This window comes from Luteimonas salinilitoris (assembly GCF_041300785.1).
Lineage (GTDB): Bacteria > Pseudomonadota > Gammaproteobacteria > Xanthomonadales > Xanthomonadaceae > Luteimonas > Luteimonas salinilitoris.
The window spans coordinates 1-56,857 of sequence record NZ_JBFWIB010000015.1; the positions used below are offsets into that span (position 1 = coordinate 1).

At 69.5% G+C, this 56,857-nt stretch carries 49 protein-coding genes and 2 pseudogenes (1 of these 51 cut by a window edge); 27 read left to right on the forward strand and 24 right to left on the reverse strand.

Annotated features, from left to right (window positions below; genetic code table 11):
- Positions 1-531 precede the first annotated feature (531 nt).
- Complete coding sequence (locus AB5T46_RS17180; RefSeq protein WP_370565285.1) at positions 532-750, reverse strand: hypothetical protein; 219 nt, start codon at positions 748-750, stop codon at positions 532-534.
- A 59-nt stretch (positions 751-809) separates the two neighbouring features.
- Between AB5T46_RS17180 and AB5T46_RS17185 the strand changes: the two genes are divergently transcribed.
- The 4 genes from AB5T46_RS17185 (at position 810) to AB5T46_RS17200 (ending at position 5,752) form a co-directional block, all read left to right on the forward strand.
- Complete coding sequence (locus tag AB5T46_RS17185) at positions 810-1,586, forward strand: SDR family oxidoreductase (protein ID WP_370565286.1); 777 nt, start codon at positions 810-812, stop codon at positions 1,584-1,586.
- 140 nt (positions 1,587-1,726) lie between these two features.
- Positions 1,727-4,576, forward strand: coding sequence for a LysM peptidoglycan-binding domain-containing protein (locus tag AB5T46_RS17190; RefSeq protein WP_370565287.1), 2,850 nt, complete (start codon positions 1,727-1,729; stop codon positions 4,574-4,576).
- A 172-nt stretch (positions 4,577-4,748) separates the two neighbouring features.
- On the forward strand, positions 4,749-5,195 hold the full coding sequence (locus tag AB5T46_RS17195) for a nuclear transport factor 2 family protein (RefSeq protein ID WP_370565288.1): 447 nt from the start codon (positions 4,749-4,751) through the stop codon (positions 5,193-5,195).
- Positions 5,196-5,644: 449 nt separating this feature from the next.
- Complete coding sequence (locus AB5T46_RS17200; RefSeq protein WP_370565289.1) at positions 5,645-5,752, forward strand: homocysteine S-methyltransferase family protein; 108 nt, start codon at positions 5,645-5,647, stop codon at positions 5,750-5,752.
- A 60-nt stretch (positions 5,753-5,812) separates the two neighbouring features.
- Here the strand turns inward: AB5T46_RS17200 and AB5T46_RS17205 are convergent, their stop codons facing one another.
- On the reverse strand, positions 5,813-6,358 hold the full coding sequence (locus AB5T46_RS17205) for a YaeQ family protein (RefSeq protein WP_370565290.1): 546 nt from the start codon (positions 6,356-6,358) through the stop codon (positions 5,813-5,815).
- Positions 6,359-6,610: 252 nt separating this feature from the next.
- Here AB5T46_RS17205 and AB5T46_RS17210 point away from each other — a divergent pair, with 252 nt between their 5' ends.
- From AB5T46_RS17210 to AB5T46_RS17220, 3 genes are read left to right on the forward strand one after another with little or no spacing between them, the layout of a single operon-like run.
- Complete coding sequence (locus AB5T46_RS17210) at positions 6,611-8,686, forward strand: TonB-dependent siderophore receptor (RefSeq protein WP_370565291.1); 2,076 nt, start codon at positions 6,611-6,613, stop codon at positions 8,684-8,686.
- 5 nt (positions 8,687-8,691) lie between these two features.
- Entirely contained in the window at positions 8,692-9,846 is a 1,155-nt protein-coding gene (locus AB5T46_RS17215; protein WP_370565292.1) for a PepSY-associated TM helix domain-containing protein, read from the forward strand.
- On the forward strand, positions 9,843-10,025 hold the full coding sequence (locus tag AB5T46_RS17220) for a hypothetical protein (protein WP_370565293.1): 183 nt from the start codon (positions 9,843-9,845) through the stop codon (positions 10,023-10,025). Before AB5T46_RS17215 ends, AB5T46_RS17220 begins: the two co-directional genes overlap by 4 nt.
- A gap of 287 nt (positions 10,026-10,312) precedes the next feature.
- Here the strand turns inward: AB5T46_RS17220 and AB5T46_RS17225 are convergent, their stop codons facing one another.
- From AB5T46_RS17225 to AB5T46_RS17290, 14 genes are all read right to left on the reverse strand, one after another.
- Positions 10,313-11,305 carry a carbohydrate kinase family protein gene (locus AB5T46_RS17225; RefSeq protein ID WP_370565294.1) on the reverse strand — a complete coding sequence of 331 codons (993 nt, stop codon included), beginning with the start codon at positions 11,303-11,305 and terminating at the stop codon, positions 10,313-10,315.
- Positions 11,305-12,609, reverse strand: coding sequence for an L-fucose:H+ symporter permease (gene fucP / locus AB5T46_RS17230; RefSeq protein WP_370565296.1), 1,305 nt, complete (start codon positions 12,607-12,609; stop codon positions 11,305-11,307). Before fucP ends, AB5T46_RS17225 begins: the two co-directional genes overlap by 1 nt.
- Positions 12,606-13,691, reverse strand: a complete 1,086-nt coding sequence (locus AB5T46_RS17235; protein WP_370565297.1) for a LacI family DNA-binding transcriptional regulator — start codon at positions 13,689-13,691, stop codon at positions 12,606-12,608. Before AB5T46_RS17235 ends, fucP begins: the two co-directional genes overlap by 4 nt.
- A gap of 528 nt (positions 13,692-14,219) precedes the next feature.
- Positions 14,220-14,846, reverse strand: coding sequence for a DUF4124 domain-containing protein (locus AB5T46_RS17240; protein WP_370565298.1), 627 nt, complete (start codon positions 14,844-14,846; stop codon positions 14,220-14,222).
- On the reverse strand, positions 14,843-15,613 hold the full coding sequence (locus AB5T46_RS17245; protein ID WP_370565300.1) for a DUF4124 domain-containing protein: 771 nt from the start codon (positions 15,611-15,613) through the stop codon (positions 14,843-14,845). The genes AB5T46_RS17240 and AB5T46_RS17245 overlap by 4 nt, the downstream gene beginning before the upstream one ends.
- A gap of 222 nt (positions 15,614-15,835) precedes the next feature.
- A complete protein-coding gene (locus AB5T46_RS17250) occupies positions 15,836-17,314 on the reverse strand; it encodes an FAD-dependent oxidoreductase (protein ID WP_370565302.1) in 1,479 nt (492 codons plus the stop codon).
- Between the two features lie 121 nt (positions 17,315-17,435).
- Positions 17,436-22,031, reverse strand: coding sequence for a glutamate synthase large subunit (gene gltB / locus AB5T46_RS17255; protein ID WP_370565303.1), 4,596 nt, complete (start codon positions 22,029-22,031; stop codon positions 17,436-17,438).
- Positions 22,032-22,347: 316 nt separating this feature from the next.
- A complete protein-coding gene (locus AB5T46_RS17260; protein WP_370565305.1) occupies positions 22,348-22,914 on the reverse strand; it encodes an L-threonylcarbamoyladenylate synthase type 1 TsaC in 567 nt (188 codons plus the stop codon).
- 140 nt (positions 22,915-23,054) lie between these two features.
- The gene (locus AB5T46_RS17265) at positions 23,055-24,227 is read right to left on the reverse strand and encodes a lytic polysaccharide monooxygenase auxiliary activity family 9 protein (RefSeq protein ID WP_459558944.1); all 1,173 of its coding nucleotides are present in this window, start codon (positions 24,225-24,227) and stop codon (positions 23,055-23,057) included.
- A 264-nt stretch (positions 24,228-24,491) separates the two neighbouring features.
- A complete protein-coding gene (locus AB5T46_RS17270; protein WP_370565306.1) occupies positions 24,492-26,987 on the reverse strand; it encodes a DNA topoisomerase I in 2,496 nt (831 codons plus the stop codon).
- Positions 26,988-27,160: 173 nt separating this feature from the next.
- Positions 27,161-27,640, reverse strand: coding sequence for a hypothetical protein (locus AB5T46_RS17275; RefSeq protein WP_370565307.1), 480 nt, complete (start codon positions 27,638-27,640; stop codon positions 27,161-27,163).
- Between the two features lie 77 nt (positions 27,641-27,717).
- Positions 27,718-28,191 (reverse strand): DUF494 family protein, encoded by a 474-nt coding sequence (locus tag AB5T46_RS17280; protein WP_149194477.1) that lies wholly within the window; start codon positions 28,189-28,191, stop codon positions 27,718-27,720.
- Positions 28,192-28,226: 35 nt separating this feature from the next.
- The gene (gene dprA, locus AB5T46_RS17285; RefSeq protein ID WP_370565308.1) at positions 28,227-29,390 is read right to left on the reverse strand and encodes a DNA-processing protein DprA; all 1,164 of its coding nucleotides are present in this window, start codon (positions 29,388-29,390) and stop codon (positions 28,227-28,229) included.
- A gap of 211 nt (positions 29,391-29,601) precedes the next feature.
- Positions 29,602-30,765 carry a LysM peptidoglycan-binding domain-containing protein gene (locus AB5T46_RS17290; protein WP_370565356.1) on the reverse strand — a complete coding sequence of 388 codons (1,164 nt, stop codon included), beginning with the start codon at positions 30,763-30,765 and terminating at the stop codon, positions 29,602-29,604.
- 143 nt (positions 30,766-30,908) lie between these two features.
- Between AB5T46_RS17290 and def the strand changes: the two genes are divergently transcribed.
- From def to AB5T46_RS17315, 5 genes are all read left to right on the forward strand, one after another.
- Positions 30,909-31,424 carry a peptide deformylase gene (gene def, locus AB5T46_RS17295; RefSeq protein WP_370565309.1) on the forward strand — a complete coding sequence of 172 codons (516 nt, stop codon included), beginning with the start codon at positions 30,909-30,911 and terminating at the stop codon, positions 31,422-31,424.
- A gap of 97 nt (positions 31,425-31,521) precedes the next feature.
- Positions 31,522-32,445, forward strand: coding sequence for a methionyl-tRNA formyltransferase (fmt, locus tag AB5T46_RS17300; RefSeq protein WP_370565310.1), 924 nt, complete (start codon positions 31,522-31,524; stop codon positions 32,443-32,445).
- Positions 32,446-32,757: 312 nt separating this feature from the next.
- Positions 32,758-34,083: a 16S rRNA (cytosine(967)-C(5))-methyltransferase RsmB gene (rsmB, locus tag AB5T46_RS17305; RefSeq protein WP_370565311.1), complete on the forward strand. Its 1,326-nt coding sequence runs from the start codon at positions 32,758-32,760 to the stop codon at positions 34,081-34,083.
- An 82-nt stretch (positions 34,084-34,165) separates the two neighbouring features.
- Entirely contained in the window at positions 34,166-35,203 is a 1,038-nt protein-coding gene (locus AB5T46_RS17310) for a glycosyltransferase family 4 protein (protein WP_370565312.1), read from the forward strand.
- Between the two features lie 81 nt (positions 35,204-35,284).
- Complete coding sequence (locus AB5T46_RS17315) at positions 35,285-36,190, forward strand: glycosyltransferase family 2 protein (RefSeq protein WP_370565313.1); 906 nt, start codon at positions 35,285-35,287, stop codon at positions 36,188-36,190.
- Between the two features lie 94 nt (positions 36,191-36,284).
- Here AB5T46_RS17315 and AB5T46_RS17320 read toward each other — a convergent pair whose 3' ends face one another.
- The 4 genes from AB5T46_RS17320 to AB5T46_RS17335 are packed head-to-tail and all read right to left on the reverse strand — an operon-like array spanning position 36,285 to position 40,294.
- Positions 36,285-37,334 carry a glycosyltransferase family 9 protein gene (locus tag AB5T46_RS17320; RefSeq protein WP_370565314.1) on the reverse strand — a complete coding sequence of 350 codons (1,050 nt, stop codon included), beginning with the start codon at positions 37,332-37,334 and terminating at the stop codon, positions 36,285-36,287.
- Positions 37,331-38,860 carry a PH domain-containing protein gene (locus AB5T46_RS17325; RefSeq protein WP_370565315.1) on the reverse strand — a complete coding sequence of 510 codons (1,530 nt, stop codon included), beginning with the start codon at positions 38,858-38,860 and terminating at the stop codon, positions 37,331-37,333. The genes AB5T46_RS17320 and AB5T46_RS17325 overlap by 4 nt, the downstream gene beginning before the upstream one ends.
- Positions 38,847-39,380 carry a PH domain-containing protein gene (locus AB5T46_RS17330; protein ID WP_370565316.1) on the reverse strand — a complete coding sequence of 178 codons (534 nt, stop codon included), beginning with the start codon at positions 39,378-39,380 and terminating at the stop codon, positions 38,847-38,849. The genes AB5T46_RS17325 and AB5T46_RS17330 overlap by 14 nt, the downstream gene beginning before the upstream one ends.
- Entirely contained in the window at positions 39,377-40,294 is a 918-nt protein-coding gene (locus tag AB5T46_RS17335; RefSeq protein ID WP_370565318.1) for a lauroyl acyltransferase, read from the reverse strand. The genes AB5T46_RS17330 and AB5T46_RS17335 overlap by 4 nt, the downstream gene beginning before the upstream one ends.
- A 355-nt stretch (positions 40,295-40,649) precedes the next feature.
- On the opposite strand from AB5T46_RS17335, the gene dtd reads away from it, so the two are divergent.
- The 3 genes and pseudogenes from dtd (at position 40,650) to rpoD (ending at position 43,234) form a co-directional block, all read left to right on the forward strand.
- Positions 40,650-41,090, forward strand: a complete 441-nt coding sequence (gene dtd, locus AB5T46_RS17340; RefSeq protein ID WP_370565319.1) for a D-aminoacyl-tRNA deacylase — start codon at positions 40,650-40,652, stop codon at positions 41,088-41,090.
- Positions 41,091-41,165: 75 nt separating this feature from the next.
- Positions 41,166-41,246 (forward strand): annotated as a pseudogene (locus AB5T46_RS20490) (D-aminoacyl-tRNA deacylase); the annotation flags it as partial.
- Between the two features lie 104 nt (positions 41,247-41,350).
- Positions 41,351-43,234 (forward strand): RNA polymerase sigma factor RpoD, encoded by a 1,884-nt coding sequence (gene rpoD / locus AB5T46_RS17350; protein ID WP_370565320.1) that lies wholly within the window; start codon positions 41,351-41,353, stop codon positions 43,232-43,234.
- A gap of 145 nt (positions 43,235-43,379) precedes the next feature.
- Here the strand turns inward: rpoD and AB5T46_RS17355 are convergent, their stop codons facing one another.
- The 4 genes and pseudogenes from AB5T46_RS17355 to AB5T46_RS17370 form a co-directional block, all read right to left on the reverse strand.
- Positions 43,380-43,751, reverse strand: a complete 372-nt coding sequence (locus tag AB5T46_RS17355) for a SnoaL-like domain-containing protein (RefSeq protein ID WP_370565321.1) — start codon at positions 43,749-43,751, stop codon at positions 43,380-43,382.
- Positions 43,752-44,587: 836 nt separating this feature from the next.
- The gene (locus tag AB5T46_RS17360) at positions 44,588-45,424 is read right to left on the reverse strand and encodes an alpha/beta fold hydrolase (protein ID WP_370565322.1); all 837 of its coding nucleotides are present in this window, start codon (positions 45,422-45,424) and stop codon (positions 44,588-44,590) included.
- Positions 45,425-45,861: 437 nt separating this feature from the next.
- The gene (locus AB5T46_RS17365; protein WP_370565323.1) at positions 45,862-46,095 is read right to left on the reverse strand and encodes a hypothetical protein; all 234 of its coding nucleotides are present in this window, start codon (positions 46,093-46,095) and stop codon (positions 45,862-45,864) included.
- Positions 46,096-46,192: 97 nt separating this feature from the next.
- Positions 46,193-46,381: pseudogene (locus AB5T46_RS17370) on the reverse strand (peptide-methionine (R)-S-oxide reductase); the annotation flags it as partial.
- 402 nt (positions 46,382-46,783) lie between these two features.
- On the opposite strand from AB5T46_RS17370, the gene AB5T46_RS17375 reads away from it, so the two are divergent.
- The 12 genes from AB5T46_RS17375 to AB5T46_RS17430 all read left to right on the forward strand — a co-directional run.
- Positions 46,784-47,107 carry a BufA1 family periplasmic bufferin-type metallophore gene (locus tag AB5T46_RS17375; protein WP_370565325.1) on the forward strand — a complete coding sequence of 108 codons (324 nt, stop codon included), beginning with the start codon at positions 46,784-46,786 and terminating at the stop codon, positions 47,105-47,107.
- Positions 47,108-47,135: 28 nt separating this feature from the next.
- Positions 47,136-48,041, forward strand: a complete 906-nt coding sequence (gene bufB / locus AB5T46_RS17380) for an MNIO family bufferin maturase (protein WP_370565326.1) — start codon at positions 47,136-47,138, stop codon at positions 48,039-48,041.
- Entirely contained in the window at positions 48,038-48,832 is a 795-nt protein-coding gene (locus tag AB5T46_RS17385; protein WP_370565327.1) for an HvfC/BufC family peptide modification chaperone, read from the forward strand. Before bufB ends, AB5T46_RS17385 begins: the two co-directional genes overlap by 4 nt.
- A 1-nt stretch (position 48,833) precedes the next feature.
- Positions 48,834-49,364, forward strand: coding sequence for a DoxX family protein (locus AB5T46_RS17390; RefSeq protein WP_370565328.1), 531 nt, complete (start codon positions 48,834-48,836; stop codon positions 49,362-49,364).
- Between the two features lie 82 nt (positions 49,365-49,446).
- Positions 49,447-50,067, forward strand: a complete 621-nt coding sequence (locus tag AB5T46_RS17395) for an RNA polymerase sigma factor (RefSeq protein ID WP_370565329.1) — start codon at positions 49,447-49,449, stop codon at positions 50,065-50,067.
- A complete protein-coding gene (locus tag AB5T46_RS17400; RefSeq protein ID WP_370565330.1) occupies positions 50,060-50,722 on the forward strand; it encodes an NrsF family protein in 663 nt (220 codons plus the stop codon). Before AB5T46_RS17395 ends, AB5T46_RS17400 begins: the two co-directional genes overlap by 8 nt.
- A gap of 155 nt (positions 50,723-50,877) precedes the next feature.
- Positions 50,878-53,019, forward strand: a complete 2,142-nt coding sequence (locus AB5T46_RS17405) for an FAD-dependent oxidoreductase (protein WP_370565331.1) — start codon at positions 50,878-50,880, stop codon at positions 53,017-53,019.
- Positions 53,020-53,023: 4 nt separating this feature from the next.
- Positions 53,024-54,118: an inorganic phosphate transporter gene (locus AB5T46_RS17410; RefSeq protein WP_370565332.1), complete on the forward strand. Its 1,095-nt coding sequence runs from the start codon at positions 53,024-53,026 to the stop codon at positions 54,116-54,118.
- 16 nt (positions 54,119-54,134) lie between these two features.
- A complete protein-coding gene (locus AB5T46_RS17415) occupies positions 54,135-55,178 on the forward strand; it encodes a methyltransferase domain-containing protein (protein WP_370565333.1) in 1,044 nt (347 codons plus the stop codon).
- A 5-nt stretch (positions 55,179-55,183) separates the two neighbouring features.
- Positions 55,184-55,855 (forward strand): glycosyltransferase, encoded by a 672-nt coding sequence (locus AB5T46_RS17420; protein WP_370565334.1) that lies wholly within the window; start codon positions 55,184-55,186, stop codon positions 55,853-55,855.
- Positions 55,852-56,541: a TIGR04282 family arsenosugar biosynthesis glycosyltransferase gene (locus AB5T46_RS17425; protein WP_370565335.1), complete on the forward strand. Its 690-nt coding sequence runs from the start codon at positions 55,852-55,854 to the stop codon at positions 56,539-56,541. The genes AB5T46_RS17420 and AB5T46_RS17425 overlap by 4 nt, the downstream gene beginning before the upstream one ends.
- A protein-coding gene (locus AB5T46_RS17430) for a sterol desaturase family protein (protein ID WP_370565336.1) crosses the window boundary here: on the forward strand, positions 56,538-56,857 show its 5' end (the start). Its footprint extends 502 nt past the window's final position; 320 of the gene's 822 nt are visible here — the first part of the coding sequence; the start codon lies at positions 56,538-56,540; the stop codon falls past the right edge of the window. Before AB5T46_RS17425 ends, AB5T46_RS17430 begins: the two co-directional genes overlap by 4 nt.

Sequence of the window (56,857 nt, forward strand, 5' to 3'; positions counted from 1 at the left end):
GACCACAAGGGCTGGTTCGTCAACTTCGTCGGGAGCTACTGATGCGAACCACGGTCGCGCCGCATCAGGTGACGCCCAGCATTCCGTAGGAGCGCGTCATACGCGCGATGCCGGCGCCGCACGGCGTGCCGGCATCGCCGGAACCCGGTGATCGCGTCCACGCGAGCGACAGCAGCGGCCGCGTGGGATTGCCGGAGGTGCGGGACGACGACGCTCGGGGGCATCGCGCGTATGACGCGCTCCTACGGGGGCGTACCAGCCACGGTCGCGCCGCCTCGGGTGGATTGTGCTCGCATTTCGTAGGAGCGCGCCATGCGCGCGATGCCGGCGCCGTACGGCGTGCCGGCATCGCCGGAATCCGGTGATCGTTTCCACGCGGGCGACAGCAGTGGCCGCGCGGGATCGCCGGAGGTGCGGGACGACGACGTTCGGGGGCATCGCGCGCATGGCGCGCTCCTACGGGGGCGCCAAGGTTTCCTGAACTGCGCGGTCGCGCCGGCCGTCAGCGGAAAGCCGTGCCGCCGCCGCGCGTCACTCTTCCGCGTCCAGCTGCGCCCGGCGCCGCTCGTCGGCCTCGCGCACCGCGTCCTCCACGGCGCGCGCCTTCTCCAGCGGCGCCTGCATCGCGTCGCGCAGTTGCGTGGCCTGCGGCTCCGGCGGCAGCTCCGGGGGTTGCTCGGGCGGCGAACAGGCGCCGCAGGCCAGCGCCAGGGTCGCGATCGACAGTGCGAAGGCGGTGCGGTTCGGCATGGCCGTTCTCCGGTGTGGACCGGCGTTATCCTACGCCCAGTGCACAGGCAGGGCCGACCATGGATCCGCATCGCTGGCGTCTCGACGGACAACTCGCGCTGGTGACTGGCGGCAGCGCCGGCATCGGCCGCGCGGTCGCGCGCGAACTGCTCGGTTTCGGCGCCCGCGTGCTGATCGTCGCCCGCGACGGCAATGCGCTCGAATCCGCCCGCGACGAGCTGATCGACGAGTTCCCCGACGGCGAGGTGCGGGCGCTGGTCGGCGACGTCGCCGACGAGGACCAGCGCCGCGAGGTGCTCGACTGGATCGAGGACCAGGGCGACGGCCTCAACATCCTGGTCAACAACGCCGGCGGCAACCTCACCCGCGCGGCCGCCGACTACACCGAGGACGAATGGCGCGAGATCTTCGAGGTCAACCTGTTCAGCGCCTTCGAGCTGTCGCGTTACGCCTTCCCGCTGCTCACCCAGCACCCGGGCTCTTGCATCGTCAACGTCGGCAGCGTGTCCGGCATTACCCACGTGCGCTCCGGCGCGCCCTACGGCATGAGCAAGGCCGCAATGCACCAGATGACCCGCAATCTCGCCGTGGAATGGGCCGAGGACGGCGTGCGCGTGAACTCGGTGGCGCCCTGGTACATCCGCACCCGCCGCACCTCCGACAAGCTGACCGACCCCGACTACCTGGACGAGGTGCTGCTGCGCACGCCGATGGGCCGCATCGGCGAACCCGAGGAAGTCGCCGCCGCGGTGGCGTTCCTGTGCCTGCCGGCGGCGGCCTACATCACCGGCGAATGCATCGCGGTGGACGGCGGCTTCCTGCGCTACGGGTTCTAGGGCCGGATGCGGCCGCCGGCGAACCGGGCAGGCGGCGATGACACCTTGATGTCAAATGACGCTAGGGTGTTCCCCAGCTGTCGGCATCGCGCGCGGACTGCTGCAATCGGGTCCCTGGAACCGTCACTGCGAGCAGCGCCATGGCACAGATGATCGACGACCGTAACGTCTACGTCCCACCACCGCCGCCGCCGCCCCCGCCACCGCCACCGCCGCCCGTGCCGCCGCAGGGCCCGCAGGAACAGGTCCACACCGTCAAGCCGGGCGACACGCTGGAAGGCATCGCGCGCGAGTACACGACGCCCGACGCCGAAGTGACGGCGCAGGAGATCGCCGATCGCAATGCGATCGAGACCACCGACGTCCTCAACCCGGACGACCGGCTGATCGTCCCCACCGCCCGGGACCACCCGGCGCCGGCCACGCCGGCCGCGACGCCGGAAGCGGAGCGCGTCGACACGGCACTGCAGGCGCATCTCCTCGCGCAGGACAATTTGGCCGTGGTGTCGGCCACGCCCGGTGCGCGCAACGATCCCGACTGGCAGGCCCACCGCGCCGGCTTCGCGCAGCAGGTGAACGACACCGACGCCGAGCTGCAGGAGGCGGTCGCGGCGCAGATCGATGCCGACTTCGCCGCCAACGCGCGTCCGACCGGCGACATCTTCGATGCGGCGGCCATCCACGCGTACGGCAATACCCTTGCGCAGCGCTACAGCCAGGATCCCGCCGCGCTGACCGCGATCGAGGGCGCGGTGCAGGAAGTCGCCATCGATCACGAGGTCGACAGCACGCTCGGCACGGCGGGCGCGATGCCCGACGCCGAGGGCACGATGAACTACCTCAACACGACGCTGCCGACGCTCTCGCCCGAAGCGCAGTCGCGGCTGCTGTCGAGCGCCGAGTACGACACCCTGATCGATCAGCAGGTCGCGCCCGCGATTACCGACCCGCTGCAGGGCGAGCCCTGGGTCAGCAGCATCAACGGCCAGGTCGAGGTTCGCGAAAGCCTGCAGACCCTGCAGACGCTGATCGCCGATGCCGACCCGCGCCTGGCCAACGATCTCGTCGACCGCACCCTGACCGCGCTCGACGACCTGCAGACCCGCGCGACCGATGCCGGCTACGGGATCGATATCGGTCCCGAGGGCACGCGCGCGCTCGAGCACATCGCCGGCCAGGTCGGCGGCACGCCCGCCGGCGACGCGCTGGTGCAGCGCATGGCCGAACTGCCGGTGAACGGGCTGACGCTCGGCCAGGCGGTCGCGGAAGGCGCCTCGCCCGACCTGATCCTCGCCATTGCCGCCAACGGCGGCGGCGAGCGGATCTACCAGCAGGCGATCGACAGCGTGCAGCAGTTCCAGAGCAGCATCGAAGACAATGCCGACGCCTACATCGAGCACATCGAGGAGCTGAACTTCCTGATCGCCAACGGCGGCACGGCAGCGACGCCGGAGCAGCTCGATGCCGTGATCGAAAGGTACGTCTCCGACAAGGGGCCGGAGTGGGAGCAGCAGCTGGAGACCCTGCAGGACCAGCTCGCCGACGACGGCGCCCGGCTGCTCGACCAGACCGCGGCCCTGAGTGCGGCGATCAACACGATGCCGTCCGACCTGCAGGCCGACTTCCGCGACCGCAGCGCCGCTGTCCTGGAGGATCCGATCTCGCAGCTCGCGGTGACCACCGCGCTGCGTCAGCAGCCCGAACTCGCCCGCGGCGAACAGGGCGAGCGCCTGATCGACTCCTTCGCGCAACTCGGCATCACCGGCGGCGACAACGCGCTGGCGACCACCGCGACCGCGGCCTACCTGCGCGAGAACGTGCTGGCGCCCTCGGTCGATCTCGATCTCACCGATCCGGTGGCGCTCGCGCAGGCGCGCGACGACCTCGACGCCGCGCTGCGCAACAACCCGGAGCTCGCGCAGGTGCTGGATGTCACGCCGGAGCAGCTCGACGGCGTCGCCGACGATCTGCTGGCGCTGGTGCCGGAGTCGCCGACGTCGGTGGACAGCGTCGCCGCCGTCAACAACGTCTCCCGCAACCTCAACAACACTCTCGACAACATCGATCGGGTCCTCGGCCGCGACACTCCCTTCGGCGTCCAGTTCCGCACCGCCGCGCTCGGCATCGTCAGCACCGGCCTGGTGAACTCCGCAGGCAACTTCGCCGAGAACCCGACCCTGCGCAACGGCCTGCAGGTGATGGTGGACTCGGCGCGGGTCGGCGTCGATGGCGCGCAGTTCGTCGCCGCGGTCAGCAACGTGCCGGAAGGCTCGCTGGTCTCCGGCCTCAAGACCGCCGGACGCGTGGTGCACGTGCTCGGCGCCGGCCTGGCCGGCATCGATGCACTGGGCCGGCTCGAGCAGGGCGATCTCGCCGGCGCCGGGTGGAATGCCGCGATTGCGGGCGGCGTCGGCTACGCGGTGTTCGGTACCGCCGCGTGGGCCGGGCCGATCGGGTTCGGCGTCGCCACCGTGGCCACGCTCGGTCTGTTCATCCACGACAGCATCAACTCGGCGCAGCACAACAGCCGCTTCGAGACCGAGGCCGCGCAGAATTTCCTCGCCGGCATCGGTTTCAACGCCGAGGCGGCGGAGATCCTGCGCGACCAGAGCGGCGAGAGCTACAGCCCGGTGCCGTTTCTCATGCGCTACGGCGAATTGAGCGGGCTGGACCAGCAGCAGACCGTGGAATGGATCAACGGCCTGCCGCCGGCCGCGCTCGAACGCCTGCGCGACGTAGCGCATGTCTACCTGGACAAGAAGGACGGTGACATCGCCGGTTTCGCCGACAGCGCATCGGGCGATAGCGAACAGCTCGCCGACATCCAGAGCGCGCTGGACAACCGCATGTCGCTGCCGCAGGGTGCGACGGATCCGTTGCAGAACGAACCATGGCTGCTCGAGCTGGAGAACGTCACCGTCCCCGAGTCGGCGGCGGTGCTCGACCGTTTCATGGAACTCTGGCAACTGCCGCGACCGGGACAGCCCTGATCACCGGGTAGCACAAGGCGCGGCGATGCATCCACGCGCTGGTGTATAACTCGCCGTGACCACGGGTTCCGAAGGGACCGGAACCTGGCAGGCGGGTTCCGATTGCATCCGTGCACGGCAGTTTCGTCGCCGGACCGGATCCGGTGCGGGTTGCCACCCACCAGGAGAGTCCATGAAAGCCGTCCACTGGTGCGTTGCCGCGGCGCTCGCGGTTCCTGCGTTGCCGGTCCTGGCGCGCGATGCCGCGCAGGACCGGCATGACATCCTCGAGACCGAGACGGCGCTGTGCGAAGCCTTCGAGAACGGCGATGCCGACACCCTGCGCGCATTGCTGGACGAGCGCTTCGTCCTGACCGGATCCAACGGCATTCCCGCCGACCGCGCGCAGACCATCGCCGAAGTCGAAAGCGGCGAACCGGCCTACGACGTGTTCCGCAACCACGGTCAGACGTTCCACCTGTACGGCGACGCCGCGGTGGTCATCGGCATCACCTCCGTGGAGGGCAAGGCCGGGGGCGAGGCGTTCGCGGCGGATTTCCAGTTCACCGACACCTGGGTATATCGCGACGGCCGATGGTTGCTGGCGGCAAGCCACGCGACGCGCGTGTCCGCGCCGTGAGACCGCCCGGCGTCAGCGTGCCGTAGAGCCGAGCTTGCTCGGCTGCGCGGGCTCCGGAGCCGGGAGCAGCGGAGCAAGCTCCGCTCTACGGGTCTGCGCCCGGTTCGGCCGCGTGGGTGCCGTAGCCGCAATCCCGTAGAGCCGAGCTTGCTCGGCTGCGCGGGCTCCGGAGCCGGGAGCAGCGGCGCAAGCTCCGCTCTACGGGTCTGCGCCCGGTTCTGCCGCGTGGGTGCCGTAGCCGCAATCCCGTAGAGCCGAGCTTGCTCGGCTGCGCGGGCTCCGGAGCCGGGAGCAGCGGAGCAAGCTCCGCTCTACGGGTCTGCGCCCGGTTTGGCCGCGTGGGTGCCGTAGCCGCAATCCCGTAGAGCCGAGCTTGCTCGGCTACGCGGGCTCCGGAGCCGGGAGCAGCGGAGCAAGCTCCGCTCTACGGATCCGGGTTCGGTTCGGCCGTGAACCGCCCCGGGAATCCCGGAGGCTGTAACGTGCTGGGCGGCTGCTGCGGCACCGATCACCGCCACATCGAGCAAATCGCCAGGGCATGCGCGCTGGCGGTCTGAGCCGCCGCGGCTGCCCGGGAGATCGATGCCAACGGCACCATGGCGCGGTGAGGGTGCTTCCTACCGCGGCACCATCCGTTCGACCGGCCGCAGGGCGAGGCTGCCGCGCTCGCCCATCAGCTGCAGCTCCCCGTCCTGGATCAGCGCGGTCAGGCGCATGCCGCGCTCGCCGATGGCGGGCAGTGCCTCGATCACGTCCTCAGGGATGGCCAGTACGGTGAGGTTCTTCAGCCGGGTCAGCGAACTGGCGATCTTCTCCCACCAGATGTCGGCGGCGCGGCCACCGTAGTTGATCACCACCACCTGTCCGGCGCGGGCGCAGGCCTTCTTGATCCGGGTCTCTTCGGGTTGGCCGACGTCGATCCACAGTTCGATCTCGCCGCTGTAGCTGCGCCGGCACAGCGCCGGCTGGTCCTCGTCGCTCAGGCCGCGGCCGAACTCCAGGCGCTCGTCGGCGTAAAGCGCGAACGCGACCAGCCGCACCATCAGCCGCAGGTCGGTCTCCGACGGGTGCTGGGCGAGGGTGAGGTTGTGGGTGCCGTAGTAGTGCCGGTCCATGTCGCTGACCTGCAACTCGGCTTTGACCACGGTGGAGTTGGGTGCCATGGCGGGCGGGTGCCGATCGGAAGTGGGCGCCATTGTAGGCGGCGGACCGCTGCCGCACCGGAACGGCACGCCGTCGCAAAGCGCGGCGACCTGCCCGCCTGCCGGACGCGCCCGGACCGGGCCGCGCGCAGCGGAGAAGAGGATGGCGAGAGCGATCCATGGCAAGCCTCTCCGGCCCATTCTATTGCGAATGAGTTGCATTAACGATATGCGGAATCGATAATGCGCACTGCATTTCCAAGGTCATGAACGATGCGCGATTACGTTCCGCGGCGGCGCCTGCTTGCCGTTTCCCTGTCACTGGCGGCGACCATGCCCGCCGCCTGGGCGCAGGACGCCGCCACGCTGGATACGGTGACGGTGGTCGCCGAGCGCGCCACCACCGCCACCAAGACCGAAACCGCCCTCACCGAGACCCCGCAGGCCATCAGCGTGGTGTCGTCCGACCTGTTCCGCGAGCGCGGCGCGCTCAACCTGCAGGACACGCTGCGCTACAGCGCCGGCGTCACCGCCGAGGCCTTCGGCCTGGACACGCGTGCGGACGTGTCGACCGTGCGCGGCCTGGATCCGGTGCAGTACCTGGACGGCATGCGCCAGCTCTTCAACTACAGCCCGATCGCGCGCCCCGAGGTCTACACCCTGGACCGGGTGGAAGTGCTGCGCGGGCCGTCGTCGGTGCTGTACGGCGCGGGCGGCAACGGCGGCATCATCAATGCGATCAGCAAGCGTCCGCAGTTCCTGCCCGCGGGCGAGTTGGCGCTGCAATACGGCAGCTTCGACCGCAAGCAGGTGCAGCTGGACGTCACCGGACCGCTGAACGACGACGACACATTGGCCGGCCGCGTCGTCGCGGTCGCCCGCGACAGCGGCATGCAGACCGACAGGCTGCCCGACGATCGCCTGCTGTTGTCGCCGTCGCTGACCTGGCGCCCCGGCGACCGCACCGAGGTCACGCTGATCGGCCTGTTCCAGCGCGACGAGACCGGCTCCAGCCAGCAGTTCCTGCCGGTGGTCTCGACGCTGCAGGCCAGCGGTCCGCGCCGCCTGGACGTGTCCACCTTCCTGGGCGACGAGGACTACGACCGGCTCGATGCGCGCCAGAACGCGGCCACCCTGCTGGTGGAGCACCGGCTCAACGACACGACGACCCTGCGCAGCAGCTCGCGCTACGTGGACGCGCGCACCACGTTCCAGCAGATATTCCCGGACGTCTATGCGACTCCATCGAATCCGTTCAATGCCGACGGCCTCGTCGAACGCGACGCCTATGCGATCAAGCCGCATATCCGCATCTTCACCACCGACAACAACGCCGAATACGCCTTCGACACCGGCGCCTTCAGCCATCGTCTGCTGGTCGGCCTGGACTACAGCGAGTTCCGCCAGAGTTCGCATTCGGCCTTCGGCAGGATCACGCCGATCGACATCTACGATCCGGTCTCGACCGGCGTGGTCGCGCCGGAGTACGTGCGCGATCCGGACCAGCGCAACACGCAGGTCGGCCTGTACCTGCAGGACCAGATCCGCTACGCCGATCGCGTGTCGCTGGTGCTCGGCCTGCGCCGCGACCGCGCGCGTTCGACCACCGAGGGCTCGGACACGCAGACCGACGAGGCCACCACGTTCAAGGTGGGCGTGATCGGCGAAGTCGCCGCGGGCTGGTCGCCGTACGTGAGCTACTCCGAGTCGTTCCTGCCGGTGGCCGGCCTGGACTTCTACGGCGACGCCTTCAAGCCGGTGCGCGGCAGCCAGTACGAGGCCGGCGTGAAGTGGGCGCCGAACCGCACCGCGCTGGTGACCGCCAACGTCTACCGCATCGAGGAGACCAATCGCGCCACCAACGATCCGGAGAACGTGCTTAATACCGTACAGACCGGCGAGATCCGCTCGCAGGGCTTCGAGCTGGAAGGTGCATTCGTGATCGCCGGCGACATCGCCCTCAACACCAACTACAGCTACAACGACGCCGAGGTGACGCGCAGCAACTTCGCCCCGGAGGTCGGCCAGCGCCTGAGCGACATGCCGAGGCACCTGGCCTCGGCGTGGGCGGCGAAAACCTTCGCGGTGAGCGACGATGCGCAACTGCGCGTGGGGCTGGGCGGGCGCTACGTGGGCGCCACCATGTCCACCGCCGGTGACGGCGTGCTGCGCACCCCCGGCTACACCCTGGCCGATGCGCTGGTCGCCTACGAACTGCGCGACTGGTCGCTGTCGCTCAACGCCACCAACCTGTTCGACAGGCAGTACTACGCGCCGTGCCGCGCCTTCGGCGACTGCTTCACCGGCACCGGCCGGTCGCTGGTGGGCACGGTCGCGTACCGGTTCTGAGCCGCATGCAGCGTCGTACGCTCAAGGCCTGGTTCCTGGTCCACAAGTGGACCAGCCTGGTATGCACGCTGTTCCTGCTGCTGCTGTTCGCCACCGGGTTGCCGCTGATCTTCTGGGAGGAGATCGCCCACGCCACCGGCGCCGAGCCGGAGGCCGAACCGATGTCCGCCGGCATGCCGCGCGCCAACGTGGACGAGCTGATCGACAAGGCGCTGGCGCGCTATCCGGGCGACGTGCCGCTGTTCTTCGGCTGGGACGAGCACGCGCCGCTGGTGTACGTGAACACCGGCGCGCGACCGGACACGCCGCCGCCGGAGATGCACACGGTGGTCCTGCACGAGTACACCGGCGAGGTGCTGCCGGCGCCGCAGTTCAACGAAGGCGTGATGTTCTTCCTCTATCGCCTGCATACCGACGTGTTCGCCGGGCTGCCGGGCACGCTGTTCCTGGGCGCGATGACGCTGTTGTTCGTGGCTGCGATCGTCTCCGGGGTGGTGTTGTACGCGCCGTTCATGCGCAAGCTGCCGTTCGGCACGCTGCGCACCGGCCGCAGCCGGCGCCTGGCCTGGCTGGACCTGCACAACCTGCTCGGCATCGTGACGCTGGCCTGGGCCCTGGTGGTCGGGCTGACCGGCGCGATCAACACGCTGGCGCAGCCGCTGGAGCAGGCCTGGCAGGCACGGCAGCTGGGCGAGCTGGCCGACCGCTACCGTGGCGCACCGAAACCCGTGCGCTTCTCTTCGCTGGACGCCGCCATCGCCAGTGCCCGCGCCGCGGAACCGGACAAGGAGCCCGCCTACGTCAGCTTTCCCGGCACGGGCTACAGCGGCGAGCACCACTACGGCGTGTTCATGCACGGCAGGACGGCCATCACCGAGCGCATCTACAAGCCGGTGCTGGTCGACGTGGCGACCGGCGAGCTGACCGCGCAGCCGGAACTGCCGCTGTACATGAGCGTGCTGCTGCTGTCGCAGCCGCTGCATTTCGGCGACTACGGCGGGCTGCCGCTGAAGATCCTGTGGGCGCTGCTGGACCTGGTCACGCTGCTGGTGCTCGTCAGCGGCCTGTACCTGTGGTTCAAGCGCGGCTCCACCGAGAGCCGGTTGAAGGAACTCGAGAGCGGACTGGTGGCGGACGCCCCCGCCGGGGCGGCGCGATGAGCGCGCAGGATCTACGCCGTACCTTCGCGGTGCCCGGCGTCATCGCGCTGTCCAGCATCGTCGGCCTGGTCAGTGCGCTGGTCGGCGACGGCATGTTCGACGCCGTGTCCTGGCTCGCGCTGGGGACGGTCGTCGGCGCGGTGCTGTGGGCGGCGGCCGTTTCCGGCAACCGCGGATAGCTCGCGATTTCCGTAGGAGCGCGCCATGCGCGCGATACCGCGCCAGGCAGCCCTTTCCGCCGCAGTGAAGCATGGGCCGTCGCCACGGGCGGTGTCAGTGAATAGCCCGCACCTCGAGCCAACGGGTGCGGTGTTGGTCCATCGTGAGGGGCTTGGCTATTGATTGGCACCGCCCGTGGCGACGGGCCTTGTCTCGCCGCCAACGGAGAAGGCTGCTTGGCGCGGTATCGCGCGCATGGCGCGCTCCTACGGTGCATCCGGACGTTCGATCGGGAAAAGCGGGCGGGTCATGCGGCGCTCTCCAGCAGCGTGCGCACGTCGGCGGCGGTCGGCATCGCGGCGAACGCGCCGTGGCGGGTGGTGGCGAGCGCGCCGGCGGCGGCGGCGTGGCGGAGCAGGTCGTCGCGCATGGCGGTATCGGCGAAGGCAGCGACGAGACCGTCGCGATCGATCCCGCGCGCGACGATGCGCTGCAGCAGGCCGGCGACGAAGGCATCGCCGGCGGCGGTGGTGTCGACGGCGGCGACGCGGAACGTCGGCGCCGTGCCCGCCGCGGCCGCCGTCCACCAGCGGATCGGCGCGGCGCCGTCGGTCACGACCACCACGCGCGCGGCGCCACCCAGCAGGCGAGCGATCACGGCCTCGTCGGTACCGTCGTCGGCGAGGAAGGCCAGTTCCTCGCGGCTCAGCTTGACCAGGTGCGCGGCGGCCAGCGCGCGCCACACGGTCGGCGCCGGATCGACGTCGCGCGGCCACAGCGCCGGGCGCAGGTTGAGATCGAAGCTGACCAGCGCGCCGGCCTCGGCCGCCAGGTGCATGCCGTGCAGGGTGGCGTCGGCGATCCCGGGCGCGGTCAGGCTGTTGGAGCAGACGTGGAACACTGCCGTGTCGGCGAACGCGGCGCGTTCGAAGTCCTCGGCGCGGAACAGCAGGTCGGCCGCCGGCGGCCGGTAGAAGTTGAAGCTGCGCTCGCCGTCGGCGTCGAGCGACACGAACGCCAGCGCGGTGCGTGCGGCGTCGGTGCGCCGCACCTGCGCCACGTCGACGCCGTACCTCGCGAACTGCGACAGCAGCGTGTCGCCGAACATGTCGCGGCTGAGCATGCCGACGAAGCGTGCCTCGCCGTCCAGCCGCGCCACCCCGACCGCGACATTGGCCGGCGCCCCACCGGCGTGCTCCTCGAACTGCCGCGGTGCGCTCGGCGCCGCGGGCGGCCGCGCCAGGAAGTCGATCAACGCCTCGCCGAAGCAGGCGACCACGGTGCGCGCCGCCGCCGCCATCAGTGGGTCAGCCCCGCGGCCTGCGGGGTGTCGGATGCGGGCACCGGCAGGTTGCCGCCGAGCCGGGCGCCGCGCAGCCCGTACCAGATGATGAAGGCGTAGCAGACCAGCGGGATCACGAACGACGGCTGGATGCCGATATGGTCGGCCAGCTTGCCCTGCAGCCATGGCACCACCGCGCCGCCGACGATGCCCATGATCAGCAGACTCGAGGCCTTGCTGGTGAGCGGGCCCAGTCGCTCGATGGCGATGGTGAAGATGGTCGGGAACATGATCGAGTTGAACAGCCCGATCGCGATTACGCTCCACATCGCCAGCTGGTCGGCGGTCGCCATGGTGGCGACCAGCAGCAGCGACGCGATCACGGCGAACAGCGCCAGCAATCGGCGCGCGTCGAACGTCTTCAGCAGGCCCGCGCCGATGAAGCGGCCGACCATCGCGCCGCCCCAGTAGAAGGCGAGATAGCGCGCCGCGCTGGCCTCGGTCAGGCCGCCGGTGTCGGGGCCCGAGATGTAGTTGATCAGGAAGCTGCCGATCGAGACCTCGGCGCCGACATAGACGAAGATCGCCGCCACGCCCCAGCGCAGGTGGCGGTGGCGCAATACCTCGCCGAAGGTGTGGTGCCGTTCGTCGCCGCGGTCGGTGGCCTCGCGCAGCGAGGGAATGCGCATGGTCACCACGAACACCGCCAGCAGCAGCAGGCCGCCGGCCAGCAACAGGTAGGGCGCCTGCACCGACTGCGCCTGGGTGGCGCGGTAGGCCATCTGTTCGGCCATCGACATCGCCGCCAGCTCGTCGGCGCCGAGCACCGCGCCGGCCAGGATCAGCGGCCCGATCAGCCACGGGAACAGGGTGGTGCCGAGCGAGTTCAGCGCCTGCGCCAGGGTCAACCGGCTGTGCGCGGTCTCGGGCCGGCCGAGCAGGCTGATGTAGGGATTGGCCGCCACCTGCAGCAGGGTGATGCCGCTGGCCAGCACGAACAGCGCGGTCAGGAACAACGGGTACGACGGCATGCGCGCGGCCGGGGAGAACATCGCCGCGCCCGCCGCGGCCACCACCAGCCCGACCACGATGCTCGCCTTGTAGCCGATCCGCGAGACCACCGCCCCCGAGGGCAGCGACATCAGGAAGTAGGCGCCGAAGAACGTCGACTGGATCAGCATCGTCTGCGCGTAGCCCATCTCGAACACGGCTTTCAGGTGCGGGATCAGCACGTCGTTGAGGCTGGTCAGCCCGCCCCAGGTGAAGAAGATCAGGCTGACCACCGCGAGCGCCGCGGTGTTGGAGAGGTGGCGCTGGTTCATGCGGGGATTCCTTCGGAAACGGGAACGGCGAAGCTGCTGGCGCGCACGCGCAACTGCGCGGGCACGACCAGGGTACGGGAGGCTTGCGGCGCGTCGCCGCGCACGCGCGCCAGCACCAGGCGCGCGGCCGCGATGCCGCATTCGCGCGGGGCGACCGCGACGGTGGATAGCGGCGGCATCGCCACCGCGGCCTCGGGAATGTCGTCGAAGCCGACCACGGCGAAGTCGCGTCCGGCCTGGCGCCCGCGCGCCGACAGGCCCGACATCAGGCCGAGCGCGACCGCGTCGTTGTAGCAGATCGCTGCGGTCGGGGCCGGATCGCGCACGAACAGGGCGCCGGCGTGGCGCGCGGCCTCCAGCCGCGTCGGCGCGCATTCGATCAGCCAGGCGGGGTCCGGGGCGAGGCCGGCCGCGGCCATCGCTTCGCGGTAGCCGCCGCGGCGCTCGTCGCAGGAACTCGAATCGCGATGGCCGCCGAAGAACGCGATCGCGCGGTGCCCGCGCGCCAGCAGGTGTTCGGTGGCCAGGCGCGCGCCGCGGCGGTTGTCGAGGGCGAGGAAGTCCCAGCCGGCGGCGGCGTCGGCGCGGTCGAGCGCGCGGTTGAACACCAGCACCGGCAGCCGCGCGGCGAGCACCCGGTGCAGGCGCGCCGGGTCGCTGTGCTCGGCCGGCGACAGGATCACCGCCGCCGGATCGTGTTCGGCCAGCGAGGTGAGCACCGCCTGCTGGCGGTCGGGCGACTCGCCGGTGCTGCCGAGCAGCAATACGTAGCCGGCCTCGGCCAGCGCCGCGTCGACGCCGGCGGCGAACTCGGCGAAGAACGGGTTGGCCAGATCGTTCACCACCAGCGCCACCGCGTTCGAGCCGCGCCGGCGCAGGCTGGCGGCGCCGCGGTGGTAGACGTAGCCCTGGCGCGCGATCTCGGCCTGCACCCGGGCGCGGGTCTCGGCGCGCACCAGCGGACTGCCGCGCAGCACCAGCGACACCGTCGCCCGCGACAACCCGCAGCCGGCGGCGACGTCGGCCAGGGTGACGCGGCGTTCGCGGGCGGAGGTCGGCTGCGGGGATGGCTCGTGCTGCATTCGGACCGGTTCGACTGCGAGAAAGGAAAGTAGTTTAGACCGATCTAAATTGCCAGGTACCCATATCCTGTGCCGTCACCCTGCAGGCGGAACCGAACCGAGACTGGCCCGGCAAGAACGCGGAGCAGCCGTACTCGATGTCGATCGACTGACCCGATTGGCTTTGAAGCCCCTCTCCCTCCGGGGTGAGACCGCACGGCTTGCGCGCCACTGGCGCACGTGCGGTGGAGCGCCCGCGCCGCTGGCGCGGGCCGGGGCGCGGAGCGGGGGTTGGGGTGAGGGTACGGCGAAGTCGCGATGGTTCGGATCTCTGCCGCTTCGCCGTACCCTCATCCGGCCCCCGGACTAAAGCATTCGGGGCAGGCTCTTCGGGCCACCCCCGACCGACAGCGCTTCGGGGGCAGGCTCTCGCTCCGGGCCCCGGCCCTTGCGCAGGGCGCAAGGGCGTTCAGGCGTGCGCGAGCCAATGGCTCGCAAGCAGCACGCCTTCACCCCGGAGGGAGAAGGAAATGCGTGCGGCGCGGGGCATCACTCGGCGGCGCAGGTGCTGGTGTCGCGGACCCGCGCCAGCGCCTCGTACTCCGCGCGCCGGTCCTCGGTGGCGTAGTGGCCGCCGGCGAATTTCCAGCGAAATTCCGCCTCGTCGACGCGCGCGTCCCAGGCTTCGCAGAGAGCTTCGTCCGGCACCGGCTCGCAGACGTCGGTGACCTGCATGCAGGCCTTGCCTGCGCCCAGGCCCTGCAGACCGCCGATGCCGACGGTGGCCATCGGTTGGCAGCGCGACGCGGGCTCGCTGTCCTCGGTGTAGTAGCGGGTCTGGTCGTAGGTCGTGCACAGGAACAGCGGCGGCGGCAGTTGCAGTTCGAGATCGATCACCAACGCGGCCGGGTCGAAGCCGTCGTCCCTTTTCACGCGCGTGATCGGGGCCAGGTGCGACGGCGCCGGCGGCGGCGTCATCGGCACGTAGGCCGGTAGCGGCGGCGGCGGATCGATCACGCGCGTCTTCTGGGTGCTGCCGGCCGGGCAGGGCGTATCGTTCTGCACGGTGACCGCGCCACCGGCATCGGTGCAGTGGTAGATCACCATTTCGTTCTTCTGTGCGATCGCCGGCGCCGCGAGCAGCAGCGCGGCGCAAAACAACGCATGCCGCATCATCGGATTCCGCAATCGTTGGCCAGGCGCGCGCTGAGCGCGCGCTCCTCCTGGCGCAGTGTATTGCGTTCGCTTTCCTGGGCGTTGAAGAAGCGCCGGCGGATCTCCTGGCGGCGGTCGCGCAGGCGGTCGCAGACATCGCCCTGCGGCAGGCGCGTGCATTCGTCGCGGATCCAGGTGCCGCCGCCGCCGTAGCCATGGCCGTAGCCGGGGGGATGGGGACGGGGCCGATCCAGGCGGCCATGCAGGATGCCGGGCGATGGCTGCGGACGATCGTACGCCGGCGGGATGCTGATGTTTGCCGGTGGCGGCATGCGCGTGCGGTCGTCGACGAAGGTGACGCCGCGCTCGGCGCTCGGACGCGCGGGATGGTGATCGCCGCCGTGACCGACCGGATAGCCGAGCGTCCACAGCGGCACCCAGCGCGGATTGCCGTCGCCGGTGTCGCTGGTATAGCGGTCGCCCTCGGGGGTGACGCATTCGTACATCGGTTGCGGCGGGCTGACCACGACCACCTGCGGTTCGGCCGGCGCGGGCGCCGACTCGGGTCCCGGCGCGGGCGCGCGCGCCGGCGCGTCCTGCGGGCGCAGCATGGTGCGGGTCTGCTGGGTCTGCGCATCATCGCAGGGCGTGTCGCGCAGGGTCAGGCTGCCGTCCGCGTCGGTGCAGCGGTAGATGACGACGTCGTCCGCATTCTCCCCAGGTGCCTCCTGCGCCACCGCGGCGGCGCAGGCGAGCAGGGCCGACAGCGTGAGCATCCAGGCGCGCATGCCGACATCATGCGCCGGCTTGCCGCCCGGCGGTAGGCGCGGATCCGCCTTCGGGCAGGGATAGGTTCAGGCTGTCCCGTGCGATGGCCGCGGCGCTCCTCTTGTCTCTCGTAGAGCGGAGCTTGCTCCGCTGCTCTCGTCTCGAGCCACCGGCGCACCAGGAAGAAGCAGCGGAGCAAGCTCCGCTCTACGGCGACCGGGCGGCGGGGCGGCGGGGGCCGGTCAAGCGGCGTCGAGTGCGGAACGAGTGCTGCCGGCGGTCAGCATCCGGGTCATCGCCCCGGCGGCGTCGCGGCCTTCCTGCACCGCGGTCACCACCAGGTCGGCGCCGCGCACCACGTCGCCGCCGGCGAACAGTTTCGGATGCGAGGTCTGGTACGGCAGCCGGCCTTCGCCGCCGACCACGATGCGGCCGTTGCCGGTCGCGTCGACGCCGTGGGCGGCCAGCCACTCCGGCAGCTCCGGCGTGAAGCCGAAGGCGATGATCACCAGGTCGGCATCGATCACCCATTCGCTGCCGGGCACCGGCTCGGCCCGGCGTCGCCCGCGCGCGTCGGGCTCCCCCAGCCGGGTCTCGGCCACGCGCACGCCGGTGACGTTGCCGGCGCCGTCGTCCGCGATCGCCAGCGGCTGTCGGTTGAACAGGAACTCCACGCCTTCCTCGCGCGCATTGGCCACCTCGCGCGCCGAGCCGGGCATGTTGGCCTCGTCGCGGCGATAGATGCAGCTGACGCTGGCCGCGCCCAGGCGGACCGCCGAGCGCACGCAGTCCATGCCGGTATCGCCGCCGCCGAGCACCGCCACGCGCTTGCCGCGCAGGTCGGGAATCTCGACCCGGTCCTCCCAGCCGGCGATCGCCTGGCCCTGCGGATCCGACCCGGTGACGATGCGCCCGTTCTGCACCAGGAACGGCAGCGCCGGCAGCACCGCGCGCAGGTCCTGGCCGGGCAGGCCGCCATCGGTGTAGCGGTAGGCACCGAGGCCGAGGAACACGGCGTCGTAGTCGCGCAGCAGTTCGTCCATCGACACGTCGCCGCCGACCTCGACGCCGAGACGGAAGCGCACGCCCATGCCCTCGAGCACCTCGCGCCGCATCGCGATCACCGACTTGTCGAGCTTGAAACTGGGAATGCCGAACTGCAGCAGGCCGCCGATCTGTTCGTAGCGGTCGAACACCGTGGCCTCGATGCCGCGCCGCACCAGCCGGTCGGCGCAGGCCAGGCCCGCCGGGCCTGCACCGATCACCGCAATGCGCTTGCCGGTGGGTGCGACCTTGGACAGGTCGGGTCGCCAGCCCTGGGCGAACGCGGTGTCGGTGATGTATTTCTCCACCGCGCCGATGGTCACCGCGCCGAAGCCGTCCTCCAGCGTGCACACGCCCTCGCACAGGCGATCCTGCGGACAGACGCGCCCGCACATCTCCGGCAGCGGGTTGGTCTCGTGGCACAGCGCGGCGGCCTCGAGGATGCGGCCTTCCTCCACCAGCCGCAGCCAGTTGGGAATGTAGTTGTGCACCGGACAGCCGGTCTGGCAGTACGGGTTGCCGCAGTCGATGCAGCGCCCGGCCTGGTGCGCCGCCTCGTCCTCGCCGAAGCGGCCGTAGAGCTCGTTCCAGTCGCCGGCGGTCCGCAGCTGCAGCGGGATCCGCCGCGGCATCTCGCGCGGCAGATCTAGGAACTGGAAGGCGTGCCTCTTGCTCATGAGTCGACCGGATGGGAATGATGAGGAACGAGTGGAGAGGAACGAGGAACGAGTAACGGCAAAAACGGGGGCGCGCGCCCGCTTTTACTCGTTCCTCGTTTCTCGTTTCTCGTTCCTCGCATCATGCTGCTCGCCGCAAATCCTCCGTCAGCGCTTCCAGGCTCGCCGCCTTCGGCTTGACCAGCCAGAACTTGCCGACGAAGTCGCGGAACTCCTCGACGATCTGCGCGCTCCAGGCGCTGCCGGTCAGGCGCGCGTGGACCGCGACGAGGTCGGTGAGGTGCTGGCGGTAGTTCTCGAAGCCTTCCGGCGAGACCCGCAGGATGTCGATCAGCTCGTGGTTGTAGCGGTCGACGAAATCGCGGTCGAGGTCGAGCACGTAGGCCAGGCCGCCGGTGAAGCCGGCGCCGAAGTTGAGCCCGGTGCGCCCCAGCACCACCACCACGCCGCCGGTCATGTATTCGCAGCAGTGGTCGCCGGCGCCTTCGAGCACCGCCACCGCGCCGGAGTTGCGCACCGCGAAGCGCTCGCCGGCGCGGCCGGCGGCATACAGCTCGCCGCCGGTGGCGCCGTACAGGCAGGTGTTGCCGAGGATCGGCGTGTACCGCGGATCGAACGTGCTGCCAGCCGGCGGGTGCAGCACGAGGCGGCCGCCGGCCATGCCCTTGCCGACGTAGTCGTTGGCCTCGCCCTCGAGGGTCATGTGCAGGCCGCCGGCATTGAACGCGCCGAAGCTCTGTCCGGCGCTGCCGGTCAGCCGCAGGTGGATCGGCGCGCCGGCCATGCCGGTGTTGCCGTGGTGGCGGGCGATCGCGCCGGACAGGCGGGTGCCGATGGCACGGTCGGTGTTGCGGATCGCGTAGCTGTACTCGCCGCCGCGCGCGTGTTCGATCACCTGCGCCAGGTCGGCGTCCAGCCGTCGCGCGAGTCCGTCCACCGGTGCGCGCAACGCGGCGCCGCAGCCGGCGCCGTAGCCCGCGTAGCCCGGATGCAGCGGCGCGGCGCCCTGCGCCGGCATGCCGGCGACTTGCGGCGCGTCGGGATCGGGGTTGCCGGCGGCCGCGTCCGGCGCCGCGCTCGTCGCGGTCTCGTCGGGCTCGAACCGCCGCGCGTGCGCGGGATCGCGCTGCAACAGCCGCGACAGGTCGATGCGTACGTGCTCGCGGGGCGTGTCGACGGTCTGCTCGAGCAGTTCGGTGCGGCCGACGATCTCGTCGAGCGAACGCACGCCCAGCCGCGCCAGCTGCTCGCGCACGTCCTCGGCGACGTTGCGGAAGAAGCATTCCACGCGTTCGGGCAGCCCCTTGAAGTGGTTGGCGCGCAGGCGCTCGTCCTGGGTGGCGACGCCGGTGGCGCAGTTGTTGAGATGGCAGATGCGCAGGTACTTGCAGCCCAGCGCGATCATCGGCGCGGTGCCGAAGCCGAAGGTGTCGGCGCCGAGCAGCGCGGCCTTGATCACGTCGAGCCCGGTCTTCAGGCCGCCGTCGGTCTGCAACAGCACACGCCCGCGCAGCCCGTTGTACTGCAGCGCCTGCCGCGCCTCCGACAGCCCCAGCTCCCACGGCACGCCGGCGTAGCGGATCGACCCCAGCGGGCTGGCGCCGGTGCCGCCGTCGTGTCCGGAGACGGTGATCAGGTCGGCGCCGGCCTTGACCACGCCGGCGGCGATCGTGCCCACGCCCGCGTGCGCGACCAGCTTCACCGAGATCAGCGCCTCGGGGTTGACCTGGCGCAGGTCGAAGATCAGCTGCGCCAGGTCCTCGATCGAATAGATGTCGTGATGCGGCGGCGGCGAGATCAGGCCGATGCCGGGCTTGGCGTAGCGAAGCCGCGCGATCAGCGGATTGACCTTGCTGCCCGGCAGCTGCCCGCCCTCCCCGGGTTTCGCGCCCTGCGCGATCTTGATCTGCAGCACGTCGGCGTTGATCAGGTATTCCGGGGTGACGCCGAAGCGGCCGGAGGCGATCTGCTTGATCCTGCTGCGGCGCTCGTCGTGATAGCGCGCCGGATCCTCGCCGCCCTCGCCGGAATTGCTGCGCCCGCCGAGCCGGTTCATCGCGATCGCCAGCGCCTCGTGCGCTTCCGGCGACAAGGCGCCCAGGCTCATCGCCGCGGAGTCGAAGCGCTTGACGATCGCCGACACAGGCTCCACCTCGTCCAGCGGCACCGGCACGGCGGCATCGCGCGGACGCAGCAGGTCGCGCAGCGCCGCCGGCGGGCGGCCGTCGACGTGGTCGGCATAGCGCTTCCAGTCGCCGCGGTCGCCGGTCACCACGGCGCGCATCAGCGACTGCACCACGTCGGGATTGAACTGGTGGTACTCGCCGCCGTGCACGTAGTGCAGCAGGCCGCCGAGTTCGGGCAGGGCGTTGTCGTCCCAGCCCTGCGCGGCCAGATGGCGCGCATCGGCCTGCAGCCGCGCGAAGCCGGCGCCGCCGATGCGCGAGGGCGTGCCGTCGAAGCACAGCGACACCACCTCGTCGTCGAGGCCGACGATCTCGAACAGCTGTGCGCCGCGATAGCTGGCGATGCTGGCGATGCCCATCTTCGACAGGATCTTCAGCAGCCCCTTCTTGACGCCGCGGCGATAGCTGCGGCCGATCTGCGGCGGCTCGCTGCTGGTCTTGCCGCCGAGGATGCCGCGGCGGCCGAGCGCGTGCAGGGTCTGGTAGGCGAGGTACGGATACACCGCGGTGGCGCCGTAGCCGATCAGGCAGGCGAAGTGGTGCGGATCGCGCGCAGTGCCGGTCTCGACGACCAGGTTGACGTCGCAGCGCAGTCCGGTGCGCACCAGGTGCTGGTGGATCGCGCCGGTGGCCAGCAGCGCATGCACCGCGGCGCTGTCGCGGCGCGGGCGGCGGTCGCTGAGGATCAGCAGTTCGACGCCCTCGCGGGCGGCGGCCTCGGCCTCGTCGCGGATGCGCACGAGCGCATCGCGCAGCGATTCGCCGTGGTCGAAGTACAGGTCGACGTAGCGGTAGCGATCGACGAAGCGCGGCAGCGCCATCAGCTGGTTGAGCTTGCGCTGCGACAGCACCGGCGAGTTCAGCAGGACGTGGTCGACGTTCCCGGGGCCGTCCACGAACAGGTTGCCCTCGCGCCCGATCTGCGTGGCCAGCGTCATCACGCAGTCCTCGCGCAGCGGATCGATCGGCGGGTTGGTCACCTGCGCGAAGGCCTGGCGGAAATGGTCGTACAGCGGCCGCACGCGCTGGCTGAGCGCCGCCATCGGCACGTCGTCGCCCATCGAGCCGGTGGCTTCCTGCTCGGTCTCGGCCAGCGGCCGCAGCACCGACTCCTGCTCCTCGCGGCTGAGCTGGAACAGCTTCTGGAAGCCGAGCAGGGTGTCCGGCGTGAACGGCGCGTCGGTCAGCGCCGGGTCGATCAGTTCCGTCTGCAGATAGGTCATGCCGCGCTTGAGCCACTGCTTGTAGGGCGCGCGGGCACGGTTGACGGCGTCGATGGCGTCGTTGTCGAGCAGCGCACCCTGCCGCAGGTCGACCGCGATCATCTCGCCGGGGCCGAGCTTGCCCTTGGCCAGCACCTGCTCGGGCGGCAGGTCCCAGACGCCGGCTTCCGAGGCGATCAGGAACAGCCCGTCGCGCGAGCGCGTCCAGCGCGCTGGGCGCAGGCCGTTGCGGTCGAGGGTGCAGGCGGCGTAGTGGCCGTCGCACATCACCACGCCGGCGGGACCGTCCCAGGGCTCGGAGTTGATCGAGTAGTACTCGTAGAAGGCGGCGAGGTCGACGTCTTTGTATTCCAGCGACTGCGTCGCCGGCGGCATCAGGATGCGGATCGCCTGCAGCAGGTCCATGCCGCCGAGCAGCAGCCACTCGAGCATGTTGTCGAGCGACTGCGAGTCGGAGCCGTGCATGGTGACCGGCGATTCGAACTCGGACAGGTCGAGCACCGGCGAGCGCCACACGTTGCGGCGGGTGAGCGCCCAGCGGCGGTTGCCCTCGATGCTGTTGATCTCGCCGTTGTGCGCCAGCCGCCGGAACGGGTGGGCCAGCGCCCAGCGCGGCAGGGTGTTGGTGGAGAAGCGCTGGTGGAAGACCGTCGCGCTGGCGGCGAGCTCCGCGCGCGCCAGGTCCGGGAACAGTTGCGGCAGGTGGTCGGGCAGCACCATGCCCTTGTAGCCGAGCAGTTTCGCCGACAGGTTGACGATGTAGAAGTCGGGGTGGTCGGCGGCGAGTGCCTGTTCGCAGCGGCGCCGCGCCAGGTACAGCGCGCGCTCGAAGTCGTCGTCGTCCGGGCCGTCGCATTCGATGAACACCTGCTCGATGCGCGGCATCGACGCGCGCGCCTGTTCGCCGCAGGCGTCGGCGTCGACCGGCACCGTGCGCCAGCCCACCAGGCGCGCGCCGGCGGCGGCGACCTCGTCCTGCAGCCGCGCCCGGCAATGCGCGGCGGCATCGGGGTCGTGCGGCAGGAACACCAGGCCGGAGGCGCAGGTGCCGGGATGCAGCGCGATGCCGGCCTCGTCCGCCAGCAGGCGCACGAACGCGCCGGCGCCGCAAAGCAGCACGCCGCAGCCGTCGCCGCTCATGCCGTCGGCGTTGACGCCGCCGCGATGGCGCATGCGCGCCAGCGCCTGCAGCGCGGTATCGACCAGGGCGCGGTCGCCGTCGCCGCCGATTCGCGCGATCAGGCCGAAGCCGCAGTTGTCGCGCTCGCTGTCGGGGTCGTAGAGGCCCCGATCCGGAAATGCCCGCATCGTGTGTTGCCGTGACCGTGGGTGGAGGGAGCCGCGGGGATCGTGGCTGCGGCCTCCCTGCCGCCGCGACGCATCCGCGGACCCCCGAATAGATCACAGTTTGTGCAGTGCGGCAACGTGTGACTGCACGAAAAATCCGTTGCACGCGCAACTATGGGCGCCAGGCAATCCTATCCGCCGCGACGATGCAAGCACCGTCGCCACGGGTGTCGCCAATGAATAGCCGCGCCAGGCAGTCGTTTCCGCTGCGATGAGAGATGGGCCGTCGCCACGAGTGCCGCTACGAAAGCGTCGCGTCTGTGCTTCTCCGCGGGTTTTAGCGCAAAATCTCGCCACTGCGCGCGTCACAGATCGCCGTGGGCCGTTCCAGGCCGGAAGTCTCGCCGGCGACGACGGCATCGACGCCGACCCGGATCGCGGGATCGAGCTCGGCCAGCGTGCGCGGCGCCGGCATGCCAGTCATGTTCGCGCTGGTGGAGACGATTGCGCCACCGAATGCGTTGCAGAGCGCCACGACGCCGGGATGCGCGCTGACGCGCACCGCGACCCCGGCATGCGCGCCGCGGATCCAGGCGGGCGTGTCCGCGCGTGCCGGCACGATCCAGGTGTGCGGTCCGGGCCAGCTGGCGGAGACCGCATTGCGGCGAACGTCCGCCAGCGCGTCCCAGTCGACGAATGGATCGAGCTGCACGCGGGACGCGGCGACCAGGATCAGCCCCTTGTCGACTGCGCGCCGCTTCAGTGCCAGCAGGTGCAGCGTGGCGGTCTCGTCCATCGGATCGCAGCCCAGCCCCCACACCGCCTCGGTCGGGTATGCGACCACTCCGCCGGCACGCAGGACGGCGGCGGCTTCGGTGACGTCGGTGGTGGAACGGGCGGCCATGCCGCCAGCTTACGATGCAATCCGCGGGCCGGCACCGCGTCTCTCGTGCCGCCCTTGTGGGAGTGGCAGCGGCATGCCGCTGCCGGGAAGTCGCGACTCCCGTCGTTCCCGCACAGAAGGCCGAAAGCAGCCAGGATGCGTCAGTACAAGACCCAGGCATCCTGCCAGGCGACGCCGGTACCGGGCGCATAGTGATAGGCGCTGTCGATGTTGCACCAGCCGCCTTCCGGGTACGGCCGGCAGCCATAGAGCTTGCCGTCGCTGCCCTTGACCACGGTTTCGCCCGGCACGTATCCGCCGATGCCGTCCGGATAGACGTAGTCGTAGTCGCCCGGTGGTGGTGGGTCCGCCGGCAATTCGACGTCGATCTGGTGGCTGCGGCCCTCGCCGCTCAGATAGACGCGGTTGCCGCTGGCCGAGGCGATCGGGGTGATGGTGCCGTTGTCGAGCACGCCGATGCGGGCGTGGCCGGCGCGGGCGTTGACCGCCTGCCCGACCCGCAGCGGCCAGGCGCTGGTCGAGGTCTGACCGGCCTGCAGCACGGTGGCGATGCGCTCGGCATCGCTGCCGTCGGCGTTGAACACGCGCAGCGTCACCGTGGTGCCGGCCGGCAGCGCGTTCTGCGCGACCAGCGCGCCGGCGTCGCGCCATTGCGGCGGAGGCGGCGGATTGCCGCCTCCGGCGAACTGCACGTCGACGCAGGTATAGAACGCCTCCTGCGAATCCGAGCGCTGCCAGGTGTTGTAGATCACGTGCCGGCCGCTGCGCTGCGGCAGCGGGCAGTCGAGGCGGTAGGTGCCGTCGGCGGACAGCGGCACGTTGCCGAGCCGGCAGAATTCCTCCAGGTCCGACCAGCGCAGCGTCGTCTCCGGATTCCAGCCCTCGCGGGTGACATAGAAGGTCCAGTCGCGGGTCGCGTGCGGCGCGGTGCCGCGGAACAGGAATTCGTAGCGGCCGTCGGCGTCGGGTGCGATCGGCGTCGCCTGCCAGTCGCCGCGCACCAGGTCCAGGCCGCGGAAGGTCGGGTTGTTGCCGCTGCACAGCGTGCCGTCCGGCACCACCGCCTGGTGGTTGCCGTTGGCGGCGGCCTGGTTGATGCCCATCCAGTCGTAGAACAGCTGCGGGCCGGCGACTTCCCATGCGGCGCGGCAGGCCGGATCGGCCGGGTTCTCGCGGTTGCCCTGGGCGCAGGCGTAGATGCGACTCTCCGGCCGGACCATGCTGCCGTGCGCGTGCACGGTGGAGGCAGGCAATGCGCAGGCGGGCGAAAGGATTGCGATGGCGAGCCATCGCGTGTGCGGTACGGATGTCATGTCGGCCTCCCGGCGCGGATGTGGTTCCGGCCCCCGGGGCAACATAGACAACGTTGTCGCCGCAAACTGTGACCGCGGCGTTGAACGGATGAAGTTGACCGTTGTTGTCGCGGGAAAAACTTTTCGCGACACGATGGCGTCAATGCGTGACCGTTCGGCGCGATGCGATGTCCGCGGGCTGTCCCGTTGCGAAACGAATGCCGTAGAGCGGAACCGCCGCAGACGGTTCCGCCCTACGGATCATGGTCTGGACGCGTCGGCGCCTCAGAACGGCGCGTCGTCGTCGGCATCGGCCGACCGTGGTGCAGCCTTCTTTCCGGTGCCAGCGGCTTTTTTCGCGACCGTCTTTTTCGCTGTCTTTTTCGCGGCTTTCTTGGACGCGGTTTTCTTCGCTGGCGTCTTCTTCGCCGGCGCCTTCTTCGCAGCCGTCTTCTTCGCAGCCGTCTTCTTGCCGAAGCGACCGCGCGCCGGCTTGCCGGTTTCCTCCATCAGTTTCTGCGCCTCTTCCAGCGTCAGCGAGGCCGGTTCGCGATCCTTGGGGATCTTGCCGTTGAGCTTGCCGTCGCTCAGGTACGGGCCGTAGCGGCCGTTGAGCACCTGGATGTCGCTGCCCTCGAACTCCTTGATGATGCGGTTGCGGGCGATCTCCTCCTTCTCCTCGATCAGCGCCACCGCGCGCGCCAGGTCGACGGTGTACGGATCGTCTTCCTTCTTCAGCGAGGCATAGACACTGCCGCGCTTGGCGAACGGGCCGAAGCGGCCGATGCCGACGCTGACTTCCTCGCCCTTGTCCTCGCCCAGCTTGCGCGGCATCAGGAACAGCTCCAGCGCCTGCTCGAGGGTAATGGTGTGCATGCTCTGGCCGGGCCGCAGCGAGGCGAACTTCGGCTTGTCCTCGGCGTCCTCGGCGGTGCTGCCGATCGCCGCGTACGGCCCGTAGCGGCCGAGCCGCACGCTGACCGGCTTGCCGGTCTTGGGGTCGGTGCCGAGCTCGCGCGCGCCGGTGGCCTGGCTGCGGTCGACCGATTCGATCTTGTCGGCCACCAGTTCCTTGAACGGCCCCCAGAACTTCTCCATCAACGGCACCCATTCCTCCTCGCCGCGCGAGACCGCATCCAGCTCGTCCTCGAGCTTCGCGGTGAAGTCGTAGTCGACGTAGCGGGTGAAATGGCTGCTGAGGAAATTCGACACCGCGCGACCGACATCGGTCGGGTGAAAGCGGCGGCTCTCCAGCTCCACGTACTTGCGGAACTGCAGGGTCTGGATGATCGAGGCGTAGGTCGACGGACGGCCGATGCCGTATTCCTCCAGCGTCTTGACCAGGCTGGCCTCGGAGAAGCGCGGCGGCGGCTCGGTGAAGTGCTGGTCGGCATGGATGCGCTCGAGCGGCACGCGTTCGCCCGTCTTCATCAGCGGCAGCTTGCGGCCCTCGTCCTCGTCCTCGGCGGCCTTCTGGTCCTTGCCTTCCTCGTACACGGCGAGAAAACCGGGGAACACCACCGTGGTGCCGCTGGCGCGGAAGGTGTGCTCGCTGCCCGCGGCCAGGTCGACCGAGACGGTGTTGAGCGTGGCCGGCACCATCTGGCAGGCGACCGCACGCTTCCACACCAGCTCGTACAGGCGGCGGCCGTCGTCGTCGAGATACTTCGCCACCTGCGCCGGCGTGCGCAGCGCCGAAGACGGGCGGATCGCCTCGTGCGCCTCCTGCGCGTTCTTCGACTTGGTCTGGTAGAAGTTCGGCTTGTCCGGCAGCGAGCGGGTGCCGAAGTCGCGGGCGATGACGTCGCGGATCTCCGTCAGCGCATCGGCCGACAGGTTCACCGAGTCGGTACGCATGTAGGTGATCAGGCCGACGGTGCCCTCCTTGCCGATCGCCACGCCTTCGTACAGCCTTTGTGCCACGCGCATGGTGCGGCTGGTGGTGAAGCCGAGCTTGCGCGCGGCCTCCTGCTGCAGGGTCGAGGTGGTGAACGGCGGCGCCGGGCGGCGCTTGCGTTCCTTGCTGACGACGTCGGTGACATGCAAGGTGCCGTTGGCGGCGGCGGCGATGCGGCTGCGCGCAGCCTCGGCGGTGTCGCCGTCGGTGACGGTGAACTGCTCGAACTTCTTGCCGTCGAGCCGGGTGAGCTTGGCGGTGAAGGCCTGTGACGGGTGCGCGCACTCGGCCTCGATCGACCAGTACTCGCGCGCGACGAAGGCCTCGATCAGCTCCTCGCGCTCGACGATCATGCGCAGCGCCGGCGACTGCACCCGGCCCGCCGACAGCCCGCGCTGCACCTTGCGCCACAGCACCGGCGACAGGTTGAAGCCGACCAGGTAGTCCAGCGCGCGACGCGCCTGCTGCGCGTCCACCAGGTCGCCGGCGATCTGGCGCGGCTTGGCCATCGCCTCCTTGATCGCGCGCGGCGTGATCTCGGTGAACACCACCCGGTGCAGCGCCTTGTCCTTGAGCAGGCCGCGCTCCTTCAGGATCTCGACGATGTGCCAGCTGATCGCTTCGCCCTCGCGATCCGGGTCGGTCGCCAGGTAGATGCCCTCGGCGCCCTTGGCGGCCTTGGCGATCGCCTCGACATGCTTCTGGTTCTTCTCGATCAGGTCGTAGCGCATGCGGAACCCCTGGTCGGGGTCGACCGCGCCTTCCTTCGGCACCAGGTCGCGGACATGGCCATAGGAGGCCAGGACCTGGAAGTCCTTGCCGAGGTATTTGTTGATCGTCTTGGCCTTGGCGGGCGACTCGACGATGAGGAGGTTCTTGGCCATCTAGGGGTTTCCGGGCACCGGTGGCCGGCGCCATGAGAGGGGTTTCGCAGACACGGACGCCCGGGGACCGGGCCCCGGGCGTTCAGGTTTCACCTTATTACAGGAATCATGCCAGGCCCGGCGCTGTCAAGCCGGACCGGCGCCAAGGGGGCGCATTGTCGCCGGTTTGCGCCTCAGGTGGCGAAACGCAGCGCGACGGCGGTCACGGCCAGCAACGCCGCGACGATCGCGGCCGCCGGCCGGACCCAGCGCGGCACCGCGGGCGTGGGCGGAACCGATGCGGGGTGGCGCTCCGCCGCCGGGGCCTGGGCCGCCGCATCGTCGGCCGGCTCTCCGGCCGGCGGCAGCTGCGCCGCATCGACCGCGTCATCCGCAGCGGCGGATGACGCGGGTGCGGCCTCGACGGCTGGCGCCGACGGCAGCGGCGCCAGCCGGATACGGCTACCGGGGCCGATCTCGAAGCTCTCGGTGCAGTCGCGCAGGGGCCGGGCCGCGGCCGGGTCGTCGTGCCAGACCGGCGTGTCCAGGCGGATATGGCCGAACTGGAACAGCCGCACCAGGCCTGCGGCCGGGTAGGGGCCACAGGGCAGGCCGTGCTGGTCGGCGTAATGCCATTGCGCCGGATTCCGGTCGCGTCCTTGCGTGATCTGCATGCGGTCCATTGCGGTGAAAGGCGGGGATCGTCGCAAATCCCCGGTGGCGGGTCCTAAGATGCTGCCCGGGCGGAGGCTCAGTGCACCGGTTCGGGTTCGTCGGCGAACATCTGGGTTTCCATCCAGGCGTAGGCGGCCTCGCTGCCGGGCTGGTTGAACAGCACCATCAGCACCACCCATTTGAGGTCGTCGAGGTCGAGCTCGTCCTGGTCCAGAGCCATCGCCCGGTCCAGCACCAGTTCGCGCTGGTCGGCATCGAGCACGCCGTGCTGCTCCAGGAACAGCAGGAAGCCGCGGCCTTCGATGTCGAGCTTGTCCAGTTCCGGACCGGCGTAGACCCGGGTCGGGCCGTCGCTGCGCGGCGTCGCCGGTCCGGGCCGCTGCTCGGCCAGGGCATCGAGCCAGTCGAAGGCCTTGCTGATCTCGGTCGGGCTGAACCCGGCCTGGAGCAGGCCGGTCTGGAGGGAGTCGCGGTCGCGGAGCAGGTCCGCTTCGTCGGTGAAATAGTGTTCGAACAGGTAGAGCAGGACGTCCAGAATGCTCTCTTTCATTGCCCCCGGCCTGCGCCCCGTCGTGGACGCTTCGTTCAGGATTTGCGGGAATACCGGCCGTGTTCGGCTACGACCCGGCCCTCAAGCTCCATGACCAGCAGCATGGAGGACAGCTGGGCCGTCGTCAATCCGGTGCGTTCGACCAGTTGATCCATACCGGTTGGGTCGTGGCCGAGGGCCAGCCACAAGCGGTGGTAGTCGGGGTCGTCGCTGCCCGGCATGTCCGGCAGGGCCCCGGATGGGGCCTCGGACGGGGAGTTGGGGGCGGCCAGGCGCCGGCGCAAGGCCTGGCCCAGCTCGGCGGCCAGCGGCGCCAGCGCGGCGATCACCTCGTCGGCACGCTCCACCAGTGCCGCGCCGTCGCGGATCAGCCGATGGCAGCCACGCGCCATCGGGTTGTGGATCGAACCGGGGACCGCGAACACGTCGCGCCCGGCCTCGCTGGCCTGGCGCGCGGTAATCAGGGCGCCGGAGCGCTGCGCCGCCTCGATCACCAGGGTGCCCAGCGACAGCCCGGCGATGATGCGGTTGCGGGCGGGGAAATGCTCGCGCAGCGCCCCAGTGCCAGGCGGGTGCTCGCTGACCACCGCGCCGGCTTCGGCGATGCGCGCGTGCAGGGCGGCGTTGCTGCGCGGGTAGGGCCGGTCGATGCCGCTGCCGAGCACCGCCACCGTGAGCCCGCCGGCGGCCAGCGCGGCGGCGTGCGCGGCGGCATCGATGCCCAGCGCCAGCCCGCTGGTCACGGCCAGCCCGGATTCGGCGATGGCGCGGGCGAAATCGCGCGCGTTGTCGCGACCGCCGGCGCTGGGCGAACGGCTGCCGACCACCGCCACCGCCGGATGCCACAGCAGCGCCGGATCGCCGGCGACGAACAGCGCCGGCGGCGGATTCTGGACCGCACGCAGCAACGGAGGGTAATCCGGGTCATGCCAGCCGAGCAGGTGGTGGCCAGGCTGCGCCAGCCAGTCGCGGGCGCAGGGATCGCCGGCAGGCGTCGCCTCGAGCGCGCGGATCTGCTTGTCGTCCAGGCCCGCCGTGCGCCAGGCACGGGTGCCGGCATCGAGTGCCGCGCGCGGGGAGCGGTGCGCGTCCAGCAACGTGCGCCGCGGCGCGGCGGGGCCGCCGGCGGCGATCAGCCGCAGCAGGGCATCCCGGTCGGCGGCGGCGGGAGTCGAAACGGATGCGGGTACGGCGGTCATCGCCACAGCCTAGTGCGGAAACGGCGACGGCGCCCGAGGGCGCCGTCGCGATCGCTTGTAGGAAATGTCCGAACCCCTGTTCGAAGGGGAGAATACGGCGCGTCGAGTCAGCTCCGCTCCAGGGCGCAAGCGGGAAGCGGAAGGTCAAAACGGGTCCCAGCTCGCGCTGGGACGACGGGCCTTACGCCTTTCCGACTCCCGTTCCCGGCTCTCAGTAAGGCGCGTCCGGATGCTTGAGGTGATAGCCCACCCGGGTCGGCTTGATGCTGTCCATCACCAGCGCGTAGGCGATCTTGTCGTAGGTGCGGAAGACCATCGCGTGGCCGGCGAACTCGTCCGGCAGCCGCACCTTGTTCTCGAAGAACACGGTGTCGGCGTCGCGGTCCTTGCCCTTCTCGACGCGGTCGACGGTATTGGTGCCTTCGCGCCAGATCGAGAACACGGTGCCGTTGTCGATGCCCTCGCGCGCGCCGATGGAGACGGCGATGACGTCGCGGGGGCCGCCGCTGGTCAGCATGTCGGCCACCGCCAGCACGCGGGCGCGGCCGTACTCGGTCTGCTGCGCCGGCGGATGCGGGAAGAACTGCAGGTCGTAGGGCTGGGCGTCGACCGGGATCAGGCGGTCGCCGATGCGGACCTCGCGGCCCTCGTCGTCGAGCGCCAGGGTGCTGGCGCCGATGCCGCCGACTTCGCCGCGGGTGATGGTGCCGGCATTGACCTGCACCAGCTCGTAGCCCAGCACTTCCTTGCCCTTGTCGGGCATCACCACGTCGGCCCAGTACTGCCGGGTGTCCAGGGTGCGGCGGCCGCGGAAATCCAGGTCCTGCTTGGAGAACGTGTCGCAGCAGAAGCCGCTGCGCTGCAGGTGGTGGTAGCGGGTGGTCGGGCGCACCACGGCAAAGCGGTCGCCGGGGCTGGCCTCGGCCACGCCGCGCACGTAGGCCACCTGGCCCTGGACCGCGCGCAGCCGATCCTCCTCGAGCCCGACCACGTAGGGCAGGTGCTCGAACGCGTCGACCACGCGCAGGTCCTTCAGGAACGGTTCGATATCCGACAGCGGAATCGCATTGATCGGCGCGACTTCCTCGCGCGGCCCCGGCTGCACCGCCACGCGGTCCAGGTAGGCCAGGCTGATCACGTCGCCCGGATAGATCAGGTGCGGATTCTGGATCTGCGGATTCGCCTGCCAGATTTCCGGCCACAGCCAGGGCCGTTGCAGGAACTTGCCGGCGATGTCCCAGAGGGTGTCGCCGCGCTGAACCACGTACGTATCCGGATGATCGCCGCGCACCCCTTGCGCGGCCGCGTATGTTGCGACAGTGAGCAACGCCACGGCGCAAACCGTACGAAGCCCCTGAGAAAGGTGCTGAAGCATGCCAGCCATCTACCCGCTCCCCTTGGGATTTCCCCTTGCAGCTGGGCCACTATAGCCCACATGTACCGGAGCAACGCAAGCCTGGCGGGCGTTACAATGATGTCCGCGCCCACGGTTGTGATCCACGCCACCTTTTGTCCGCCATGTCCCAGCTTCCGATCCTCGAATTTCCCCACCCGCAGTTGCGCAAGGTCGCCGATCCGGTCGATCCGCAGCGGATCGCCGAGCCCGCGTTCCAGCGCCTGCTCGACGACATGTTCGAGACCATGTACGAGGCGCCCGGCATCGGCCTGGCGGCGCCGCAGGTGGATACGCTGGACCGCTTCATGGTCATCGACGTGACCGAGGGCAAGGACCAGCCGCTGGTGTTCATCAATCCGCAGATCCGCACCCGCTCCGACGAGCTGCGCGCGCACCAGGAAGGCTGCCTGTCGATTCCCGGCGTGTACGCCGACGTTACCCGCGCCGACGGCATCGAGGTCGAGGCGCTGGACCGCCACGGCAAGGCCTTCACGCTGCGGATCGACGGCCTGCTGGCGACCTGCGTCCAGCACGAGGTCGACCATCTCGACGGCAGGCTGTTCATCGACCATCTGTCGCCGCTCAAGCGCGAGATGGCGCTGAAGAAGCTCGCGAAGCTTCGCAGGAATCGGGAATAGGGAATCGGGAATTGGAAAAGCGCGACGGCGGTCTTGGGCGGTCGTACCAGCTTTTGCCTTTACCATTCCCCATTCTCCATTCCCCATTCCCGAACCCTTGAAAATCGTCTTCGCCGGCACCCCCGAATTCGCCGTGCCCTCGCTGCGCGCGGCGGCCGGCAAGGCCGAGATCGTCGCCGTCTATACCCAGCCGGACCGTCCGGCCGGGCGCGGGCGCGCGCTGACGCCGTCTCCGGTCAAGCGCGAGGCGCTGGCGCGCGGTTTCGAGGTGCGGCAGCCGGAAACCCTGCGGACCGCGGCGGCGCGCGAGGCGCTGCGCGCGCTCGAGCCCGACCTGATGGTGGTGGTGGCCTACGGCCTGCTGCTGCCGCAGGGCATCCTCGACATCCCGCGGGACGGCTGCTGGAACGTGCACGCCTCGCTGCTGCCGCGCTGGCGCGGCGCGGCGCCGGTGCAGCGCGCGATCGAGGCCGGCGACACCGAGACCGGCGTCTGCCTGATGCAGATGGAGAGGGGCCTGGACACCGGCCCGGTGCTGCTGTCGCAGACGCTCGCGATCGGTGAGCACGAGACCGGCGGCCAACTGCACGACCGCCTCGCCGAACTCGGCGCGCAGGTACTGGCCGACGGCCTGGGGCTGTTGCGCGCCGGCATTCGCCCGGTCGCGAAGCCGCAGCCGGAGGCAGGCGCGACCTACGCGCGCAAGCTCGACAAGGCCGAGGCGCGGCTGGACTGGTCGCAGCCGGCGCAGGCGCTGGCCAACCGCGTCCGCGCCTTCAACCCGTGGCCGATGGCCGAGGCCGAGGTCGCCGGCGAGCGCCTGCGCATCCACGCCGCGGTCGCGTTGCCGGCGCAGCACCAGGCGCCGCCGGGCACGGTGCTGGCCGCCGGGCGCGACGGCATCGACGTCGCCTGCGGCGACGGCGCGCTGCGCATCCGCACCCTGCAGCGCGCCGGCGGCAAGGCGATCACCGCCGCCGATTATCTGAACGCCCGGCGCGACCTGGCGGCGGCGCGGTAGTCGCGTTGCTGGCCACGCCCGCACTCGTGGGAGTGGCGGCGGCATGCCGCTGCCGGAAGCCGCGATGAATTCGGGAATCCGCAGCCGACCGCACCTTGCACTTGTGGGAGCGACGGAAGTCGCGACGGTGCGAAGGAGGGCTGTCGCGACTTCCGTCGCTCCCACAAGACAGCAAGAGGCAAGGTTTCCTGAATGCTTCCCAGCGAGCCCTCACCCGGCATCGCAGGTAATCTCCACCGACCCATCTATGTTGCGAAGACGAAATCGGCGCCCGTGCCAATGCGTGAGAGTGTCCGAACCGTGTCCATCCGCATGAATCCGCATAGGAAGGCGCCTCCGGCCGTCGGTTCGGCGCCGCGTGCGTGCGCCGCGCGGGTGCTCGATGCGGTGCTGCACCGCGGTCGCTCGCTCAAGGCCGAACTCGCTGCCGCGCTGCCGGAGCTCGAGGATTCGCGCGACCGCGCCCTGGTCGAGGCGATCTGCTTCGCCGCGCTGCGCCATCGCGCCCGCTACGACGTCGCGCTGGCGGCGTGGCTGGCGAAGCCGCTGGCGGCGCGCGACCGGCCGTTGCGCGCACTGCTGCACGCCGGCTTCGCCCAGCTCGATCCGCTGGCGCTGCCGGCGCACGCAGCCGTCGCCGCCACCGTCGAGGCCGCGCGCGCGCTCGGGCGCACGCACCAGGCCGGACTGGTGAACGCGCTGTTGCGCCGCGCCCAGCGCGAGGGCCTGCCGCCGGCGGATCCCGCCGCCGCCTGGCCCGATTGGCTGTGCGCGCGGCTGCAGGCGGACTGGCCGGACGAGGCCGAAACGATCGTCGCCGCCAGCGCCACGCCCGCGCCGCTGTGGTTGCGGGTCAACCGTCGCCTGGGCGGCCGCGACGCCTATGCCGCCCGCCTGCGGGAAGCCGGTATCGAGGCCGAAGCGCCCGCGGGTCTGGCCGATGCCCTGCGCCTGGCCGAGGCGGTGCCGGTCGCGGCGCTGCCCGGCTTCGCCGAGGGCGCGGTCTCGGTGCAGGACGGCGCCGCGCAGCAGGTCGCCGACGTGCTGGCGCCGCCCCCGCGAGGGCGCGTGCTCGATGCCTGTGCCGCGCCCGGCGGCAAGGCGGCGCATCTGCTCGAGCGCGATCCGTCGCTGCGGTTGACCGCGCTCGATGTCGATGCCGCGCGCCTGGACCGGGTGCGCGAGACCCTGGACAGGCTCGGGCTCGCTGCCGACGCACGGCTGCAGGTCGCCGATGCCACGCTGCCGGCGCAATGGTGGGACGGCGATCGCTTCGACGCGATCCTCCTCGATGCGCCGTGCTCGGCCACCGGCATCGTGCGCCGGCAGCCGGACGTGCTGCTGCACCGGCGCGCGCGCGATGTCGAAGCGCTGATTGCGCTGCAGGCGCGGCTGCTCGATGCGCTGTGGGCCATGCTCGCGCCCGATGGCGTGCTGGTCTATGCCACCTGCTCGATCCTGCGCGACGAGAACGCACGCCAGATCGAGGCTTTCCTCGCCCGCACCGCCGATGTCCGCGTCGAGGATCCCGGCGACGGCTGCGGCCGCCGCGACGGGCCGGGACGGCAGCGGCTGCCGGGCGAGGGCGGCATGGACGGCTTCTTCCTGGCGCGGCTGCGGCGCAGCACGGCGGCCTGAGCGTCGCATGGGATGACAATAGCGTCGTCATGAAGAAGCCGAAGTTTCGGCGGACAGACTCCGCCCGCCAGAGAGAGGCCGTATGCGAATCGTCCACGTACTTCTCACCAAGCGCTTTGCCGGAACCGAGCGCCACGTCATCGAACTGACGGCGGCACAGGCCGACGCCGGGCACGAGGTGATCCTGATCCTGCGCCGCAAGGCGGCGCGCCGGCGCGCCGATGCGATCGTGCATCGCGTCGATCCACGGGTGCGCGTGGTCATGGTCAGCGACTGGCTGGCGCGTTGGCCCGCGGTAGTGATGGCGCGCTGGCTGCTGCCCCGGCTGCGGCCCGATATCGCCCATGCCCATCTCGGCTCGGCGTGTCGTGCGCTGCGTGGCGCGCGGACCGGATGCCCGCGGCTGGCCACGCTGCACATCGGCTACGTGCCGGAGCAGCATGCGCACCTTGACGGCCTGGTCGCGATCGCGCCCTGGCAGCTGCCGACGATTCCGTCGCCGCTGCGCGAGCGCTCGGTGCAGATCGACAACTGGACGGTGCCGCGCACGCCGTCCGCGGACGCGCGCACGCGGTTGCGCGCACAGTTCGGCATCGGGCAGGACGAATTCCTGTTCGGCGCGCTGGGCCGGATGGAGCACAGCAAGGGCATGGACCTGCTGCTCGATGCGTTCCACGCGGCGGACCTGCCGGGTGCGCGGCTGGCGATCGTGGGCCAGGGCGAGGCTTGGCGGGCCTTGCGGCAGCGTGCGGGCGCGGCGGTGGTGATGCCCGGCTTCGTCGAACGCTCGGAAGACTGGCTGGCGGCGTTCGACTGCTTCGTCAGCTCGGCGCGCGAGGAGCCGTTCGGCCTGGTGCTGCTCGAGGCGATGCAGGCCGGGCTGCCGGTGGTCGCCACCGCGACCGCAGGCGCGGTCCACCTGGCGCCGCTGATCGGCACGCCGCTGGTGCCGACTGAAGACGTGCCGGCGCTGTCGCGGACGCTGGCTGCCGCGCATGCGGCGCGACCCGCGCGCCGGCGCTATGACCTGGATGGCCACCGCGTGCAGGCCAAGGCGGCCGAACTCGAGCGCTATTACGTCCAGGCGCGCCGACGCTTGGCGATCATCACGGCGCGATGACGAAAATCGAATCCTCCATGGTGTATATCCCGCTCCGAACCTGCGCCGGTGGCGGCGGGATTTGGCCCGTGGAGGTCATGCGTGTTGAAGATTTCGGTCATCGTCAGTACCTACAACGCCGAGGACTGGTTGGAGAAGGTGCTGTTCGGCTATTCGCAGCAGAGCCATCCGGCGTTCGAGGTGATCGTCGCCGACGACGGCTCGCGCCCGGCGACCGCCGAACTGATCGCCGGCTACGCGACGCGCTACCCGGTGCCGCTGCGGCATGTCTGGCACGAGGACGACGGCTATCGCCGCCAGGAGATCCTCAACAAGGCGATTCCGCTGGCTGCGCACGGCTACGTGCTGTTTACCGACGGCGACTGCATTCCGCGCCGCGACTTCGTCCAGACCCACGCGCGCCTGGCGGAACCCGGCCGCTTCCTGTCGGGTGGCTACTGCAAGCTCGGCATGGAACTGAGCCGGCGCATCACCCTGGAAGACATCGCCGCCGGGCATTGCTTCGATCTCGACTGGCTGCAGTCGCACGAGCACATGAACGACTCCAACCGGCGAAAGCTCGGCGCCAGTCCGTTCGCGGCGAAGCTGCTCGACGCCATCACCCCCGCCGGTGCGACCTTCAACAACTGCAATTCCTCGGCCTGGAAATCCGACCTGCTGGCGATCAACGGCTACGACGAGCGGATGAAGTACGGGGGCCCGGACCGCGAACTCGGCGAGCGGCTGGAGAACTACGGCGTCCGCGGCAAGCAGATCCGGCACAAGGCGGTGTGCGTGCATCTGGACCATGCGCGCGGCTACAAGACCGCGGAATCGGTGCGCGCCAACCTGGCGATCCGCGCAAAAACCCGCACCGAGAAGCTGGTGTGGACGCCCTACGGCATCGCCAAGGGCGCGGCGATCGACGCCGCGCAGGCGGCCCGCGACGGCCTGCGGAAATTCGAGGCCGGCCGGCGCCACGCGTCCGGGCGGCAGGCGATGCGCTGATTCCTCGAAACAGCCCCTCGGCTCTGCCGGGGGGCTGCCAAAGATTCGCTCCCGGAGCGCAACCGGCGCAACGCCTACAGGGATGACACGTCCGTCAGGGCCGGAGGTTGGACAGCCCACGCCAGGCGGCGATGACCGCTTCGGGGGAGATGTCGGCCACGCGGCTGCGTTCGCCGTGCTCGCCGCCCAGCACGGCGATCGGTCCGGCGCCGATCGGGCGCCACTTCGACGGCGGCGCCGCACCGAACAGCACCACCAGCGGACAGCCCAGCGCGGCGGCGGCATGCGCCGGGCCGGTGTCGACCGAGACCAGGCTGTGCGCCTGCTCCAGCAACGCGAACAGGCGCGGGATCGGCAGGTCGTTGGCGAGATTGCGCACCTGCGGGCGATGGCCGGCGGCGGCGCGGATGTCCTCGAGCACGGCATGCTCGGGCGGCGAGCCGCACAGCAGCACCTGCGCGCCCGGCAGTTCGGCCAGCACCGCACCGGCCACCGCCGCCCAGTTGCCGGGGTCCCAGTGCTTGGGATGATCGGCGGTCATCACCTTGCCGCGCTTGTGGGTGCGCTTGTTGCCGGGCTGGAACAGCACCAGCGGCCCCTGCAAGCCCTCTCGCTCGCGCCATTGCGCCAATGCGTGCCGCGACGGCTCCGGAATCACCAGTCGCGGCAGGCGGAACTGCGCCGCGTCCACCTCGGCGGTGGCGTAGCACCGCGCCGGGTCGCGCTGGCCGAGCCGCAGCCAGCGATCCGGCCACAGCATCTCGGTCCCGATCTCTTCCGCATCGCGTTCGACCAGGTCGTCCGGGCGCACGCCGCCACGCGCCAGCAGGCGACGCATCTCCGGATCGGTATCGCACAGGTAGACCGGTCCGCGTCCGCGAGCGCGCAGCCAGCGCACCAGCGCCCATTGGCTGGGGCACAACGGGTACGGCGTCTTGCGGCTGGTGACCAGCTGCAGGTGGCCGAGGGTCGGTTCGTGCGCCAGCACCGGCGCGGTCCAGCCGCCGGAGCTGATGACGTCGACCTGGCTTTCGTGGCGCGCCGCCGCCAGGCGCATCAGCGTGGTCAGCATGACCATGTCGCCCAGTGCGCCGCAGCGCACTACCAGCGGCGGCGCCGACGCGGCATCTCCGTTCGTGGTCACCAGTGCAGCCTCCTCTTCGCGACTTCGTTCCCGATGCGCGCCAGCAATGCACGGGCGTCGGCCTCGGGCAGATGGCGGATCCGCAACGGTGGCGCCAGCGCGCCGGCGCCGGCGCTGTCGAGCCACAGCGAGGCCATGCCGAAACGGCGGTCGAGCGGCGACTGCCGCAATTGCAGTGCCTGCAGCTTGTCGAGTTCGGCGAAGCGCCAGTGCCGCGACCACCAGCCTTCGCGTACCGCGACCAGCTTGTCGTCCAGCGCATAACCGGCACGCCGTGCGTGCTGGCGCGCGACGAACGCCGACCACGGGATCCACAGCAGGCCGAACAGGCCCCAGGTGCCGAAATGCCACACCAGCGCGGCCGTCAGCAGCAAAGCGAACACGGTTCCGCTCAGCGCCAGTCGCCACCAGGCGTGCGGATGCAGCGGCCGCCAATCCGGCGGCGGCCACGCCGCCTGCGGCAGCAGGTGGCGCACCAGCGCATCGCAGGTCGCGGGTGGGGCGATCGGCGCCAGTTCGCTCAAGCCGCGTTCCTCGTTCCCCTGTTCGACGACCGCGGTATCGATGCCCAGGCCGCGGCGGCTGAGCAGGCGGTGCAGGACGCCTTCGCGCAGCGTCCAGGCCTGGATGCGCCGGCGCGGCACGCTGTTGCGGCGGCGCGTCAGCAGGCCGCGGCCGACGGTCAGGCGGCGGCCGTGCTGCTCCAGCCGGAAGCCGTGGTATTGCACCAGCGCCAGCGCCACCGACAGCAGCCGCACCAGTACCAGGGCCAGCAACACCAGGGCGGCGATCGCAACGCCGCGCCCGATCCAGTCGCCGCCGAGGCCGCCGGCGTAGCCGAAGGCCTCGCGCCCCAGGCGCGCGATGGCGTGGCCGACCGTGCGCTCGGGCAGCACCTGCCAGGCCAGGGCGAAGGCGCCCGCGACCACCACCATGCCGCGGTTGGAGACCAGCCCCAGCCGCACCACCTCCGGCGTCGGCAGCGCCAGCAGCAGGTCGCCTTCGGCGGCGTCCGCGGCGGCGTCCGTTGCGGGTGCCGCCTCGCCGCGCCGACGCACCAGCCGCTCGAGCGCCAGCGCCTCGTCCAGCCGCAGCACCTGCATCCGTGCCTCGGGCCTGTTGCCGCTGGCCGATTCCAGCCGTACTTCCGCCACCTCGAACATCCGGTGCAGCAACGACTGGTGCACGGCGACGTCATGGATGCGCGAGAACGGCACCTGGCGCAGGCTGCGTTCGAACAGGCCGCTGCGCACGAACACGCTGTCGCTGCCGATCCGGTAGCGGTAGGTGAAGTAGCGCCACAGCGACAGCAGCGCGATCACTGCGACGGCGATCATCGCCGGCATCATCTGGTAGCCGTTGCCGCGGCCGCCGAAGAACAGCAGCGCGATCAGCGGCACCAGGAACTGCTTGAGCTGCGCGATCAGCACGAACAGCCACGACAGCGGATGCAGCCGGCGTTCGACCCCGGTGGGCAGGGACTCCTCCGGCACCGGGTCCGGCGCGGCCGGCTCAGGCGTCGTCATCGTCGTGCTCGACCCGTTGCGCGAGATGGTCGCGCAGGCGTTCGGCGTCGTCGGCGTCCAGGCCCGGCACGGTGACCGCGCTCTGCTTGGTGCCGGCGGTGTGGATCACCAGCGTCGCCAGGCCGAAGCGCCGCTCCAGCGGCCCGCGGCTGATGTCCAGGTGCTGCACCCGCGATCCGGGCACCCGGGTCTCGCTGCGCCACAGCCGGCCGCGGCGCAGGGCGAAGCCGTCGTCGTCCAGCAGCCAGTGGGTGTACCGGTACTTCTTGTGGCCGAGCCAGATCGAGAACAGGCCGAACAGCAGCCAGCCGGCCGCCGCCGCGGCCAGCAGCGCCGGCCGGTGCCACAGCACCACACCGCCGGCGGCGAGGGTGATCACCGCCGGAACCGCGGCGCCGAGCCCGCCGGCGAGCATGAACAGCGTGCGCGCCTGCGGCGGCAGCGGCTGCCAGCCGCGATCGCCCTCGGGTACGTCCGGTCCGTCCGGCGCGGTCAGGCCGAGGTCCTCGATGTCGATCATGCGGGCGTCTTCTCGTAGGGATTGGGTTGGCCGCTGCCGGCCGGGCGCCAGCGCCAGCGCTTATAGGTCCACTGGTACTGCGCCGGATCGCGGCGGGCGATGCGCTCGACCGCGGCATTGAGAGCGGTGGTGGCGACGCGCGGGTCGGGATCGGCGATCGCCTCGGGCGCCGCCTCGATCCGAAGCGCGAACGCCGGCTCCGGCCCGATCCGCTCGCAGTAGGCGAACAGCACCGTGGCATTGGTGCGCGCGGCCAGGCGCCCGAGCAGGGTCATGGTGAGCGCGTCCATGCCGAAGAACGGCACGTACTCGCCGTCGCCGACCTTGGGTTGCTGGTCGGGCAGGATGCCGGTCACGCCGCCGTCCTTGAGCAGGCGCAGCAGCTGCCGCACCGCGGATGCGCCTTCCGCCCGCACCTGGGTCACCTGCGCCCCGGCGTCGGCGCGCACCCGGCGCAGGAAGGCTTCGCCGACCGCCGCGTCCGGCGGCCGGTACAGCACCGAGATCGGCGTACGCGAGGCCAGCCACTGGTTGAGCAGTTCCCAGTTGCCGTAGTGCGGCGCGGCCACGATCAGGCCGCGGCCGGAGGCGAGGGCGGCGTCGAACAAATCGACGCCGCTGGTTTCGCGGATCAGCGCCAGGTTGTCGGCATGCGTCCGGGTCCAGAAGCGCAGCGTCTCCAGGAACTGGCGCGCGGTGGTGCGCAGGACCGCGCGATGCCACTCGTCGCGCTGTTGCGGCAGCAGCTCCGGATAGGCGATCTCCAGGTTGCGCCGCGCCACGAAGCTCTCGCGCGCATCCAGCCGTCGCCACAGCCACGCCAGGGCATCGCCGATGCGGTACAGGACCGGCCATGGCAGCCGGCCGAACGCGCAGGCGAGCAGATAAAGGAGTCCGGCGACGAGGCGGGTCATCGGCGCAAGTCTAGCGGTGCGTGGGGGCCGGGCGTGAGCGGGCAGGGTCGGCCGACGGTGATGGGAGAATCGTGAGCCGTCGATGGTCGGTGATGGGCGATGGGCGCGCAGTCTCGACACCGTCATCCCAGCGTGAGCTGGGATCCCTTGTCCTTGCCCGTTCGTTCAAACGTGCCGGAAAAAATCAAAATGGATCCCAGCTTGCGCTGGGATGACGAGCAAAGGCGTTACGCTTTCCCGATTCCCGATTCCCGATTCCCGATTCCCGATTCCCGATTCCCGATTCCCGATTCCCGATTCCCGATTCCCGATTCCCGATTCCCGATTCCCGATTCCCGATTCCCGATTCCCGCCCATGCTCAGCCTCATCCAGCGTGTCACCCGCGCCAGCGTCAGCGTCGACGGCGAGACGATCGGCGCGATCGGCCCCGGCCTGCTCGCCCTGGTCGGCGTCGAGCCGGGCGACGACGAGTCGCAGGCGCGGCGCATGGCCGAGCGTCTGTTGGGCTACCGGGTGTTCGCCGACGACGACGGGCGGATGAACCGTTCCCTGGCCGACACGGCCGGCGGATTGCTGCTGGTCAGCCAGTTCACCCTCGCCGCCGATACCGGCTCGGGCACGCGCCCGGGATTCAGCACCGCCGCCGCGCCGGCCGAAGCTGAACGGATTTTCAGTCTTCTTGCGGCGATCTGCCGCGAAAAGCATCCTTTGGGGGTGGAAACCGGCCGCTTCGGTGCCCATATGAAGGTCAGCCTGGTCAACGATGGCCCGGTGACCTTCCTGCTCAGGGCATGAGCGGGCGCTTTGGCGACAGCCCCGCGCGGCGGCGCGTTCAGGAAGACCCGCACGCCGGCTTTCTTCCTGGCGCGGGTGGAAACCGGCCGCTTCGGTGCCCATATGGAAGTCAGCCCGGTCGATGACGGCCCGGTGACCTTCCTGCTGCGTTCCTGACCTCCCGTCCCGCAGCGGCCGAATCGTGCCCGCCGGGACGGCAGGGCGCCGCGGCTGGTATAATTACGGGTTCACTTTTTCCTTCTGCCTGGTAGCGCAATCCTATGGCCAATGAACGTCAGACGGCACCGCAGTCCGACATCAAGCAGCTGATCAGCAAGGGCCTGGAACAGGGCTATCTGACCTATGCCGAGGTCAACGATCACCTGCCCGATGACCTCGTCGATCCGGAGCAGATCGAAGACATCATCGGCATGATCAACGGCATGGGCATCGCGGTCCACGAGACCACGCCCGATGCCGAGACGCTGCTGCTTGCCGGCGAGTCCAGCGGCAACCGCGATGTCGACGACACCGCCGCCGAAGAGGCCGCGGCGACGCTGACCGCGCTCGATGCCGAGGGTGGCCGCACCACCGACCCGGTGCGCATGTACATGCGCGAGATGGGCACGGTGGAGCTGCTGACCCGCGAGGGCGAGATCGCGATCGCCAAGCGCATCGAAGAAGGCCTGAACCAGATGCTGGCCTCACTGGCGAGCTTCCCGTGGTCGATCCAGCTGCTGCTCGAGGATTTCGAACTGCACAAGGCGGGCAAGAAGCGCCTGGCCGAGATCGTGGTCGGCTTCAACGACCATCTCGACGAGGAGAACGAACCGCCGGCCGCCGCCAACAACGGCGACAGCAAGGGCGCCGCGGCGCAGAAGGACGGCGACGGCGACGACGACAGCGAGTCCGACGACGACGACGACAGCACCGAGGAGGCCGGCCCGACCGGTCCGGATCCGGAGGAGGTCGCGCGCCGGATGGAGGCGCTGGCGGCGCTGTACGCCAAGTTCCAGAAGACCTACGCCAAGTACGGTCCGACCCACAAGTCGGCGCTGAAGCTGCGCGAGGAGATGGCCGCGCAGCTGATGACCCTCAAGCTGCCGCTGCCGCTGACCGACACCCTGGTGCGCAAGCTGCGTGAGGTGGTCGGCGAGATCAAGGATCACGAGCGCCGCATCCTTGACCTGTCCACGCGCGTGGCGAAGATGCCGCGCAAGGACTTCCTGCGCGCCTGGGACGGCAACCAGACCAACACGGACTGGGTCGACGAGATGCTCAAGCGCAAGCAGAAGTGGTCGTCGGGCTTGCGCGAGGTCAAGGACCAGATCGTCGCCGAGCAGGAATCGATCGCCTCGATCGAGAAGACGATGAGCGTGACCCTGGCCGATCTCAAGGAGATCAACCGGGCGATGGCCTACGGCGAGGCCAAGGCGCGCAAGGCCAAGAAGGAGATGGTCGAGGCCAACCTGCGGCTGGTGATCTCGATCGCCAAGAAGTACACCAACCGCGGCCTGCAGTTCCTGGACCTGATCCAGGAGGGCAACATCGGCCTGATGAAGGCGGTCGACAAGTTTGAGCACCGCCGCGGCTTCAAGTTCTCGACCTACGCCACCTGGTGGATCCGCCAGGCGATCACCCGCTCGATCGCCGACCAGGCGCGCACCATCCGCATCCCGGTGCACATGATCGAGACGATCAACAAGCTCAACCGCATTTCCCGGCAGATGCTCCAGCAGTACGGCCGCGAGGCCACGCCGGAGGAGCTGGCCAAGGAAATGGAGATGCCCGAGGACAAGATCCGCAAGGTGATGAAGATCGCCAAGGAGCCGATCTCGATGGAGACCCCGATCGGCGACGACGAGGACTCGCACCTGGGCGACTTCATCGAGGACATCAACGTCGAGTCCCCGGTCGAGGCCACCACCAACATCAACCTGTCCGAGACCGTGCACGGCGTGCTCGCCGGCCTCACCCCGCGCGAGGCCAAGGTGCTGCGGATGCGCTTCGGCATCGACATGAACACCGACCACACCCTCGAGGAGGTCGGCAAGCAGTTCGACGTCACCCGCGAGCGTATAAGGCAGATAGAGGCCAAGGCGCTGCGAAAGCTGCGCCATCCCAGCCGCTCGGAGCAGCTGCGGAGTTTCCTCGACATCGATTGACGTCATCCATGGCGTGAGATCAAGGCCCCGCTTCGGCGGGGCTTTTTTGCGTCACGGAAGCGGCATCGCTCCCGTAGAGCGGAGCTTGCTCCGCTGCTCCCATCTCCGGAGCCCGCGCAGCGGAGCAAGCTCCGCTCTACGGGGGTCAACCGACGTTGTAGAAGAACTGCTCGCGCACGACCTTGCCGTCGCGCACCTGGTACACGCAGATCTCCTCCATCGGCATCCGCCCCATGTCCTTGTAGGTCGCGTCGATGCCCATGGCGACGCTGAACCAGTCGCCGGTGACCACCGGATCGCTGACGCTGCCGCCGTGGATCTCGACGATGTTCTCCTTCCACTTGCGGCCCTTCTCGCGGATCGCGTCCATCCCCTTGACGTTGCCGGCCGTGCCTGCCGGCAACCCTTCCATCTCGATGCTCGCCGCGTCCTCGGCGTACAGCTCCTCCTGGGCCTGCTCGTACTTGCCCTCGCGGCACAGCGCGACCAGGCGTTCGGCGACTTGCTGGGTGTTCATGGCACTACTCCTGCGTGGCGAAGGAGCGATGAGTCTACGCCGGGCTGGCTCACCAGATGAGACACGTGGCGCTTTCCTGGGCGCGGGAGCGATCCGTGGTCGAAGGTCGATGCAGCGGACGGCATCGGGGCGCGGAAAGTGCGCTTGCAAGCGCCGGGATTGGGTATGATCCGTTCCGCAGGGCCTATAGCTCAATGGTTAGAGCAGAGGACTCATCGAAAGGTGCCGCCGCGCCGTAATGCGCGGATGGAACGGGATGAATTCAGGGAAACCGCAGCGGCCCGGCCGGCGGCAATCCTGAGCCAAGCCAGCGGTACACCGCTGGAAGGTGCAGAGACTACCTGGGGGCTCGAGTGCCCTTGATCACAGGCTAGAGCGTCCCGCACCCGACCCGCCTCGGCGGAGGGTGATGAGATAGTCCACGCCGGGAGGAAACTTCCGGATCACGTGAATCCTTTGGTTCCAGGTTCGAGTCCTGGTGGGCCCACCATTCGTTGATCCAACGCGGTCCGTGTGGGGGAAAGCATGAGTTGGCCGCTTTGGCCAACTTTTACTTAACAATCAACCATGAGTTGGCCGCCTAAGGGGTGCTGCATCGCACGAGGTGGCCCTGTCGGATGTCGAACCGGTGACGGCCGCCAAACAGGTCCGAGATCCTAGCGCCGGCTAGTGTCTTGCCGATCTAGGCATGCCCGCCCGCGCGTCCCGCAGGTATGGGGGGCTGGCCACTTTTGAGTGAACGCCGGGTCGGCGGCTATGGGGGAAAGTTATTTCAGTCGCAAATGCTTTCTCGCAAACGCGCCAACAAAAAGGAAATGACCTTGTTTTGTCGAAACTCATTCCGAACGCCTGGCCATAAAATCGAGGATTAGGCGCGCAATCTCGTCGGTCTTCTCGTCGAGCGCAAAGTGGCCCGCGTCGAGCAAGTGAATTTCCGCGTCAGGCAAGTCTCTCTTAAACGCCGCGCCCCCCGCGGCGATGAAGGAAGGGTCATTGGCCCCCCATACAACCAGGGTCGGCGGCTGACGTTCGCGAAGCCAAGCCTGCCACTGCGGATAGGCCGCGACATTGTTCCGATAGTCGTAGAGCAACGCCGACTGGATCGCGCGTTGGCCGGGTTTTGCAAGGTGCGCAAACTCGTTTATCCAAGTGTCCGGATTGTAGCGCTCTGGATGCGTTGTGCCGGCTGTATGACGCTGCATCGTGGTGTCGAAAGACAAGAAGGTATCAAGAACCTCCGGATGACCTTTCGGATCAGCCCAAAATTTAGCAATGCCGGGCCATTTCTTGCCCAAGCCTTCTCGATAAGCATTGCCGTTCTGCGTTATTAGTGCCTCCAATCGCTCTGGATGCGCCAGCATCATCCGGAAACCTACCGGAGCGCCGTAATCGTGAATGTACAGGCTGTAACGGTTGATCTTGAGGCGTACCAGCAGGTCATCCATTACCTTCGCGAGATGATCGAACGTATAGGGGAAGGCGGACGGTTCGGGTGCGTCGCTTTGTCCGAAGCCCGGGTAATCCGGCGCGATGATGTGGTATCGAGTCGCCAGCAGCGGGATCAACGCTTCGTACTGGCGAGACGACGTCGGAAAACCATGCAGCAAGACGATTGTCGGCGCATCTTTCGGTCCGGCTTCGCGATAGAAAACCCCGACGCCGTCGATCTGCATCCTGTGATAGGTCGTAGTCGAATTGGAAGACGCCTGTGGAGCGGCCCACGCCGTCGGTGTGAAGCTGGCTAATAAGGTAGCAGCTGCCGCCACGCTAAATAACCGATTTTTTAGGCGAATAAGTAGGTGGCAAATCATGAAAGAATCCTCGCTCGAGCCAATGTCAGTTTTATCGCTGCCAGCGATCCAAAACCGCTCTTGGGGAACGCGGCACCCAGAAAGGTCAGAAACGTGGTCATGGCTCAGTATTCGTCCGGGGAGGCTGATCGGTTACATCAATGAGACTGCGGTATCCGTACCCGCGCAGAAGCTGCCGGGCAGCTGAGTTCCGAATGTCGGTCATTTCGAGCGCTGATCGGAGCCTGCGACGTAGATAAGCTTGAGAATGTTCGATCGCTCCGGTGAGAATTCCCTTCCAGAACGCGAATGTCAGGATGTTACCGGAGGGCAATTGAACGGCGCCGGGTTTGGCTGTCCTGAAGCGAGGACTCGACGCTCTTCAACGCGCGATCGACCTGACCGCCGTCATAGCCGGTGACCCAATCATCGATCACCTGAAGCCGGGATCGGCCATCAGCCTCATGCCCGGCGGGGTATCCCGGTTCGAACGGGCGGATCACGGTGCGCGACGGATCGTGCCTCAGCATCGCATCATGGTGATGCACGAGCATTCTAGCCTCGGATGGACGCCAACCGGCAAGACGGTCGCCCGGCTCAGATCTAGCATCGTCTTCTCCCTTGATGGCGCGCGGCAAGACCAGCAGCGGTTCAGGCGGGCGCGAAACGCATCGCGACACCGTTCATGCAGTAGCGCAGGCCCGTCGGCTTCGGCCCGTCATCGAAGACGTGGCCGAGATGGCCATCGCAGCGCGCGCACCGGACCTCTGTGCGCACCATGAACAGGCTCGCGTCGCGCTTGTTCGTGATCGCGTCAGGCAAGTGCGTCCAGAAGGGGGGCGAGCGCGCGCAGCAACGAAGGTGTCGGTGCATCGCGGCCTGAAGGCACTTGGCGCGCCGAATCGATCCCTCCAATTCGTGATCGAAGCGGAGTCTGATCATCGCGAAACCGAGGTCGTAGCGATCGCGCAGCGGCCTCCCACGATCGCTGTGACCTGAGACGACCCCAGGACCGCTGGTCTGCTACGGAAAACCCGCACGTCGTGCACCCGAGGAAGCGTCGATGACCCGCTCGGTGCGCCGAGGGTTGCGCCCGGCCGCGTCTGCAGCGGCGTCTACGCATCTTCCAGCCTGATGTAACCATTCGCCCCCTCGAACGAAGTCTCCTGATGCGAGCGGCGCCCGGACTGCCATACGCGGTTCCTCGGCGCCTCGCTACTACCCATTCCCAGGAGAATTTCCATGACGACCCGTTTCCAGTCCGCCGTTCCCGCCTTGGCCCTCGCTGCTGCGCTGGGTTCGGCGCTGGCCATGAACATCGCGCCAGCACAGGCCGGCGAGAAAGGCGCCGCGCAGGAAAAGTGCTACGGCGTGGCTCTCGCCGGCAAGAACGATTGCGCCGCCGGCCCCGGCACCACCTGCGCGGGCACCGCCAAGACCGATCACCAAGCCAATGCCTGGAAGCACGTGCCGGCCGGCACTTGCACCAAGACGACGTCGAAGACCTCGCCCACCGGCTACGGCCAGCTGGCGGCGTTCGAAGCCAAGACCGCCAAGTCCAGCTAAGCCGCGCTGCTTCTTTCGGAGACGGTCGGTGAACCTCCTCCACAGCACTCACTACGCCGAACCTGCTCCGGCCGGCACCGGCCTGCCCGCGCGGGCCGGTGTTGGATTCAAGCCACGCCATTTCGACGAACTGCAGGCGGATTTCGCGCCACCTGGTTTCGTCGAAGTGCATGCGGAGAACTACATGGGCGCCGGCGGCGTGCCGCATGCGCAACTCACCGCGCTGCGGGAGCGGTTGCCGCTGTCGCTGCACGGCGTCGGTCTGTCGCTGGGCAGCGAGGCACCGCCGGATTCGCTGCACCTGGACCGGCTGGCGACGCTGATCGCGCGCTACCAGCCCGCGTCGTTCTCCGAACACCTCGCCTGGTCCACGCACGATGGCCGCTTCTTCAACGACCTGCTGCCACTGTGCTACGACACACAGACCCTGTCCCGGGTCTGCGCGCACATCGACCAGGTCCAGGAGCGGCTCAAGCTGCGGATGCTGCTGGAGAACCCCAGCACCTACCTGGAGTTCCAGGGCAGCAGCTACAGCGAGCCGGATTTCATCGCCGCGATCGTGCAGCGCACCGGATGCGGGCTGCTGCTGGACGTGAACAACGTGTACGTGTCCTGCCACAACAACCGTCACGATCCGCTCGCCTACCTCGCCGCGCTGCCGATGCACGCGGTGCGGCAGATCCACCTCGCCGGGCACGCCGAAGAACACGATCCCGACGGCGGCGATCCATTGTTGATCGACCATCACGGCGCGCCGGTCGCCGATGCGGTGTGGGCGCTGTATGCGCGCACGCTCGCACTGACCGGGCCGGTGGCGACGCTGATCGAATGGGACTCCAACGTCCCCGCCTACGCAACGCTGCGCGAACAGGCACAGCGCGCCGAGGCGATCCTGCGCGATAGCTGCGCGGTGCCCGACGAGATGGCGGCATGACCGCGACCGCCTCCCAGCAGGACTTCGCCGCCGCGTTGCGCGTGCCGACCCGGCGCGCGCCTACCGGGCTCAAGGCCGCCGGCCGCGCGGACGCCGAGCGCCGGTTCGCCGTGCACCGCAACAACTTCGTGGTGACCCTGATCGACGCGCTGGCCGAAGCCTTTCCCGTCACCCAGGCGCTGGTCGGCGTGGAGTTCTTCCGCGCCATGGCGCGCGAATGCGTGCTGACGCCGCCGCCGCGCACCCCGGTGCTGACCGACTACGCGATCGACTTCCCGCGGTTCGTGGCAGGCTTCCTGCCGGCAGCCGAAATCCCCTACCTGGCCGACGTGGCCACGATCGAAGCACTGCGCATCCACGCGTATCACGCCGCCGATGCCACACCGATACCCGAGGCCGCATATCGCGAGCTGTTCGCGGCGCCCGAGCGCCTGGCATCCGCCCGCGTCATGCTGCATCCAGCCTGCCGCTGGCTTGCGTCGCGCCATGCGGCGTATTCCATCTGGCGGGCACACCAGGGACTGCACGACCTGTCCGACGCGGACCTTGCCGGCATCGACGTCGAGCAGGCTGAGGACGTGCTGGTCGCGCGCCCGTCATTCGAGGTCGTCGTCACCGATCTGCCGCCGGGTGCGATCGCATTCCTGGACGCACTGCGCAACGGCGAACCGCTGGGCGCGGCATTCGACCGGGTGAACACCACCTGCGTGCACGTCGACGCCAGCGCGCTGTTCGCCGTCCTGATCCGCCACGGCCTGGAGGCCGGGCCCGCCATCGAACTGGAGCACTGAGATGAGCACCCTCCTCGCCACTTCCCGCAGCTCGCGCGCGCCGGTCACCGCCAGCGCCATCCAGGCCGTAGACCACACGATCGCGCTCTTCAGCCGCATCCCGCACAGCGCGATCGCCCTGCTGGCGCGGTTCTCGGTGGCGATGACGTTCTGGATGTCCGGCCAGACCAAGATCGAGGGGCTGGTACTGGATCCGATCGGCGCCACCGTCGAATTCGGTTGGCCGCGGATCTCCGACAGCGCGCTGGAACTGTTCCGCAGCGAGTACGCGCTGCCGCTGATCCCGCCCGAGTTCGCCGCGCCGATGGCCGCCGTCGCCGAGCACGTGTTCCCGCTGCTGTTGCTGGTCGGCTTGGCGAGCAGGCTGTCGGCGTTCGCGCTGCTGGTCATGACCCTGGTGATCCAGATCTTCGTCTACCCCAGCGCGTTCGCCACCCATGGGCTATGGGCGGCGCTGATGCTCTACCTCATGGCCAGGGGCCCCGGCAGGGTGTCGTTGGATCACCTAGTCGCGCGTCGCGTCCGCGCCTAGGCAGGCGCGCTTGGTAATCGCATCGGACCGTCGCATCATGGCCGAGATCGTTCCCTTCCCGAGACCGGAGCAGGCGACCCCCATGCCCCTGCGCAGCGCATCGGCTGCCCCCGCGAGCTCCTACGGGCAGACGCGGGACAGCGGCGAAGTCTGGGGCACGTGGATGGTCAGCGCTCAGGACGGCGACCGCGATGCGTATCACGCGCTGCTGGTCGGGATCACGCCCTACCTGCGCGCCATCACCCAGCGTTACCTCGGCCGTGGCGACGACGCCGAGGATGCGGTGCAGGAGATTCTTCTGGTCGTGCACGACATCCGCCACACCTACGAGCGCGGGCGTCCGTTCAAGCCGTGGCTGAGCACGATCGCCACGCGCCGCTGCATCGACTTGTTGCGCCGCCGTTCGCGGCGGTTCGAACACGAATTCACCACGGACGAGGATCTGGACCACCTGCAGGAAGCCGCGTCGACGCCGGACGAAACCACCGCGCGCCTGCACGACGCGCGCAGCGTGCGCGATGCGGTCGCCGGCCTGTCTCCGAAGCAGCAGGAAGCGATCCGGCTGGTGCACCTGGGCGAGATGTCGCTGGGCGAGGCCTCGGCGCAGAGCGGGCAGAGCGTCGGATCTTTGAAAGTGGCTTGCCATCGGGCGCTGAAGACGTTGCAGCGGACCCTCGGCAACAAGGGGCAGGACCATGACTAACACCAATACCCTGATCGAACAGCTGGCATCACGGGCCAGGCCCGTGCGGCCGCTCGCGTCGCCGATGCGGCGGACCATGTTGTGGATCGCGATGGCGAACGCCGTCGTCGCGCTGATCGCCGCTGCCATCGGCCTACGTCCGGGCCTGGCCGCCGAGCTCGACGCCGCGCCGGCGCTGATCGAATGGATCGCCAGCGTGCTGACCGGAATTCTCGCCGCCTACGCCGTGTTCCAGATCAGCGTGCCGGGCCGGTCGCCGGCATGGGCCTGGCTGCCGGTGCCGACCTTGCTGTTGTGGCTCAGCGGGCTGGGCTGGGGCTGCCTGCGCGATCTCGCCCGCATTGGCAGCGACGCGTTCCTCTTCCAGTTCACCAGCTGGCATTGCGCCGTGGCGATCACCATGACCGGCGTGCCGCTGGGCCTGGTGCTGCTGCTGATGGTGCGCCATGCCGGGGTGGTCCGGCCGAGGGCGACCGCGATGCTGGCGGCGCTGAGCGCCGCTGCGCTGTCGGCTGCAGGCGTCACCCTCATTCACGGCCAAGAGAGCGCACTGATGGTGCTGGTCTGGCATCTGGGCGCAGTGGCGATCCTGTCGCTGCTGTGCCTGCTGTTCGGCCGTCCGCTGTTCTCGTGGATCGGACATGCGCGGCGCTGAGCTTCTTTGTCCGCTGCCAAGGAAGGCCGGGTAAGTCGTCACTCCAGCAAACGCTGGAGTCCACACCGGGCTTGTTCTTGAAATCGCCACATCGGAACGGATTCCAGCGCTTGGTGGAATCACGAGAGTCCGTCCACTTCCTCCGAAGGAAACGCATGTCCCGCTCCAGAACCCGCCTGATCCTCGCCATCGTGCTGGTCGTTGCCGCCCTGGCACTGTGGCGCAGCGGGCTGCTGGGCGAGCTCAGCCTCGAAGCGTTCAAGGCGCGGCAAGACGCGCTGCAGGCTTGGACGGCGGCGCATCCATGGCTCGCGGCCGGCGGATTCCTTGCGTTGTATGTCGTGGTCACCGGGCTGTCGCTGCCGGGCGCCGCGGTGCTCACGCTCGCCGGTGGCGCGTTGTTCGGCCTGCTCGAAGGCACGCTGCTGGCCTCGTTCGCCAGTTCGATCGGCGCAGCGCTCGCCTTCCTCGCCTCGCGCTTCGTGTTCCGCGATGCGCTGCGCGACAAGTACGGCGAGCGCCTGCGCACCTTCGACGAGGGCATCGCCCGCAACGGTGCGTACTACCTGTTCACCCTGCGCCTGGTGCCGGTGTTCCCGTTCTTCGTGATCAACCTGCTGGCGGGCCTGACGGCGCTGAAGACGCGCACCTTCTACTGGGTCAGCCAAGTCGGCATGTTGCCCGGCACCATCGCCTACGTGTATGCCGGCACCCAGCTGGCGCGCATCCGCGAGCCGGCCGACATCCTGTCGCCGGGGCTGATCGGCGCGTTCGCGCTGCTGGGTTTCCTGCCACTCATCATGCGCGCGTTCACGCGCTGGCTGGCGGCGCAGCGGGTGTATCGCGGGCACAAGCGCCCGCGCCGCTTCGACTACAACCTGATCGTCATCGGCGCCGGATCGGCCGGGCTGGTCTCGGCCTACATCGCCGCGACCGCGCGTGCGAAGGTGGCACTGATCGAGCGCGACCGCATGGGCGGCGACTGCCTCAACACCGGCTGCGTGCCGTCGAAGGCGCTGTTGCGCAGCGCGCGGCTGATGGCCGATGCGCGCAATGCCGAGCGCTACGGCATCGCCAAGGTCGGCGCCCAGCTGGACTTCGCCCAGGTCATGGAGCGCGTGCACGCCGTCATCCGCAGGATCGAACCGCACGATTCGATGGAGCGCTACACGAAGCTCGGCGTCGAGGTCATTACCGGCGAGGCCCGGATCGTGTCGCCCTGGGAAGTCGAAGTCGGCGGCAAGCGCATGAGCGCACGCAGCCTGATCGTCGCCACGGGCGCGCGACCGCTGGTGCCCGCCATCCCGGGCCTCGACGGCGTCGCGTACCTGACCTCGGAGAACCTGTGGGACCTGCGGTCGTTGCCCAAGCGCCTGCTGGTGCTCGGCGGCGGCCCGATCGGTTGCGAGCTAAGCCAGGCGTTCGCGCGCCTGGGCAGCGAAGTGACCCAGGTGGAAATGGCGCCGCGCCTGCTGCCGCGCGAGGACGCCGACGCGGCAGCAGAAGTCGAGTCGCGTTTCCGCGCCGAAGGCGTGCGGGTGATGACCGGCTGCAAGGCGCTGCGGGTCGAACGCGGCGACGGTGGCGATCGCCTGGTCTGCGAGCAGGACGGCATGGAAATCGCCCTGCCGTTCGACCGCCTGTTGCTGGCGCTGGGCCGCAAGGCGAACGGGGAAGGCTTCGGCCTGCAGGAGTTGGGCGTGGAGATCAGGAACAACGGCACGGTCGAAGGCGACCAGTTCCTGCAGACCAGCTTCCCCAACATCCTGGTGGCCGGCGATGTCACCGGCCCTTACCAGTTCACCCACGTCTGCGCGCACCAGGCGTGGTACGCCTCGATCAACGCGCTGCTGGCGCCGCTGTGGCGCTTCAAGGCCGACTACCGGGTGATCCCGTGGGCGACCTTCACCGATCCCGAAGTCGCGCGCGTGGGCCTGTCGGAAGACGAGGCCAAGGCGCGGGGCATCGAGGTGGAAGTGACCAAATACGGATTGGACGACCTCGACCGCGCGATCGCCGATTCGGCGGACCACGGCTTCGTCAAGGTGCTCACGCCGCCGGGCAAGGACCGCATCCTCGGCGCGACCATCGTCGGCGAGCACGCCGGTGACCTGCTCGCGGAATTCGTGCTGGCGATGAAACACGGCCTCGGCCTCAACAAGCTGCTCGGCACGATCCACATCTATCCCACGCTCAGCGAGGCTAACAAGTACGCCGCCGGCGCGTGGAAGCGTGCGAACGCGCCGCAGGGCCTGCTGCAGTTCGCCGCGCGCTATTTCGCCTGGCGACGGGGCTGATCGCATGTCGCTGATCCTGCTCGTACTGCTCACCTTGCTACTCGCCGCCGCGAACGGCGCGAACGACAACATCAAGGGCGCGGCTACCCTCGTCGGCTCAGGGCTCGTGGGTCATCGCGGCGCCATCGTATTCGCCACGGTCGCCACCGCGGTCGGCGGCGTGGCGTCGATCTACCTGGCCAATGGCCTGCTGGTGGCGTTCAGCGGCAGGGACATCGTGCCGCAGGAGATCACCGCTTCGCTCCCGTTCCTGCTGAGCGTCGCGGGCGGCGCGGCGATGACCGTGTGGCTGGCGACGTGGACCGGCATGCCCGTCTCCACCACCCATGCCCTGCTCGGCGGCCTGCTGGGCGCCGGTGTCGCCGTGGTGCCGCAACAGGTCGGCTTGGCAGTGGCCACGAAGGCGATGCTGCTGCCGCTGCTGGTTTCGCCGCTGCTGGCCTTGCTGCTGGCGCTGGTACTGGTGCCGGCGGTGCGACGCCTGCGTGCGCGACTGGCGCAAAGCGATCCCTGCGTGTGCTCCGATGTCGAGATGGTGGTCGACGGCCCGGCGCTGGCCGCCGCACGCACCACGATTATCTACGCTACTGCGGGCGCTACGGCGTGCGCGCCGGCGCCCGGACGGAGGGTCGCCTTGCTTCCGGTTCGCCTGTGGCTCGACCGCGCGCACCTAGGCAGCGCGGCCGCGGTCAGCTTCGCGCGCGGATTGAACGACACGCCGAAGATTGCGGCGCTGATGGTCGCGGGCGGCGGCGGCCTGGGTGTCGGCACGGCTTCGCTCACGGTGGTGACGGCCATGGCGCTCGGCGGCCTGCTGGCGTCGCGCCGGGTGTCGGAAACCCTCGCGCACAAGGTGACCAGGATGGATGCCGGCGAAGGTCTCGGCGGCAACCTGGTCACGACCGCCCTGGTCATCGGCGCATCGCGCTTCGGCCTGCCTGTGTCGACCACGCACGTGAGCACCGGCGCGCTGTTCGGCATTGCCGCAGGCAACGGCAGCGGCCACGCTAATGTGATCCGCCGGATCCTGCTGGCCTGGTGCATCACGTTGCCGCTCGCGAGCGTCCTCGCCTTCGGTCTCGGACTCCTTCTGCGTTGATTTCTTGGTGACTCCAATGAACCTGCACACCACCCACGACGATGTCCGCCACTACTACGGCGACGTACTCCAGTCCACGCGCGACCTGCGCACAGGCGCCTGCTGCCCGGCCGAGGCCATGCCGCCGATGCTGCGCACGCTGCTCGAGGATGTGCACCCGGAAGTGAAAGATCGCTTCTACGGCTGCGGCTCGCCGCTGCCGCCGGCGCTGGAAGGCAGGACCGTGCTCGACCTGGGCTGCGGCACCGGGCGCGACGTCTACCTGCTGTCGCGCCTCGTAGGCGAGTCCGGTAGCGTCATCGGCGTCGACATGACGACCGAACAGCTGCAGGTCGCCACCCGCCACCAGGATTGGCACGCGCAGCGCTATGGCTATGCGCAGTCCAACGTGCGCTTCGTCGAGGGCTACATCGAACGGCTCGCGGCCTGCGGGGTCGCCGATGCCAGCGTCGACGTGGTCGTGTCCAACTGCGTGCTCAACCTGTCGCCCGAGAAGGAACAGGTGTTCGCGGAGATCTTCCGTGTGCTCAAGCCCGGCGGCGAGCTGTATTTCTCCGACGTGTTCGCCGACCGCCGCATCCCCGACGCGCTGCGCACCGACCCGGTCCTGCTGGGCGAATGCCTGGCCGGGGCGCTGTACATCGAGGACTTCCGCCGCATGCTCGAACGCCTGGGTTGCGCCGACGCACGCGGCGTCAGCCAGTCGCCGATTCCGCTGCTCGATCCGCAGATCGAGGCCCGGATCGGCATGGTCGGATTCCGCTCCATGACCATGCGCGCCTTCCGCCTGCCGCTGGAGGATCGCTGCGAGGACTACGGCCAGATAGCCTCCTATCGCGGCAGCATCGCCGGCCTGCCGCATGCCTTCGTGCTCGACGACCACCATCGCTTCGAGACCGGCAAGCCGGTGCGGGTCTGCGGCAACACCTTCGACATGCTCGCGCAGTCGCGCTTCGCGGCGCACTTTGACCTGCATGGAGACAAGCGCGTCCATTTCGGCCTATTCGACTGCAGCACAACTCCCACGGCCGCGGTGGCAGCCGCCGGCGCCTGCTGCTGAAAACCATGTGCCCGAGCCTCGCCATCGTCATTCCTGCCGGTCCCGGCGATCGTGCCTGGGAGGCCCTGCTGCCGCAGCTCACCCAGGCGCGGGCGCGCGAGGTCGTGCTCGTGTTGGCCCAAGGCGAAGACGATGTCGTGGACCAGTTGCCTGCGAACGTGAGCCTGGTCCGCTCTGCCGCGGGACGCGCGCGGCAACTCAACGCCGGCGCGGCCCGGACGAATGCGGATTGGCTGTGGTTCCTGCACGCCGATTCCCGGATCGTGGCATCGACCGTCGACGCGCTGCATCGATTCATCGACGCCGACGCGACCGCGATCGGCTACTTCGACCTGCGCTTCCTGCGCGACGGTCCGCGCCTGATGTTCCTCAACACGCTCGGTGCGCAGGTGCGCAGCCGCCTGCTCGGGTTGCCGTTCGGCGACCAGGGCCTGCTGATGCCGCGGCGCGTGTACGACGCCATCAACGGCTTCGACGAGCACATCGGCGCGGGCGAGGACCATGCCGCGATCTGGGCGGCACGCGCGCTCGACATTCCGCTGCGCGCGTTGCGCGCGCCGGTCTACACCAGTGCACGCAAGTACGCGCAACGCGGCTGGTGGGCCACGACGCGCGAGCACCTGCGTGCGACCGCGGAGCAGGCACGGCGCTTCTCCCGCCAGGAGCGACTGTCATGAGCTGCGGCATCGCCATCTTCGTCAAGACGCCGTCGCTGTCGCCGGTGAAGACGCGGCTGTGGCCGGGCATCGGACGTCGCAATGCAGAGGCGCTGTACCTGTCGTCGGCACAAGCCGTTGCGTCGGTGGCGATGCAGGCGTGCGACCACGGCGAGATCGAGCCGTACTGGGCGGTGGCGGAAGGCGTTGCGCTGCAGACCGGTGCGTGGATCGACCTGCCGTTGCTGGCGCAGGGTGTGGGTTCGCTAGGCGCGCGCATGGCGCAGGTGTACCGGCTTCTGCGTCACCGCCATCACGCGGCGATCCTGATCGGCGCCGATGCGCCACAACTCACCGCGCAGGCACTGCAGCGGGCGGCGCACTGGCTGTCAGGCGCCGAACCGCGCCTGGCGATCGGCCGCGCCGAAGACGGCGGCTTCTGGCTGTTCGGCGGCAACACGCCGCTGGACGACGACGCGTGGACCCGCGTGCGCTACAGCACGCTCGGCACCGCGGTGCAGTTCATGCACGCCATGCACGGATCCGGCGCCTGGCTCGAACTGGAAACGCTGCGCGACCTGGATACGGCGGACGACATCCCCCACGTGCTCGCCGGCCTGGCCGCACTCGCCGCACCGACGCCTGCGCAGCAGCGCCTGATGGGCGAACTCGAAACGCTGGCCGACATCGCGGAGGCGGGCGCATGAACGCCTGGTGGCTCGCGCATGCCGGCCCAACACGATTGCTGGTCGTCGGCGCCCTGCTGCTGGTGCTGCTGCTGTGCCAGCGCGCGTGGCCGACGCGTGGCGAAACGCCTGCGCGCGGGCGGCGCTGGCGCAACGTTGGCCTGGCTGCGGTGTCGACGCTGCTGGTCTACCTGATCCTGCCGCTCACGGCGGTGACGTTCGCCTGGCAGATGACGACCCGCGGCATCGGCCTGCTGGCCGTGGTCGATATGCCCGCAATGCTGGAGTTCCTGGCCGCGCTCGTGGTCCTCGACCTAGCGATCTACTGGCAGCACCG

Excerpts from the sequence above, each read along its gene's own strand:
- AB5T46_RS17180 (WP_370565285.1), bottom strand. The coding sequence starts at position 750 with ATGCCGAACCGCACCGCCTTCGCACTGTCGATCGCGACCCTGGCGCTG.
- AB5T46_RS17185 (WP_370565286.1), top strand. The coding sequence starts at position 810 with ATGGATCCGCATCGCTGGCGTCTCGACGGACAACTCGCGCTGGTGACT.
- AB5T46_RS17190 (WP_370565287.1), top strand. The coding sequence starts at position 1,727 with ATGGCACAGATGATCGACGACCGTAACGTCTACGTCCCACCACCGCCG.
- AB5T46_RS17195 (WP_370565288.1), top strand. The coding sequence starts at position 4,749 with ATGAAAGCCGTCCACTGGTGCGTTGCCGCGGCGCTCGCGGTTCCTGCG.
- AB5T46_RS17205 (WP_370565290.1), bottom strand. The coding sequence starts at position 6,358 with ATGGCACCCAACTCCACCGTGGTCAAAGCCGAGTTGCAGGTCAGCGAC.
- AB5T46_RS17210 (WP_370565291.1), top strand. The coding sequence starts at position 6,611 with ATGCGCGATTACGTTCCGCGGCGGCGCCTGCTTGCCGTTTCCCTGTCA.
- AB5T46_RS17215 (WP_370565292.1), top strand. The coding sequence starts at position 8,692 with ATGCAGCGTCGTACGCTCAAGGCCTGGTTCCTGGTCCACAAGTGGACC.
- AB5T46_RS17220 (WP_370565293.1), top strand. The coding sequence starts at position 9,843 with ATGAGCGCGCAGGATCTACGCCGTACCTTCGCGGTGCCCGGCGTCATC.
- AB5T46_RS17225 (WP_370565294.1), bottom strand. The coding sequence starts at position 11,305 with ATGGCGGCGGCGGCGCGCACCGTGGTCGCCTGCTTCGGCGAGGCGTTG.
- fucP (WP_370565296.1), bottom strand. The coding sequence starts at position 12,609 with ATGAACCAGCGCCACCTCTCCAACACCGCGGCGCTCGCGGTGGTCAGC.
- AB5T46_RS17235 (WP_370565297.1), bottom strand. The coding sequence starts at position 13,691 with ATGCAGCACGAGCCATCCCCGCAGCCGACCTCCGCCCGCGAACGCCGC.
- AB5T46_RS17240 (WP_370565298.1), bottom strand. The coding sequence starts at position 14,846 with ATGATGCGGCATGCGTTGTTTTGCGCCGCGCTGCTGCTCGCGGCGCCG.
- AB5T46_RS17245 (WP_370565300.1), bottom strand. The coding sequence starts at position 15,613 with ATGCGCGCCTGGATGCTCACGCTGTCGGCCCTGCTCGCCTGCGCCGCC.
- AB5T46_RS17250 (WP_370565302.1), bottom strand. The coding sequence starts at position 17,314 with ATGAGCAAGAGGCACGCCTTCCAGTTCCTAGATCTGCCGCGCGAGATG.
- gltB (WP_370565303.1), bottom strand. The coding sequence starts at position 22,031 with ATGCGGGCATTTCCGGATCGGGGCCTCTACGACCCCGACAGCGAGCGC.
- AB5T46_RS17260 (WP_370565305.1), bottom strand. The coding sequence starts at position 22,914 with ATGGCCGCCCGTTCCACCACCGACGTCACCGAAGCCGCCGCCGTCCTG.
- AB5T46_RS17265 (WP_459558944.1), bottom strand. The coding sequence starts at position 24,227 with ATGACATCCGTACCGCACACGCGATGGCTCGCCATCGCAATCCTTTCG.
- AB5T46_RS17270 (WP_370565306.1), bottom strand. The coding sequence starts at position 26,987 with ATGGCCAAGAACCTCCTCATCGTCGAGTCGCCCGCCAAGGCCAAGACG.
- AB5T46_RS17275 (WP_370565307.1), bottom strand. The coding sequence starts at position 27,640 with ATGCAGATCACGCAAGGACGCGACCGGAATCCGGCGCAATGGCATTAC.
- AB5T46_RS17280 (WP_149194477.1), bottom strand. The coding sequence starts at position 28,191 with ATGAAAGAGAGCATTCTGGACGTCCTGCTCTACCTGTTCGAACACTAT.
- dprA (WP_370565308.1), bottom strand. The coding sequence starts at position 29,390 with ATGACCGCCGTACCCGCATCCGTTTCGACTCCCGCCGCCGCCGACCGG.
- AB5T46_RS17290 (WP_370565356.1), bottom strand. The coding sequence starts at position 30,765 with ATGCTTCAGCACCTTTCTCAGGGGCTTCGTACGGTTTGCGCCGTGGCG.
- def (WP_370565309.1), top strand. The coding sequence starts at position 30,909 with ATGTCCCAGCTTCCGATCCTCGAATTTCCCCACCCGCAGTTGCGCAAG.
- rsmB (WP_370565311.1), top strand. The coding sequence starts at position 32,758 with ATGAATCCGCATAGGAAGGCGCCTCCGGCCGTCGGTTCGGCGCCGCGT.
- AB5T46_RS17310 (WP_370565312.1), top strand. The coding sequence starts at position 34,166 with ATGCGAATCGTCCACGTACTTCTCACCAAGCGCTTTGCCGGAACCGAG.
- AB5T46_RS17325 (WP_370565315.1), bottom strand. The coding sequence starts at position 38,860 with ATGACGACGCCTGAGCCGGCCGCGCCGGACCCGGTGCCGGAGGAGTCC.
- AB5T46_RS17330 (WP_370565316.1), bottom strand. The coding sequence starts at position 39,380 with ATGATCGACATCGAGGACCTCGGCCTGACCGCGCCGGACGGACCGGAC.
- AB5T46_RS17335 (WP_370565318.1), bottom strand. The coding sequence starts at position 40,294 with ATGACCCGCCTCGTCGCCGGACTCCTTTATCTGCTCGCCTGCGCGTTC.
- dtd (WP_370565319.1), top strand. The coding sequence starts at position 40,650 with ATGCTCAGCCTCATCCAGCGTGTCACCCGCGCCAGCGTCAGCGTCGAC.
- rpoD (WP_370565320.1), top strand. The coding sequence starts at position 41,351 with ATGGCCAATGAACGTCAGACGGCACCGCAGTCCGACATCAAGCAGCTG.
- AB5T46_RS17355 (WP_370565321.1), bottom strand. The coding sequence starts at position 43,751 with ATGAACACCCAGCAAGTCGCCGAACGCCTGGTCGCGCTGTGCCGCGAG.
- AB5T46_RS17360 (WP_370565322.1), bottom strand. The coding sequence starts at position 45,424 with ATGCAGATCGACGGCGTCGGGGTTTTCTATCGCGAAGCCGGACCGAAA.
- AB5T46_RS17365 (WP_370565323.1), bottom strand. The coding sequence starts at position 46,095 with ATGCTCGTGCATCACCATGATGCGATGCTGAGGCACGATCCGTCGCGC.
- AB5T46_RS17375 (WP_370565325.1), top strand. The coding sequence starts at position 46,784 with ATGACGACCCGTTTCCAGTCCGCCGTTCCCGCCTTGGCCCTCGCTGCT.
- AB5T46_RS17385 (WP_370565327.1), top strand. The coding sequence starts at position 48,038 with ATGACCGCGACCGCCTCCCAGCAGGACTTCGCCGCCGCGTTGCGCGTG.
- AB5T46_RS17390 (WP_370565328.1), top strand. The coding sequence starts at position 48,834 with ATGAGCACCCTCCTCGCCACTTCCCGCAGCTCGCGCGCGCCGGTCACC.
- AB5T46_RS17395 (WP_370565329.1), top strand. The coding sequence starts at position 49,447 with ATGCCCCTGCGCAGCGCATCGGCTGCCCCCGCGAGCTCCTACGGGCAG.
- AB5T46_RS17400 (WP_370565330.1), top strand. The coding sequence starts at position 50,060 with ATGACTAACACCAATACCCTGATCGAACAGCTGGCATCACGGGCCAGG.
- AB5T46_RS17405 (WP_370565331.1), top strand. The coding sequence starts at position 50,878 with ATGTCCCGCTCCAGAACCCGCCTGATCCTCGCCATCGTGCTGGTCGTT.
- AB5T46_RS17410 (WP_370565332.1), top strand. The coding sequence starts at position 53,024 with ATGTCGCTGATCCTGCTCGTACTGCTCACCTTGCTACTCGCCGCCGCG.
- AB5T46_RS17415 (WP_370565333.1), top strand. The coding sequence starts at position 54,135 with ATGAACCTGCACACCACCCACGACGATGTCCGCCACTACTACGGCGAC.
- AB5T46_RS17420 (WP_370565334.1), top strand. The coding sequence starts at position 55,184 with ATGTGCCCGAGCCTCGCCATCGTCATTCCTGCCGGTCCCGGCGATCGT.
- AB5T46_RS17425 (WP_370565335.1), top strand. The coding sequence starts at position 55,852 with ATGAGCTGCGGCATCGCCATCTTCGTCAAGACGCCGTCGCTGTCGCCG.